Origin of the sequence: Actinoplanes sp. NPDC048967 (genome assembly GCF_040649415.1) — a bacterium.
Classification (GTDB): domain Bacteria; phylum Actinomycetota; class Actinomycetes; order Mycobacteriales; family Micromonosporaceae; genus Actinoplanes.
The window spans coordinates 172,168-228,216 of sequence record NZ_JBEZFL010000010.1 but is presented as its reverse complement, the minus strand read 5'-3'; the positions used below and the strand labels follow the sequence as shown (position 1 = coordinate 228,216).

Sequence of the window (56,049 nt, the reverse complement as noted above, 5' to 3'; positions counted from 1 at the left end):
TTTCGGCGGCGTGCCGCCAGGGTCCAGGTCCGGCAGCTCGACGGTACGGCCGATCGGCTCGAGCACTTTGTGGAGGGTGGCGCCGGCCCCCGCGCGTTCGGCCGCGTCGACCTCGGCGGCCGTCGGCCCGAAGGTCAGCCTGCGCAGGAGATGGGACACCGCGACACGTTCGGTCATGCCGACGACGGTAGGGCCGGTGGGTAAGCGTTCGGTAAGGGTCGCGTTCGGGCCGGGTTCGCGTTCGGCAGATGAAGACGATGTTAACTTTCTCGATCTCGCGCACCGCATAACCGCAGCTCAGAACCGTCGTGCAGGATGCATTTCGGATCCGGCCACTCTGGACATTGCGTGTCGCCCGGGGCGCTGGCAAGCTACGCGGTGTTGCTTGGACGCCGCTGACCGTAACCGGTCGTGGCGCCGCCGTCATACCTCGGTCAGCCTGCCCTCACCGCCCGTCATCACGGTCCGCGGTCGCTCGGCCGTGTCCGCGTACGAGGGAAAGGAGACCGTCGAGTGGCGACCACCCAGCTGCCGCTCGCCGACGACCTGTACCTGGCCGCCCATGACGCCGCCCGCGGCCGGTGCCTGCTCACCCCGGCCACCCTCGGCCTCGGCCTGGCCGCCGGCCTGCTCGGCGAGCTGGTCTTCTGGCGCCGCCTGGAGCTGTACGACAACCAGGTCACCGTGCTCGACGACCGGCCCACCCCGGAACCGGCCACCGCCGCCGTCCTGGAGCAGCTGCTGCGCGAGAGCCACCACCGCCAGATCCGGGACTGGATCGCCTTCCTGGCCACCGGCGTCGCGACCGAGCTCGTCGAGCGGCGCCTGGCCCGCGCCGGGCTGGTGCGCCGGGTGGAGAAACGCGGCCTGCTCGGCACCAAGGTCCGCTTCGAGCCGACCGACCCCGCCACCGCCGCCTGGCCCGGCACCCGGATCCGGATCGCCGCCACCCGGGGCGAGCTGCTGGACGGCCCCGATCTCGTGCTGGCCGGGCTGGTGCTGGCCACCGGCCTCGACCAGCACGTGCTCGTCACGCTCGAAGCCCGTGAGCGTGACCACCTGTTCGACCAGCTGCGCCGGCGGATGCCGGCCACGCTGCAGCATCTCGTCGGCCACGCAGAGGCCGCCGTCGGCGACGCCGTGATGGCCCGCCGCGCCTGACACCCCCTCCGTCCCGTTGGGAGATCCCCAAGTGCCCAGCACCTCCACCCCGGCCAGACCCAGCCAGCTCTCGACCGCCCTGGCCCGCGACCGCCTCGGCGTCGCCGCCGTCGTCTTCTTCGTGATGTCGGCCGCCGCGCCGCTGACCGTCGTGGCGGGCGTCGTGCCCACCGGCCTCGCCGTCACCGGGCTCACCGCCATCTCCATCGCCTTCCTCGCCGTCGCGCTCGTGCTCGCCGTCTTCGCGGTCGGCTACGTCGCGATGGCCCGGCACATCGCCAACGCCGGCGCCTTCTACGCCTACATCGCCCGGGGCATCGGCCGCCCCTTCGGGGTCGGCGCGGCGTGGGTCGCGCTGCTGGCCTACAACAGCTTCCAGGTCGCCTCGTACGGCGGCTTCGGCGCGATCGCCGCCCCGCTGTTCGCCGACTGGTTCGGCGTCGACCTGCCGTGGTGGGGCATCTCCCTGGTGGCCTGGGCGCTGGTCGCCGTGCTGGGTGTCCGCGACGTCGCGGTCAACGGCAAGGTGCTGGCCACCCTGCTGGTCGCCGAGATCGTGCTCGTGGTGATCTTCAGCTTCGCCGACATGCTCACCCCCGACTTCGCGGCCTCGTCCGCCCCGCTCAACCCGGGCAGCCTGGTCGGCACGGGCGCGGGGGCGCTGCTGGTCATGGCCGTCACCGGCTTCGTCGGCTTCGAGCAGTCCGTGGTGTTCAGCGAGGAGTCCCGCGATCCGCGCCGTACGGTGCCGCGGGCCACGTACATCGCGGTCGCGCTGATCGCGGTCCTGTACGCCTTCTCCGCCTGGGCGATGATCTCCGCCGCCGGGGCCGACCCGATCGGCCGGGCCGGCGCCGAGGGCCCGGAGCTGTTCTTCAACCTCGCCTCCGACCGGCTCGGCGGCACCGCCCTGCACCTGGGTCACGCCCTGTTCCTGACCTCGCTGATCGCCGCGATGATCTCGTTCCACAACATCATCGCCCGCTACACCTTCTCGCTGGGCCGCGAGGGCGTGCTGCCCCGCGCCTTCGGCCGTACGGTGCCGGCCACCGGCGCGCCGAAGAACGGCTCCCTGGCCCAGTCGGCCGTGGGTCTGGCCGCGATCCTGGTGTACGCGCTGGCCGGCTGGGACCCGCTGGTGCAGCTGTTCTTCTGGGGCGGCACCACCGGCGGCATCGGCGTGCTGCTGCTGATCACGGTCACCTCGGCCGCGGTGATCGGCTACTTCGCCCGCAACCCCGAGGGTGAGGACGTCTGGCACCGCATCGGCGCACCGGTGCTCGGCACGGTGCTGCTGCTCGTGGTGACGTACCTGGCGCTGACCAACATCGCCGTGCTGTTCGGCGTCGAGCCCGGTTCCACCCCGACCTGGGCGGTCCCGCTCGCGTACGCGGTGCTGACCCTGGCCGGCGTGGGCTGGGCGCTGATCCTGCGCCGCGGCCGCCCGCAGGTCTACCGCGGCATCGGCATGGGCGCACGCAGCGCCGGCACCGGCTACTCCTTCCGCGACGCCACTTCGGAGGCCCACCAGTGACTCCCGTGATCCGCCCCGCCACCGAGGCCGAACTGCCGGCGGTCGGCGCCCTCATCGCCCTGTCCTTCGACGACCTGGAGCAGAACCGGTCGCTGGTCCCGGACCCGCGGTCCCGGCTGCGGGTGATGGGGGACTTCTTCACCCTGCTCACCGAGCACGCGCCGCTGTGCGGCAAGGTCGACGTGATCGACGACCCGGCGGGCGGCCTGGCGGCGGCCGCGGTGTGGTTCGACCGTACGCACGAGATGCCGGAGATCCCGCACTACGACGAGCGTCTGGCCGCGCTGGCGGGGGAGTGGCTGCCGCACTTCCACGAACTGGACGAGCTGTTCGACAAGCACCACCCGGTGGACCCGCACTGGCACCTGGCCTTCCTGGCGGTCCACCCGGACCACCAGGGCCACGGCCTCGGCGGTGCGCTGATGGACAGCACCCACCAGGACCTGGGCGGCGCGGCGGCGTACCTGGAGGCGACCAACGAGGACAACATCCGCCTCTACCGCCGGTACGGCTACACCGACATGATGCCGTTCGACATCCGGATGCCGGACGACACACCGTTCTACCGGATGTGGCGGGCCTGAGTCCCCCGGTCGTGGCGGCGCTGCCCATCGGCGTACCGGGCAGCGCCGCCGCGGCACCTATGCTGCTGCGGTGCTCTCCGACGCCGATGTGGCCGCGCTCTACGACCTGCTGAACCCGTGGGACCCGGAGCACCACCCGGCCGACGCGTTCCACCACCGGCTGGTCATGGCGGCCGGCGCGGTGCTCGACGTGGGCTGCGGCACCGGGGCGATGTTGCACCGGGCCCGCGACGCCGGGCATCGTGGCGTGCTGGCCGGAATCGACCCGAACCCGGCGTACCTGGCCCGGGCCCGGCGCCGCGACGACATCGAGTGGGTGCCCGGGACGGCGGCCGCGACGCCGTGGGAGCAGGACTTCGATCTGGCCGTGATGACCGGGCACGCCTTCCAGTGCCTGGTCGACGACGGTGAGATCCGGGCCGGGCTCGCCGGGGTGCGCGCGGCGCTGCGCGAGGGCGGCCGGTTCGCGTTCGAGACCCGGCACCCGCAGGCACAGGCCTGGGCGGACTGGACGCCCGCGCACGCGCGTGAGGTCGTGGACGCCGCCGGCCGGCTCCTGCGGGTGGGCCACGAGGTCGAGTCGGTCGTGGACGATGTCGTCACCTTCACCGAGACCGTCACCGACGCCTCCGGTGCCGTGGTCCACTACGAACGTCAGGTGCTGCGCTTCCTGGGCCCGGAGGTGCTCAACCGGCTGCTGCGCGAGGCCGGCTTCCGGCTCGACGAGCAGTACGGCGACTGGCACGGCGGCCCGCTCACCCCGGACAGCCGGGAGATCGTGACCGTCGCCCGTCGTTAGGATCTGGTCCATGCCTGGCGACCCTGTGACTGCGGCCGATGTCCGAGAAGCTGTGTATCTGGCGGCCGACACCCTCGCCACGGTGGTGGAGCGGGACTGGCGGGTGCCGGCCGGTGATCTCGACTGGGACTGCTGGGAGACCGTCGAGCACATCGCCGACGACCTTTTCGCGTACGCGTCGCAGCTCGGCCCGCGCCGCCCGTCGGTGACGGAACCGATCCCCATCGGCTGGGAGTACCGCCGCCCGGGCGGACCGGCGCTCACCATCTATGCCATCGCCGAGGAGGGCGGCCAGACCGGCCTGCTGCAGGTGCTCGAATCCTGCGGCGCGTTGCTGGCCGCGATGGTCGAGGTCACCCCGCCGACCGTCCGCGCGCAGCACACCTACGGCGCCTCGGACCCGGAAGGCTTCGCGGCGATGGGCGTGGTCGAGACCCTGGTGCACATGCGGGACGTCGCCGCGGGGCTGGAGCTCTCGTGGCAGCCGCCGCAGGATCTGTGCGCCCGCTCCCTGCATCGGCTGTTCCCGGATGTGCCGGCCGAGGGGGACAGCTGGCAGACGCTGTTGTGGGCCACCGGGCGGATCGCCCTGCCCGGCCGCGACCGCCGGGCCTCCTGGCGCTGGGACGGGACGCCCCGTCAGCAACAGTGATGTCGTGCCGCGACATCGGTGGTACCGTTGTGTCACGGCGCGACATCACCGTCGCGTACGCCGGCGAAACCACCAGGGAGACCTGTCCATGACCCCGGTCACGATCGTCCGCCCCGGCGAGGGTGAGCTCATCACCACCAACGGGCCGTCGCAGATCCGCATCCTCGAGGACGGCAGCCACACCGGCCACCGCCTGGGGATCGGCGAGATCACCCTCCAGCCGCACACGCCCGGTCCCATCCAGCACCGCCATGCCCAGCACGACGAAGGCTTCTACGTCCTGTCGGGCACCGTACGGTTCACCGTGGGCCAGGACGACCACGACGCCGGTCCCGGCACCTGGGTCATCGTCCCGCCGGGCGCACCCCACACCTTCGCCAACGTGGGCGACGACCCGGCGGTCATGCTGTCCACCTTCACGCCGGATCTGTACGTGCAGTACTTCCGCGATCTCAAGAAGATGGTCGAGTCCGGGCAGCCGATGACGGCCGAGACCATGACTCCGCTCTGGCAGAAGTACGCCACCGAGATCTCCTCCGAATACCGGCCATGACCCGGTAGTGCACCGCGACCCTTCCTCGTACCCCTGGCGGCGGACCGACCGAGTCGGCAACGCCGGGCCGCCACCACCACCCCACCGGTACCTCAACACCCGGCCGATGCGCGACTGATCGGCCGGGTGAACGCATTCCCGTCCCGGAGCAGCCGCGCTCCTTCGACCTCGCGTCGACCACCGTCAGCCTGATGGTGGGTGACCTGCGCCGCGAGGACGACGCGAGCCGGCCGGCGACCTCGACGAAGCCGCCGTCTCCGGCGCGTCGGACGCCGGGGAGCTCAGCCCGCCGACAGGTTGAGCTCGAAGCTGTAGCGGCTGGCCCGGTAGACGTGCGAGCCGTACTCCAGCGCGCGGCCGCCGGCGTCCCAGGCCGTACGGGTCATGGTCAGCAGTGAGGCCCCGCGCTTCTCCTGCAGGGTCCGCGCCTCGGCCGCGCTGGCCGAGCGGGCGCCGATCACCTGCGTCGCGATGCGCGGCACGAATCCCGCCCGGCGCAGCAGCTCGTACAGCCCGTACGCGGCCAGGTCGGCCGCCTCCAGCCGGATCAGGTCGACCGGGATCGCGTTGTGCATCAGCGCGAGGGGCTCGCCGCCTGCGTAGCGAAGCCGTTCGATCCACGTCACCTCGGCGCCGAGGGGCACCTCCAGGGCCTCGGCCACCTCGGCCGGTGCCGCGATGACCCGCAGGTCGAGCACCTCGGTGCGGGGCTTGCGGTCCGCGCTGACCAGGTCGTCGTAGAGGCTGGAGAGCTCGACCGGGCGGCGCACCTTGGGGTGCACGACCTGGGTGCCGACGCCGCGTTTGCGCACGAGCATGCCGCGTTCGACCAGATACTGGATCGCGCGGCGGGTGGTCGGCCGGGACACGCCGAGGCGTTCGGCCAGGTCGACCTCGTTCTCGATGCGGGCGCCGACGCCGATCTCGCCCTGTTCGATCAGCTCCTGCAGGCGGCTGGCGACCTGGAAGTAGAGGGGCACGGGGCTGGTCCGGTCGACCTCGACCGGGCGCACCGCAGCGCGGGCTGGGGCGGGATCGGATGCCATGGAACCCCCATCGTTTTTCAGTTTGTCATGACAAAGTATTGACGTGGAAGCCCCCACGTTATTACATCGAAACGAGCCGACACACCAGGCTGGCAGACTTTTCATCGCGCCGTAATCCGCACGGCACACCAGGCAGCACAGCGTGCCTGAGATCTCCCCGCACGGCCCATCCGTCTTTCCCAGGGGGACGCATGCCCGCAGACGAGGTACTGACCATGGGGCGGATCGGCGTCGACCTGTATCCACAGCAGATCGGCGTCTCGCTGCGTGAGGTCCGCACCTTCGCCAAGTTCCTCGGTGGCAGCCCCACCAACGTCGCCGTCGCCGCCGCCCGTTACGGCCGGCGCAGCGCGGTGATCAGCCGGACCGGCGCCGACCCGTTCGGCGCGTTCATCCACGACGCGTTGCGCGGCTTCGGGGTCGACGACCGGTTCGTCGCGCCGGTCGCGGCGCTGCCCACCCCGGTCACCTTCTGCGAGATCTTCCCGCCCGACGACTTCCCGCTCTACTTCTACCGCTTCCCGAAGGCGCCGGACCTGGAGATAGCCGAGTCCGAGCTGGACCTGACCGCGATCCGGTCGGCCGGCATCTTCTGGGTCACCGGCACCGGCCTGTGCCAGTCGCCGTCGCGGGAGGCCACCCTGGCCGCCCTGCGCGCCCGCGACAAGTCCGGCATCACGGTCCTCGACCTCGACTACCGGCCGATGTTCTGGGAGTCGCGCGCGCAGGCCCGGGAGTGGATCAGCCAGGCCCTGCCGTACGCGACGGTCGCCGTCGGCAACCTCGACGAGTGTGAGACCGCGGTCGGGGTCCGGGAGCCGCACGCCGCCGCGCGGGCCCTGCACGACGCGGGCGTCGAGCTCGCTGTCGTCAAGCAGGGGCCGCTCGGTGTGCTGGCCTCCAACGGCAAGGAACAGGTGCAGGTGCCGCCGGTGCCCATCGAGGTGGTCAACGGGCTCGGCGCCGGTGACGCCTTCGGCGGCGCGCTGTGTCACGGGCTGCTCTCCGGCTGGGACCTGGAGACCACGATGCGTTTCTGCAACGCCGCCGGTGCCATCGTCACCACCCGTCTGGCCTGCGCCGACGCCATGCCGACGGAGTCCGAGGTCCGGGAGCTGATCGAGGAGGCCGGCCGTGCTTGACGTCCACGAGCTCGCCGCGGCCCGGGCCGATCGCCCGGACGCGATCGCCGTCGCCGCGGCCGCCCGCCGCCGGCCCGCCGGCTGGCGCGGGGAGCACGGCCGCATGATGATCATCGCGGCCGACCATCCGGCCCGCGGTGCGCTTCGGGCCGGGTCGGACCCGCTGGCCATGGGCAACCGGACCGACCTGCTGCGGCGAATCTGCACCGCGCTGGAGCGCCCGGGTGTCAACGGCGTGCTGGGCACCCCGGACATCCTCGAGGACCTGCTGCTGCTCGGCGCGCTCGACGACAAGGTCGTCATCGGGTCGATGAACCGCGGCGGGCTGGCCGGCACCAGCTTCGAGATCGACGACCGCTTCACCGCGTACGACGGGGACAGTCTCGCCGCGGCCGGGTTCGAAGGCGGCAAGATGCTGCTGCGCATCGATCCGGACGACGCCGGCACCGTGACCACCCTGGAGAGTTGCGGGCGGGCCGTCGGAGACCTCGCCGCGCACAAGCTCATGGCGATGGTCGAGCCGTTCATCTCGCACCGGGTCGACGGCCGGGTGCGCAACGAGCTCAGCGCCGAGGCGATGATCCGGGCGATGTCGGTCGCCGCCGGGCTCGGGCCCACCTCGGCGTACACGTGGTTGAAGGTCCCGGTCGTGGCCGACATGGAACGGGTCATGGCGGCGACCACGCTGCCCGCCCTCATCCTCGGCGGCGAGGTCTCCGCGGATGCCGAGGCCGCCTACGCGCGGTGGAGCAAGGCCCTGGCCCAGCCGACCGTGCAGGGACTGGTGATCGGGCGCAGCCTGCTCTACCCGCCCGGCGGGGACGTCGCGGGTGCGGTCGACCGGGCGGTGGGCCTGCTATGACACTGCTGCGCCGCGGCGACGCCCAGAGCAAGCCGTTCGAGACTGTCGTGACCCCGCAGAGCGCCGGCTGGGGCTTCAGCGGCCTGCGGATCGTCGAGCTGGCCGTCGGGGCCCGGGTCAGCTTCGCCACCGGCGACGAGGAGATGATCGTGCTGCCGCTGTCCGGCGGCTGTGACGTCACCTGCGACGACGAGCGGGTCACCCTGACCGGGCGGCGCTCGGTGTTCTCCCGGGTCACCGACTTCGCCTACCTGCCCCGCGACGCGTCGGTCACCGTCCGGGCGGCCAACGGCGGCCGGTTCGCCCTGCCGGCGGCCCGCGCGGACCGGCGGCTGCCGTTCCGCTACGGACCGGCCGAGGACGTGCCGGTCGAGCTGCGCGGGGCCGGGCAGGCCAGCCGCCAGGTCAACAACTTCTGTACGCCGGACTCGTTCGCCGCCGACCGGCTGATCGCGGTGGAGGTGCTCACCCCGGGCGGCAACTGGTCGTCGTACCCGCCGCACAAGCACGACGCGCCGACCGACAGCGAGACCGCGCTGGAGGAGATCTACTACTTCGAGGTCGCCGGTTCGCCGTCGGGTGCGGCCGGGGCCGGCTATCAGCGCGTGTACGGCCACCCCGACCGCCCGATCGACATCTGCGCCGAGGTGCGCAGCGGGGATGTCGTGCTGATCCCGTACGGGTGGCACGGCCCGTCCATGGCGGCCCCCGGTTACGACCTCTACTACCTCAACGTCATGGCCGGCCCGGGGGAGCGCAAGTGGCTCTTCTCCGACGACCCGGCCCACGCCTGGGTCCGTGGCACCTGGAACGAGCAGGCGATGGACCCCCGGCTGCCCCTGACGTCCGCAACCGAGAGGAGGCGCTCGTGAGACTCACCGTCGCCCAGGCCGTCGTCACGTTCCTGGCCAACCAGTGGACCGAGCGGGACGGTACCGAGCAGCGCGCGATCGCCGGCTGTTTCGGCATCTTCGGCCACGGCAACGTCGCCGGGGTGGGTCAGGCCCTGCTGCAGGCCCAGCGCACGGGTTCGGCCGACCTGCCGTACCACCTGGCCCGCAACGAGCAGGCCATGGTGCACGCGGCGGTCGGTTACGCCCGGATGAAGAACCGGCTGTCCACGATGGCGTGCACCGCCTCGATCGGGCCCGGCTCGACGAACATGCTCACCGGCGCGGCCCTCGCCACGGTCAACCGGATCCCGGTGCTGTTGCTGCCCAGTGACGTCTTCGCCACCCGGGTCGCGGCGCCGGTGCTGCAGGAGCTGGAGGACCCGCGCTCCTACGACGTGTCCGTCAACGACGCGTTCCGGCCGCTGTCGCGCTTCTTCGACCGCGTGTGGCGTCCCGAGCAACTGGCGTCGGCGCTGCTGGGTGCGATGCGGGTGCTCACCGACCCGGTCGAGACCGGCGCGGTGACGATCTGCCTGCCCCAGGACGTGCAGGCCGAGGCGTACGACTTCCCGGACGCTTTGTTCGCCAAGCGCGTGTGGCACGTGGCCCGCCCGGTCCCGGAGCCCGCCGCGATCGACCGGGCCGCCGAGGTGATCCGGTCCGCCCGCCGCCCCCTGATCGTCGCCGGCGGCGGCGTCATCTACTCGGAGGCCTCCGCCGAGCTGGACGCCTTCGCCCGCGCCACCGGCATCCCGGTCGCCGACACCCAGGCCGGCAAGGGCGCGCTGAGCTGGGACCACCCGAACTCGGTCGGCGGCGTGGGCTCGACCGGCACGCCTGTGGCCAACAGGCTGGCCCGCGAGGCCGACGTGATCATCGGCATCGGTACGCGGTACAGCGACTTCACGACCGCCTCGCGCACCGCCTTCGCGGCGCCCGATGTCCGTTTCGTCAACCTCAACGTGGCAAGTTTCGACGCGGCGAAACAGTCGGCGGTGGCGGTCGTGGCCGACGCGCGCGCCGGGCTCGCGGCGCTCAACGCCGCCCTCACAGGCCCGTCCACCGCGACCTCGCCGGCGACTCCCGACCGACCGTGGCGCACACCCGACATGTCGTATGGGCGCGAGGTGGAAGCCTGGCAGCGGCGCGTGGACGAGGCCTACCACCTCAACCACGGCCCGCTGCCGGCCCAGAGTGAGGTCATCGGCGCGGTCAACGACGCCTGCGGCGAGCGCGACGTGGTCGTGCAGGCCGCCGGCAGCATGCCCGGTGACCTGCAACTGCTGTGGCGCGCCCGGGACCCGAAGCAGTACCACGTCGAGTACGGCTACTCCTGCATGGGCTTCGAGATCGCCGGGGCGCTCGGCATCAAGATGGCCGACCCCTCGCGCGAGGTGTACGCGCTGGTCGGCGACGGCTCGTACCTGATGATGGCGCAGGAGATCGTCACCGCCGTCGCCGACGGCATCAAGCTGATCGTCGTCCTGGTGCAGAACCACGGGTTCGCCTCGATCGGCGCGCTGTCGGAGTCGCTGGGCTCGCAGCGGTTCGGCACGAGCTACCGCTACCGCGGCGCGGCCGACGACTACGACGGCGACCGGCTGCCGGTCGACCTGGCGGCCAACGCCGAGAGTCTGGGCGCGCACGTCATCCGGTGCCGCGGCATCGCCGAGCTCACCAAGGGCCTCAAGCTGGCCCGCGAGAGCGACCGGCTCACCGTCGTCCACATCGAGACCGACCCGCTGTCGCCGGTGCCGTCCAGTGAGAGCTGGTGGGACGTGCCGGTCTCGGAGGTCTCGGCGCTGGACAGCACCCGGGCGGCCCGGACCGCCTACGAAACGGCCAAGCGCGGCCAGCGGCAGTATCTCTAGAGAGGGCAGTGCCTTGACCACCATCGAACATTGGATCGGCGGCAGCTTCACCAGTGGCGCCGCCACCCGCCGCGCCCCGGTCCACAACCCGGCAACCGGCGCTCAGCAGCACGAGGTGGTGCTGGCCGAGAGCGCCGACGTGGACGCGGCCGTGGCGGCGGCGCGTACGGCCTTCGAGTCCTGGAGCCAGGCGTCGCTGAGCGCCCGTACGAAGATCATGTTCAACTTCCGCGAGCTGGTCAACGCCAACGTCAAGCCGCTGGCCGAGCTGGTGTCCGACGAGCACGGCAAGGTCCTCAGCGACGCGGCCGGCGAGGTCCAGCGCGGCCTGGAGGTCATCGAGTTCGCCTGCGGCATCCCGCAGCTGCTCAAGGGCGAGTACTCCGACCAGGCCTCGACCGGCGTGGACGTGTTCAGCTTCCGCGAGCCGCTCGGCGTCTGCGCCGGCATCACCCCGTTCAACTTCCCGGTGATGGTCCCGATGTGGATGTACCCGGTCGCCATCGCCTGCGGCAACACCTTCGTGCTCAAACCCAGCGAGCGGGACCCGTCGGCGTCGAACTACATCGCCGACCTGTGGCGCCAGGCCGGTCTGCCCGACGGCGTCTTCAACGTCGTGCACGGCGACAAGACCGCCGTCGACGCACTGCTGCGGCATCCCGACGTCGCCGCGGTCTCCTTCGTCGGCTCCACGCCGATCGCCCGCTACATCCACCAGCAGGCCTCCGCGACCGGCAAGCGGGTGCAGGCCCTGGGCGGGGCCAAGAACCACGCGATCATCCTGCCCGACGCCGACCTCGAGTTCGCCGCCAACCACCTGGCCGCGGCGGCGTTCGGCTCGGCCGGCGAGCGGTGCATGGCGATCTCCGCGGCGGTCGCCGTCGGGGCCGCCGGCGACCCGCTGGCCGACATCCTGACCCGCAAGGCCCACGAGGTCGTGGTCGGTTCCGGCCGCGACCCGAAGAGCGAGATGGGCCCGGTGGTCACGGCCGCGGCCCGCGACCGGATCGAGAGCCTGATCGGTACGGGCGAGCAGCAGGGCGCCAAACTGCTCGCCGACGGCCGCGGTCTCCAGGTGCCCGGCTTCGAGAACGGCTTCTTCGTCGGCCCCACGGTCATCGACCAGGTGCGGACCTCGATGGACGTCTACACCGAGGAGATCTTCGGGCCGGTGCTGTCGGTGGTGCGCTCGGACACCGTCGAGGCGGCGATCGACCTGATCAACGCGAACCCGTACGGCAACGGCACCGCCATCTTCACCAGCAGTGGTGAGGCGGCGCGGCGTTTCCAGCGCGGGGTGCGGGTCGGGATGATCGGCATCAACGTGCCCATCCCGGTGCCGATGGCCTACTACTCCTTCGGCGGCTGGAAGGACTCTCTCTTCGGCGACAAGCACATCCACGGCCCCGAGGGCGTCTCGTTCTACACCCGCGGCAAGGTCGTGACTTCCCGGTGGCCGCACGTCGAGGCCGCGCACGGCGCCAGCATGCACTTCCCGACGGCGAGCTGAGGCAGCGATGAGACGACTCCGGCTGGGCAGCTGTCCCGACTCCTGGGGCGTGTGGTTCGCCGACGACCCGCGGCAGACACCCTGGCAACGCTTCCTCGACGAGCTGGCCGGGGCCGGCTACCGCTGGCTGGAGCTGGGCCCGTACGGGTATCTGCCGACCGACCCGGCGCAGCTGCGCGACGAGCTCGACCGCCGGGAGCTGACCTGTGCCGGCGGCACGGTCGCCGGCGTCGGCGGCCCGCACAAGGACTTCGCGGCCGTGCTCGCCGAGACCCGCAAGGTCGCCGAGCTGACCGCCGCGCTCGGCGCGAAGAACCTGATCTTCGTCCCGGTGCCCGGCTACCGCGACGACGTCACCGGGGCCTACCACGAGCCGGCCGAGCTCAGCCCGGAGCGCTGGCGGGCGCTGATCGACAACAGCAACACCCTCGGCCGGGTTCTCGCCGAGGAGTACGGCCTCACCATGCAGTTCCATCCGCATGCCGACTACCACGTGGAGACCCAGGCGCAGACCGAGCGTTTCCTGGCGGAGACCGACCCGCGGTACGTCTCGCTGTGCCTGGACACCGGTCACCTGGCCTACCGGCGGGCGGACATCCCGGCCGTCATCCGCAAGTACCCCGAGCGGATCGGCTACGTGCACATCAAGCAGATGGACCCGGCGATCGCCGAGCGGGCCGAGCGCGAGGACATGGCCTTCGGTCAGGCCGTCGCGCTGGGCGCGAGCGTCGAACCGCCGGCGGGCCGGCCGGACGTGCCGTCCGTGCTGGCGGCCCTCAACGAGTTGGACGCCGATCTGTTCGTCGTCGTCGAGCAGGACATGTACCCGGTCGACTTCGACCTGCCCTTGCCGATCGCCACCCGTACCCGTGCCTATCTGAACTCCGTCGGCCTGTGACGGCCGCCGTCCCCCTGGAAGGAAGGAACCTCATGATGCTTCGCATGCGAGGTGCACGCCTGGTCGCCGTGGCGGCGGTGGTGGCCCTCGGCCTCGCCGCCTGCAGTGAAGGTGGCAAGCAGGAGACCACCGGCACCTCCGGTGGCGGGGCCAATGCCGCCGGCAGCTCCGGCTACACGATCGCGATGATCACCCATGAGACGCCCGGTGACACGTTCTGGGACAAGATCAAGGCCGGGGCCCAGCAGGCCGCCAAGGACGAGGGGGTCACCCTCAAGTACTCCAACGACCCGGACGCGTCCAAGCAGGCCGGGCTGATCCAGAGCGCGGTCGATTCCAAGGTCAGCGGCATCGCCACCACCCTGGTGACCCCGGACGCGCTGGCCGGGTCGGTGAAGGCGGCCACCGACGCGAAGATCCCGGTCGTCGGCTTCAACTCCGGCATCGACCAGTACCAGAAGCTCGGGGCCCTGATGTACTTCGGCTCCGACGAGAACGTGGCCGGCACCGCCGCCGGCAAGCGGATCGGCGAGGCCGGGGCCAAGCACCCGCTCTGCGTCATCCAGGCCGCCGGCTCCGTCGCACTCGAGGCCCGCTGCGCCGGCGTCAAGAGCGCGGTCCCGGGCACGGAGAACATCCAGGTCAACGGGGCGGACGACGGTGCCGTCGTGTCGACCCTGCAGGCCAAGCTGTCGCAGGACAAGTCGATCGACTACATCGTCACCCTCGGCGCCCCGATCGCCATCGACGCCCTCAAGGCGATGGACGCCGCCGCCAGCAAGGCCAAGCTGGTCACCTTCGACCTCAACGCCGAGGCGGCCCAGGACATCCAGGACGGCAAGATCGAGTTCTCCATCGACCAGCAGCCGTACGTCCAGGGCTACCTGGCGGTCTCCTCGCTCTACCTCTACCTCAAGAACGGCAACGACATCGGCGGTGGCCGGGCGGTGCTCACCGGACCGTCGTTCGTGGACAAGACCAACATCGACAAGATCGTGCCGTTCACCAAGAACAACACCCGGTAGTCGCTCGCGGGGGACGGCCGCGCGCCACGACGCGGCTGCCCCCGCTCAGGCAGTGATCGGAGCATCGTCATGACCCAAGTCCGGACCACTCCACCTCCCGCCAAGACCCCCGCCGAAGCGTCCAACCGGGTCTCGCTCAGCCTCTACAGCCGCATCCTGGCCAGACCCGAGGTGGGCGCGCTCGTGGCGGCGGTCATCATCTTCATCTTCTTCCTCAGCGTCGCGCCCGCCTTCCGGTCCGCCGAGTCGTTCTTCACGGTCCTCTACCAGTCCTCCACCATCGGCATCGTCGCCGTCGGGGTCGGCCTGCTCATGATCGGCGGCGAGTTCGACCTGTCCGCCGGCGTCATCACCATCACCGCCGGCCTGGTCAACTCGATGCTGTGCTGGAACTACGGCATGAACCTGTGGGTCGGCGCGCTCGTCTCGCTGGTGTTCTGCCTGTTCATCGGCTTCCTCAACGGCTATCTGGTGATGAAGACGGGGATCCCCAGCTTCCTGATCACGCTGGGCACGTTCTTCGTGCTGCAGGGAGCCAACCTCGGCGTCACCAAACTCGTCACCGGCTCGGTCTCCAGCCCGGACATCAGCCGGATCGACGGCTTCAGCTCGCTGCAGGCCATCTTCGCGTCGAGCTTCAAGATCGGCCCGGTGACGGTGTGGATCACGGTGATCTGGTGGCTGCTGTTCGTCGCGCTCGCCGCGTGGATCCTGCAGCGCACCCGTACCGGAAACTGGATCTTCGCCGTCGGCGGCAACCCGGACAGCGCCCGCGCGGTCGGCGTGCCGCTGGTCCGCACCAAGATCGGGCTGTTCATGACGGTCTCGTTCTTCGGCTGGTTCGTCGGCATGCACCTGCTCTACCGGTTCAACACACTGCAGGCCGGCAACGGCGTCGGCAACGAGTTCCTCTACATCATCGCCGCGGTGGTCGGCGGCACGCTGCTGACCGGCGGCTACGGCAACGCGATCGGCGTCGCGATCGGCGCGTTCATCTTCGGCATGACCAGCCTGGGCATCGTCTACGCCGGCTGGGACCCGAACTGGTTCAAGGCCTTCCTCGGCGTGATGCTGCTGCTCGCCGTGCTGGTCAACCTGTACGTCAAGCGGATGTCGACCGCACGGAAGGTGGGATGACACCATGACCGACACCCTGGCCGATCACGCCGACGCGGGACTGCGTAAGGGCGAGCCGCTCATCGAGATGACCGGCATCGGCAAGAGCTACGGCGCGATCCGGGCCCTGCGGGGCATCAACCTGCGGGTCAACGCGGGTGAGGTCACCTGCGTGCTCGGCGACAACGGCGCCGGCAAGTCCACCCTGATCAAGATCATGTCCGGGCTGCACCCGCACAACGAGGGCAGCCTCAAGGTCGACGGCCAGGAACTGACCTTCGCGTCCCCGCGGGAGGCCCTGGACCACGGGATCGCCACCGTGTACCAGGACCTCGCCGTGGTCTCGCTCATGGAGGTCTGGCGCAACTTCTTCCTCGGCTCCGAGCTGACCGCGGGCCGGTTCCCGCTGGCCGGCATGAAGATCAAGGACATGAAGCGGATCGCCGACGAGGAACTCCGCAAGATGGGCATCGTCGTCAAGGACATCAACCAGCCGATCGGCACCCTCTCCGGCGGCCAGCGCCAGTGCGTGGCGATCGCCCGGGCGGTGTACTTCGGCGCCCGCGTGCTGATCCTCGACGAGCCGACCGCGGCGCTGGGCGTCAAGCAGTCCGGCGTGGTCCTCAAGTACACGGCGGCGGCCCGGGACGCGGGGCTCGGCGTCGTGTTCATCACCCACAACCCGCACCACGCGTACCTGGTGGGTGACCACTTCATCATCCTCAAGCTCGGCGGCACGGCCCTGGACAAGAACCGTTCCGAGGTGGGCCTGGACGAGCTGACCACCCAGATGGCCGGCGGCGACGAACTGACCGAACTCTCCCACGAGCTCGGCCGATGAGCGTGCTGCGGGTCGGGGTCATCGGCACCGGGATGATCGGCCGCGACCACATCCGGCGGATGACCACGGTGCTGGCCGGGGTGACGGTCACCGCCGTCACCGACGTCGACGTGGACACCGCCAAGAAGGTCGCCGAGGGCCTGCCCGCCGCCACCGTGCACGCCACCGGCGAGGAACTGATCGCCGACCCGGCGGTCGACGCGGTCGTCGTCTGCTCGTGGGGACCCACCCACGAGCAGTACGTGCTCGCGGCGATCGCCGCCGGCAAGCCGGTCTTCTGCGAGAAGCCCCTGGCCACCACCCAGGGCGCCTGCCTGCGGATCGTGCAGGCCGAGGTCGCGGCCGGCCGCCGGCTGGTGCAGGTCGGCTACATGCGCCGGTACGACGCGGCGTACCGGGCCCTCAAGCAGGTGGTCGACAGCGGTGAGATCGGCGCGCCACTGATGATGCACTGCGCGCACCGCAACGCCGACGTGCCCTCCTTCTACGAGAAGGAGAGCGCCATCACCGACACCGCGGTGCACGAGATCGACATGGTCCGCTGGATGTTCGGCGAGGAGATCACCGCGGCCCGGGTGCTGATCCCGCGCCGGAGCCGCAACGGCGGCCCCCTGCAGGACCCGCTGTTCCTGATCCTGGAGATGGCGGGCGGCGCGCTGGTCGACGTGGAGATCTCGGTGAACATCCGGTACGGCTACGACATCCGCGGCGAGGTCGTGGGTGAGGACGGTACGGCGGCCCTGGGCGAGCTCAGCCCGGTGTCGGTCCGGACGTCCCGGCAGGTGTCGACGCCGGTGCCGGCCGACTGGCGGGAGCGGTTCCTGCGCGCGTACGACGTGGAGATCCAGGAGTGGGTCGACTCGCTGGCCGGCGGGGGCACCCCGGTGGGCCCGAACGCGTGGGACGGCTACGCGGCGGCGGTGGTGTCGGATGCGGGCGTCGAGGCGTTGCGCACCGGGGAACGCGTACCGGTGGTGCTGGCTCCTCGTCCGGCGCTCTACGCGACCGAGGCGGTGCTGTCGTGAAGATCGCGCTGGATCCGTACATGTTGCGCGGGGTGCCCCTGCTGGAGCTGCCGCGGGTGGTCGCCGACCTGGGCTACCGCCACATCGAACTGTCGCCCCGCGACGACTTCATGCCGTTCTTCCTGCACCCGCGGGCGTCGTCGGCGGACGTGGCCGCGTTCAAACGGGAACTGGCCGCGGCCGAGGTGTCGGTGGCGTCGGTGCTGCCGCTGTACAAGTGGTCGGGCCCGGACGAGGACGAACGCCAGGCGGCGGTGCGGTACTGGAAACGGGCCATCGAGATCACCGTCGACCTGGGCGTGGACGTGATGAACTCGGAGTTCAACGGCCGCCCGGAGGCGGCGGCGGCGAGCGAGGCCCAGTTCTGGCGTTCCCTGGAGGAACTCCTGCCGATCTTCGAACGCGAGGGTGTCCGGCTGGTGCTGGAGCCGCACCCGGACGACTTCGTCGAGGACGGCATCGCCGGGGTGAACCTGGTCAAGGGCATCAACTCGCCACTGGTGACGTTCCTGTACTGCGCCCCGCACACGTTCCACCAGGGCGGCGACCTGGCCGCGGTGCTGCGCCACGCGGGGCCGCTGCTGACCCAGGTGCACATCGCGGACTCGTTCGACCATCGGGGCTCGTCGGGCCTGCGCTACATCGTGAACCCGCCGGGCTCGGCCGTCCGGGTGCACCAGCACCTGGACATCGGCCAGGGCGAGGTCGACTGGGACCTGTTCTTCCGCACGCTGGCGGAAGTGGGCTTCGACGGCATCGCGACGGTGTGTGTCTTCGCCTGGGAGGAACGCGCGGCGGACAGCGGCCGGTTCAACCTGGAACAGGTCAACCAGTACGTGGCCAAATACGCCCGCTGACCCGGTCCCGGCGGGTCAGGCTACCGGGATGCCGGTGATCCGCAGCCGGTCGGGCACGTCGAGGGTGACGGTGCCCGTGCCGGCGGGCGGGGCCGGGAACCACAGGGTGAGCATCTGCTCGCTGCCCGGCGGAATGGCCTTGTTGAGGATCCGGTCGCAGAGGCAGCGGTGGGAGCCGGGCGAGGACTCGTAGTCGAGCCCGTAGGCGGCGGTGTCCCCGGCGAGCAGGCGGACACCGGCGGTGCCGTACCGGGCGTACGGGTCGAACTCGTCGCGGACGGTGAACACGCCCTGGCCGAGGAAGTCCAGGATGGTGGCCTTGTTGTCGCCGACGTTGCGGGCCGTGAGGCTCACCAGCAGGAACGGTCCCCGTACGGTGGCCGGGCCGGGCACGAAGCGCAGCGTGCCCCGGTTGAGGGGCATCGCGACCTCGACACCGTCGGGGGCCTGCCCCTGCTTCCCGGTGGTCTTGGGCAGCACGGCCCTGGCCGGGGTGGGGGCGGCCGGCCCGCGGGCCCGGTAGGTGATGGCGACCCGCCGGTTGAGCGCCCGATGAGCAGCGGAGTCGTTGGGCACGGCCGGCTCGCTCTCACCCTCGGCGGCGACGGTCCTGGGCCATTGCCGGTCGGGCAGCGCCGCGCGCAGGGCATTGGCCACGGCCTGCGCCCGCCGCTGGGAGAGGTCCTGGTTGTGCGCGGTGGTGCCGGTGCTGTCGGTGTGGCCGGTGACGGTGAGCGGGCCGGGCCCGGCCGCCTTCAGATCGGTGACGGCGGCGGCGATGGACCTGCCGGCGCCCGGGGTGAGCTCGGCACTGTCCAGCCGGAACAGCACGTCGGTGTCCAGGCTGATGTCGACCCGGTCGGCGGACCGCCGCGTCCGCAACGCGACGTCGAGCCGTTCGGTGTACGACTCCAGGGCGGCGGTGAACGCGGGAGCTGCCGTCGCGGGGTCGAGGGACTCCCGCGCCTGGCCGGCTCCGGTCTGCCCGGCGGGCGGCGAGGGCACGACGCCGTCGTTCACGGGCACGTCGGTGAACACGCCGGCGTAGGGGAGCATGACCGACAGCCGCTGGACGCCGACCGGAACGCCCCGGAAGACGGCCCGCAGGGGGCGGGTCTCACCGACCTCGAAGCGGACGAGTCCGGTGCAGACGCAGCCGCTGCCGTCGAGTCCTTCGGAGACGAGAAAGACCCGGCGTCCGGCCTCGTCGACCAGGCGGGCGGCGTCGAAGGAGTTGGTCAGGAGCCTGGAGAAGTGCCGGCTGACCAGGCTGGCGCTGCCGCTCGCGGACCGGTCGAGCCGGATCTGGACGGTGAGCACGACGGAGTCACCGGACCGGATCAGCGGCCCGACGCTCATCTGCAGGATGTCACCGGCGGCGTCGACGGTCCTGACCTGGGCATCGGGCTGGGCGGCGATGCTCGTCGAGGCGGACGGGCCCGCGGTCACGCCCTTCGGCGAGGCGTTGTCGGCACTGCAGGCCCCGGTGACGACGATGACCACGCCGGCGGTGACCCAGGCAAGTAAGCGCCGCACCCGACCAGCCTAGTGGTCGTGCGCGTCCTCAGCCCTCCGCCGTTCCCGCTGCTGTGGATCCGGCCAGGAACTGGACGAAGTCCGTGGTGCCCTTCCGCCGTCGCCGGGCCCGCCGCTGCCGGTCGGCGCCGGTGCCCTGCTGCCGGAGCCGTTTGAATCCCCGGTAGACGTCGTCCACGTCGCCGTTGGCGGACAACGCCGGACCGATCTTCCGCATGAGACGCACCACCGCCTCGTGCGCGGCCGGCATGGTCGGGGTCAGCCGGTCCTGGCGCAGGCGCACCTCGCCGTGGGCGGCGGTGTTCAGGTGGGCGTCGACCACACTGGTCGGCACCGGCGTCGTGGTGAGGTTCCGCCGGGCGTCCGTGATCAGACTCCGGACCAGCGCCCGCACGATCCCGGCGAAGACGACCGAGTCCTCGACAGTCAGACAGGCGTCGGCCACCCGCACTTCCACGACCGGCTGGCCGGCGGGCACCCGGGCCAGGAAGAACACCGTCGACTCGTCCGGGGCTGCGCCCGAGTGGATCAGGGAGCGCACCACGCTGTCGTAGCGGTCAGCTCCGTCCCAGGCGCCCGGCGGCCGGAAGGTCGGCCAGTGCTGCTGCAGGTGGTAGCGGTAGCTGGCCCACCCGGTGTCCAGGCCGTCGGCGAACGGCGAGTTGACCGTCAACGCGAGCAGGGCGGGCAGCCACGGGCGGATCCGGGCCAGCACGTCGACGGCCTGGTCGCGGTCCGTCACCTCGATCCGTACCTGGCAGGTGCAGCCGCGGCCGGCCACGACGGCGTCCGGGAACCAGCCGGCGAGCTCCCGGTACCGCGTCTCGTCGGTGACCGCGCCGAGCGGACCGGCCGCGAACGGCGGGGCGCCGACCGACACGAGGCTCACGCCCGCCCGGCGCGCGGCGTCCGCGGCCTGCAACCGAAGCCGGGACAGCTCGCCGCGCAACTCGTGGAGGCTCCCGCAACCGGCCGTGTCGGTCACCAACTGGTACGCGAGGAAGCCGGGCCTGATCCGGTCCTCGTCGCGAGCCTGCCGGGCGACGAACGGCGCCGACGGCACCACGGCGCCGTCAGGCCCCAGCAGCAGAAACTCTTCGGCGACCCCGACTGTCAGCATCCGGCCTCCTCGCTGGAGTTCATGACCAGGAGGCTGCCGGAATCCGGCGGCGCCCGCCTCATCCGCCGGGAGTGACCGAATCTTGCTCCGGGCCGGGCCGGGCGCGGGTCGGCTTTCGGCTGCGCGGTCACGGACGGCCGCTTGTCGCCCGGCGGGTCGGGCCCGGTGGGTGGGAGCCGGTGGTTGGGGCCCGGCGGGTGAGGGCCCGGGGGTGGGCCCGGGGGTGGGCGCTGGGCCGGCTTCGTGAGCTGCTCGGTGAGGACCCCGTGGGTGGGAGCCCGGTGGTTGGGGCCCGGCTGGTGGGGGCCCGGCGGCTCGGCCCGGCCGACGGGAGCCCGGTGGTTGGGCCTGGTGGTTGGGGCCCTGTGGTTGAGGCCCGGCGGCTCGGCCCGGCCGGCGGGAGCCCGGTGGTTGGGGCCCGGCTGGTGGGGGCCCGGCGGCTCGGCCCGGCCGGCGGGAGCCCGGTGGTTGGGGCCCGGTGGTTGGGGCCTGGTGGTTGGGGCCCGGTGGTTGAGGCCCGGTGGGTGGGACCGGTGGGTGGGGTTGGGCGGTGGGGGGTGGGGGTTCGGCGGGTGGGGGCCCGGCGCATCGCGGGATGAAGCTGCCCCGGAGCGCGCGGCCTCGTCCGCGCCGCTTGAAGGGGTCGGCGGCTCCTCGACCTGTGCCCCGCCGGCAGGCCCGTCCGGGGGCGGGTCACCTGCCGGGGATGAGGCGTTCGCCGGGCCGCCCGGACACCGTTGTTGTCCGGATGCGCTTATCGGAGGGGGGATGGCGATGGCTACCGACACGTTCCTGGTTCACGTCGGTGTGTATCCCGGCGTCGCGCTCGCCAATGACGACTACGAGCTGGTGAGAGACCTGTTCGCCGAGGCGGACCTCGTCGACGCCTACGACGCCGCTGTGGTGGAGCGTCAGCCCGACGGCACGGTGGCGATCGTGCAGCGCTACGAAACGCCGACCCGGGCCGGTGGTGTGCTGGGTGGGGGGCTCGGGCTGGCGACCGGCCTGGTGGTCGCACTGTTCCCGTTCGCGGCGATCGGCGGCGGCCTGCTGGTGACAACCACGGCCGGCGGTGCCCTGCTCGGCGCGCTGGCCGGTCACGCGGCAGCCGGCCTGAGTCGCCGTGATCTGATGGAGCTCGGCGAGCATCTCGACGCCGGCCAGGCCGGACTGGTTGTCGTGGCCGGATCCGGCATGGGCGCCACGGTGGAGCAGGCCATGAGACGCGCGGCGAAGCTGGAGGTCCGGCCACTCCGGGCGGATCCCGCTCAGCTCAAGCAGGACGTCGCCGCCACCGGCGTCGGGCTGGAATGAGGCCGGCATGGAGCCATCGGTGGAATCCCTCGACCACGACGGCGCCCCGTACGTGTCCACCGGCGAGCTTCCCTCCCCGGAGCAGGTAAGGCGCTCCCTCGAGGACGCGTACCAGCGGTTCCGCACCGTCGCCGCCGGTGAGCGCTCGCGGGTCTATCCCGCGCTGGCCCGCGTGCCGGCGCAGCTTTTCGGCATCTGCGCGGCGGGGCTCGCGGCGGGCTCTTCGGCGTCGGCGACGCGGACGCCGGTTTCACCGTCATGAGCGTGGCCAAGCCGTTCGTCTTCGCCGTGGTCTGCGCAACCATCGGTCCGGAAGAGCTCAGGCGGCGGCTGGGGGTCAACCCGACCGGGCTGCCCTTCAACTCCCTCGCCGCGGTGGAACGTGGCCCGGACGGCCGCACCAACCCGATGGTGAACCCGGGGGCGATCGCCACCGCCAGTCTCGCCCCGGGCGACAGCGCCGAGGCCAAGTGGGCGTTCCTGCGGGACGGCTTGTCCCGCTTCGCCGGCCGGGCGCTACAGCTCGACGACGAAGTCTTCGCTTCCGCGTCGGCGACGAACCATCGCAACCGGGCCCTGGCCGACCTGCTGCAGACCTACGGCCTCCTGGGCTGCGATCCGGTGACGGCGGTCGACCTCTACACCCGGCAGAGTTGCCTGCGGGTCACCGCCACGGACCTGGCGGTGATGGGCGCCACCCTGGCCAACGGCGGCGTCAACCCGCGCACCGGCGCCCAGGCGGTGCACGCCACCGTCTGCCACTACACGCTCGCGGTCATGGCCACCGCCGGCCTGTACGAAACCTCGGGCGACTGGCTCTACGACGTGGGCGTACCCGGCAAGAGCGGCATCGGCGGCGGCATTGTGGTCGTCTCGCCCGGGAAGGGCGCCCTGGCCACCTTCGCCCCTCCACTCGACGCGTTCGGCAACAGCGTCAAGGGTCAGCTGGCGGCCCGCTTCCTGTCCCACCGGCTCGGTCTGACACTGTTCTCATCGGAGCCCACCTGATCATCGCCTGCTCAGACGCCGGCTCGCGCCGCCGCCGCGAGCAGGTTCTCGGCCGCCAGGCGCAACCCGTCGACCTGGTCGAACGCCTGGTCCTCGTGCTCGATGTTGACGGCCATGTCCGGGTCCACCGCACTCAACGCCCGCAGGAACGGCACCCAGAACTCCTCCACGCCATGCCCCCGCCCGACCGCGACGAACTCCCACGACGGGTTCTTCGGCCACTGGTTCAGCGTGTTGGCGCCACCCAGGTTCACGGGTTCGGCCTCGGCCGGGGTACGGGTGAAGCGGTCGTCCAGGACGCCGTACACCTTGGCGTTGTCGGGGTTGATCCTGGTGTCCTTGGCCGCGGCGTGGAAGACCAGGTCGCCGAGATACTCGACGCAGGCCACCGGGTCCATGCCCTGCCAGAAGAGGTGGCTCGGGTCCAGCTCGGCGCCGACGTGGGTGGCGTTGGTCCGCTCGACCAGACGTTGCAGCGTCGGCGGGTTGAAGACGAGGTTGTGCGGGTGCATCTCGATGCAGATCTTGACGTCGGCGGCGGCCGCGCGGGCGTTGATGTCCTTCCAGAACGGGACCGCCACCTGGTGCCACTGGTGGTCGAGGGTGTCGAGATATTGGCTGTCCCACGGGTTCACCACCCAGTTGGCCGTGGTGCCGCCGGGCTCGCCGGCCGGCAGCCCGGACATGGTGACCACCCGCCTGACTCCCAGGGCGGCCGCCACGTCGATCGCGCGGTGGAGATCGGCGGCGTGTCTCGGCCCCACCGCCGGGTCGGGGTTGAGAGGGTTGCCGTTGACGTTGAGGCCGGTCAGCTCGATGCCGGCCCGGGCGAAGCGGCCGAGGTAGTCCTCACGGGCGCCGGTGCTCGCGAGGAGGTCGTCGACGGGCAGGTGCGGGGCCGGGATGAAACCGCCCGCGTTGATCTCCGCGCTGGTCAGACCCAGCTCGCCGAGGATCTTGAGGGTTTCGTCCAGGGAACGGTCGTGCAGGCACGCGGTGTAGGCGCCGAGCTTCATGGCATTGCCTTCCGGACGGGTGTGGGTCAGAGCAGGACGGGCTTGTCGGTGGCGGAGACGACCGCGTCGAGCACGCGCAGGTTGTGCAGGCCGTGCGCCAGATCCGGGCACGGTGGGAGCTCGTCGATGCCGGCGATCTGGTCGAGGAACGCGCGCGCCTGGAACACGAAGAAGTCGTTCTGGCCGTGGCCGACCGTGGGGAAGTCCATGGGCAGTCCGCGGGCGACGTACGGATGCCACGGCCCGATGAACACCTGCCGGGCGCCGTTCACACTCTGCCCGGGTGTGCCGTCGATGATGCTGAACTCGCCCGGTCGGGTCAGGTCGAACGACGCCGTGCCGTTCTCGCAGAACAGCTCCAGGCGCAGGGTGTTGGCGTGGCCGAACGCCACCCGGGAAAGGGCGAAGGTGCCGAGCGTGCCGCCCGCGTACGTGGTGGTGAAGGTGCAGATGTCCTCGTTCTCCACCGGGACGTGCTCGTCACTGAGCTCGACACCGCCGGCATGCCCGACGGTGACGCCGAGCGGCTTGGGGCGGGACGAGACGAGCGTGCTCATCGAGGTGCCCTGCACGCCGGTGGTCGGACCGCAGAAGAACTCGGCCAGGTCGACGAGGTGGCTGCCGATGTCGGCCAGCACCCCGGAACCCGGACCGCCGAGGTATCGCCAGCTCATCGGGCGCTGCGGGTCGAAGCCGTAGTCGGTGAAGTAGGTGCCGACGAGGTGCCGCACCCGGCCCAGGCCGCCGTTGCGGACCTGCTCGCGGATGGCGTTGATCGCGGGGGAGCGGCGGAAGGTGAAACCGACGGCGGCCACCCGGTCGGAGGCCGCGGCGGCGTCGACCATGGCCTGCGCGTCGTCGAGGCTCGGGGCGAGCGGCTTCTCGCAGAGGACGTGCTTGCCGGCGGCCAGCGCCGCCTCGACGATCTCGCGGTGCAGATTGTTGGCGACCGCGACGGTGACCGCGTCGACGTCGGGCGCGTCGATCACGGCCCGCCAGTCGGTCTCGGTGCGGGCGAAGCCGTAGCGGGCGGCGGCGTCGGCGGCGAACGGCTCGTGGGTGTCCGCGATGGCGACCAGGCGTGGCGCGGGCCGGCCGGGGGCGAAGACGGTAGCGGCGTTGCGGTAGGCGTTCGCGTGGGCGCGGCCGACCATGCCGGCGCCGATGACAGCGACGCCGGGGGACGAGAGGGTCATGGGACCTCCGGAGTCCGAGGTTTAAAGCGCTTTAACTGCGAGTACTATCCAAGTCGATCTCGTTGTGTGTCAAGGGTGCTTCCGGAGGTTTCAGGAGTGGATCAACGACCCCGGCTCGACGACGTGGCCGCGCGGGTCGGCGTCTCCACGGCGTCGGTCTCGCTGGTGCTGCGTGGAGCCCCCGGCCCCAGTGCCGAGACCCGTCGGCGGGTTCTCGAAGCGGCCGCTGAGCTGGGCTATCGCGCGGATCGCACGGCGAGCATGCTGGCCCGCCGGCGGCGCCATCTGCTCGGTGTGATGCTCGACATCCGCAGCCCGTTCCACGCCGAGCTGGTCGAGGAGATCCAGGCCGAGGCGGACCGGATCGGCTACGAGGTGGTGCTGTCCACGCTGACCCGGCACCGTGATGAGGACCGGGCGATCGAGGCGCTGCTCGACTTCCGTTGTGAGGCCGTACTCCTGCTCGGCCCGGACGCCGCGGATCAGCGGCTCGCCTCCCTGGCCGCCCAGGTCCCGGTGGTCGCGATCGGCCGGCGCGTCGCCACCGGCGACGTCGACGTGGTGCGCCCGGCCGACCACGTCGGGGTCGCCGAGGCCCTCGCTCACCTGACCGGTCTCGGTCATCACCGCATCGCCTTCGTCGACGGCGGTCGCGGTGTCGTCGCCGCCGCGCGCCGGCGCGGCTACCGCGACGGCATGCGCCGGGCCGGCCTCGCCGACCAGATCCGCATCATCGCGGGCGACCACACCGAGGAGGGCGGCATCCGCGCCGGGCGGCTGCTGGCCGCGAGCCCCGACCGGCCGACGGCCGTCATGGCCTCCAACGACCGCTGCGCCGTCGGGGTCATGGACGCGTTCGTCCGCGCCGGCATCGAGGTGCCCGGGCAGGTCTCCGTCGTGGGGTACGACGACAGCACGCTCGCCCATCTCGTCCACATCGACCTGACCACCGTCAACCAGGACGCCGCCGCCCAGGCCCGGCACGCGGTGCTCGCCGCGGTCCAGCGCCTTGACGAGGGGCGCAAGCAGCGGCTCGAGGTCGTCCTGAACCCCCGTCTGGTGGTCCGGGGCAGCACCGGGCCACCGCCCCGGCCGGAGGATCAGTCCCTGGGCCGCTGATCGACGATGCGGCGCATCTTGCCCACCGAGCGCTCCACGCCGTCCGGCTCGATCACCGCCACCGCCACGCTCACGCCGATCGTGTTCTTGACCAGGGTGGCCAGCTGCCGGCCCGCGAGCTCGGCCGCCGCCGGCTCGATGCCGTGCCGGCGCTCCACCTTCACCGTCATCGTGTCGAGGCGCCCGTCCCGGCTGAGCAGGCACTGGAAGTGCGGTGCCAGCTCGGGCGTGCGCAGGATCAGCTCCTCGATCTGGGTCGGGAAGAGGTTCACCCCGCGCAGGATGATCATGTCGTCCGTACGGCCGGTGATCTTCTCGATGCGGCGCATCGGCCGGGCCGTGCCCGGCAGCAGCCGGGTGAGGTCCCGGGTGCGGTAGCGCACGACCGGCATCGCCTCCTTGCTCAGCGAGGTGAAGACCAGCTCGCCCTGCTCGCCGTCCGGCAGCACCTCGCCGGTCTGCGGATCGATGATCTCGGGGTAGAAGTGGTCCTCCCAGACGTGCAGGCCGTCCTTGGTCTCGACGCATTCGGTCGCCACGCCGGGGCCCATCACCTCGGACAGGCCGTAGATGTCCAGCGCGTGGATGTCGAGCTGCTCCTCGATCTCGCGCCGCAGGTCCTGCGTCCACGGCTCGGCGCCGAAGATGCCGACGGCCAGCGACGTGCTCCGCGGGTCGATGCCCTGCCGGCGCATCTCGTCCACGATGGCCAGCATGTAGCTCGGTGTGACCATGATGACGTCCGGCTTGAAATCGTTGATCAGCATCACCTGGCGCTCGGTCATGCCGCCGGACATCGGGATGACCGTGCAGCCCAGCTCCTCGGCGCCGTAGTGGGCGCCCAGTCCGCCGGTGAACAGGCCGTACCCGTAGGCGACATGGACCCGGTCGCCGCGCCGGCCGCCGGAGGCCCGGATCGACCGAGCCATCAGCTCGGCCCAGGTGCGGATGTCCTGCCGGGTGTAGCCGACGACGGTGGGCCGCCCGGTCGTGCCCGACGAGGCGTGCAGCCGGGAGATCTGCTCGCGCGGCACGGCGAACATGTCGAACGGGTAGTTCGCGCGCAGCACGGCCTTGTCGGTGAACGGGAACTTCGCCAGGTCGGCCGGCTCGCGCAGGTCGTCGGGGTGGACCTGGATCTCGTCGAACATCTTGCGGTACTGCGGCACGTTGTCGTACGCGTGGCGCAGCGACCACTGCAGGCGCCGGAGCTGCAGCGCCCGCAGCTCGTCGACGGACGCTCGCTCGATCGGGTCGAGATCCTCAGGGCGGGGGGTGCGGTCCTGCATGTCGTCTCCTCTGTGAACCTCACTGCCTCGTGCGCAGGCCGTCGAAGGCGATGGTGGTGACGGTTTCGGCCAGCTCCGCCGCGCCGCCGCGGCGCGGGCTGTACCACTCGATCAATGAGTTGACCATGCCGAAGAGCAGGCGGGCGGCGGTGGCGGCGTCCACGTCCGGGCGGATGGCCCCCTCGGCCTGGGCCTGCTTGACCAGCTCGGTGACCTTGGCGTCGAAGATCCGGCGGCGCAGCAGGGCCTGCTGCTCCACCGCCGTGTTCCCGCGTACGCGCAGCAGCAACGTCACGTATTCCAGGCGCTCCGCGAGGACGAGCACGCTGCGCCGGATGAGGGACTCGAGCCGGTCGAGGGCGGGCGCGTCGAGCCCTTCCACCTCGTCCATCGCCTCGTGCAGTCCGTCCAGGGCCTGGTCGACGGCGATCCGCAACAGCTCCTGCTTGCCGGTGACGTGGTGGTAGAGGCTGGACTTGGTGATGCCCAGCCGTTTGGCCACGTCGTCCATGCTGGTGGCTTCGTAGCCGCGCTCGTTGAACAGCCGGACGGCCGCCGCCAGCACCGCGCCGAGGTCGTGACCGGGCCGCCCGCGCTTGGGGCGGTTGCGTTCCTCGAGGTAGTCGACGACGCGTTCGGCGTGGGCCGGATCGCCGGGCCGGTCCGTCATGCGGGCCGGCCCGGGCTGATCACGCGGCTGCGGCCGCGGAACTCGGCGATCACGTCGCCGCCGCGCGTGACCGTGACGTCGTAGACACCGCTGCGGCCGCTGGACGCGCGCTCGACGGCGCGGGCCTCAAGGTCGTCGCCCTCCGCCGTGGGCCGCAGAAACGTGATGTCGGCGCCGGCCGCGACGGTCACCGGCCCGGCCGCGTTGCAGGCCAGGGCGAAGGCCGTGTCAGCGAGCAGGAACAGGTAGCCCCCGTGGGTCATGCCGTGACCGTTGACCATCTCGCTGGTCACCGTCATCCGCGCGACCGCGCTGCCCCCGCCGGCGGAGATCAGCTCGATGCCGAGGGCCTGGGAGGCCTTGTCCCGGTCGAACATGTCGTGTGCTGGCGTGCGCGCCTCGTCGCCACGTGCCATGTTGCCTCCGTTTCCGGCCCGGTCTTGATTACCGACCGAACGGACGGTAAATATGGATACAGCCAACCGCACAGGAGCGCCGATGACAACCCCCGCCGAGTTCTACGAGAAGCACCGCCAGCTGCTCGACAAGGCGATCGAGGCGGCCGCCACGCGCGACTACTGGTCTGCGTATCCCGAGTCGCCCAGCAAGTCCGTCTACGGCGAGGACGCCGCGCCGGCCGGTGAACGCGCGTTCCAGGCCCTGCTCGGTGCGGACTTCCCGATCGAGGTGCCCGGGGCGAGCGGCACCGTGGCGACCGAGCGCTCGCCGTACGGGATCGCCCTGGACATCCGCTACCCGAAGGGTGACCCGGCTGCCCTGATCTCGGCCGCGCGCGCCGCGATCCCCGGGTGGCGCGCCGCCGGGCCGCAGGGCCGGGCCGGTGTGGCCGCCGAGATCCTGCACCGGATCAACACCCGTGTCTTCGAGATCGCCCACGCCGTGCAGCACACCACCGGCCAGGCGTTCGTCATGGCGTTCCAGGCCGGCGGGGCGCATGCCCAGGATCGCGGTCTCGAGGCCGTTGCCGTCGCGCTGGCCGAGTCGACGCGCATCCCCGCGACCACGTCCTGGGCCAAGCCGCAGCGTGGTGGCGACCCGCTGCGCATGGCCAAGACCAGCACGGTGGTGGGCCGCGGCGTCTCGCTGCTGATCGGCTGCAACACGTTCCCCACCTGGAACGGCTACCCCGGCCTGTTCGCCAGTCTGGTCACCGGCAACCCGGTCATCGTGAAGCCGCACCCCGGCGCTGTGCTCCCGCTGGCCATCACCGTGCAGATCGCCCGTGAGGTGCTGGCCGAGGCCGGTCAGGACCCCAACCTGGTGACCCTGGCGGTCGAGGAGCGCGGCGACGGGATCGCCGCCACCCTGGCCACCCACCCCGACGTGCGGATCGTCGATTTCACCGGCTCCAGCGAGTTCGGCAACTGGCTCGAGGCGAACGCCCGCCAGGCGGTCGTCTACACCGAGAAGGCCGGTCTCAACACGGTCATCGTGGACTCCACCGACGACTACAAGGGCCTGCTGCGCAACCTGTCGTTCTCGCTGTCGCTCTACAGCGGGCAGATGTGCACCACCCCGCAGAACCTGCTGGTCCCGTCGACCGGCATCCGGACCGATGCCGGCCACCGCAGCGTGGAGGAGTTCGGCGCTGACCTGTCCGCCGCCCTCGACAAGCTGCTCGGTGACCCCAAGCGCGCCGCGGGCACGCTGGGCGCGATCGTCAACGACGGCGTGCTGGCCCGGCTCACCGAGGCCGGCAACGCCCCGAGCGTCATCCACCCGTCCGCCGCCGTGGCCGACGAGCAGTATCCGGACGCGACCATCCGCACGCCGGTGGTGCTGCGCCTCGACGCAGCCGACGAGAAGGCCTACACCCGCGAGTGGTTCGGGCCGGTGTCGTTCGTCATCGCCACCGAGTCGACCGCGCACAGCCTCGCGCTGTTCACCCAGACGGTGCAGCACCATGGCGCGCTCACCGCCTCGGTCTATTCGACCTCGCCCGAGGTGCTGGCCGCGGCGCGCGAGGCCGCGCTGGACGCCGGCGTGCACCTCTCGGAAAACCTCACCGGTGGGGTCTTCGTCAACCAGACCGCCGCGTTCAGCGACCTGCACGGCACGGCGGCCAACCCGGCCGCGACCGCCTCGCTGACCGACGCCCACTTCGTCACCGGCCGGTTCTTCACGCTGCAGTCGCGTCACCACGTCACCGAGGAGAGCAATGCCTGAGGCCTTCCTGGTCGGCGGAGTCCGCACCCCGCAGGGCAAGTACGGCGGTGCCCTCTCCGGCGTGCGCCCCGACGACCTCGCCGCCCTGGTCGTCCGGGAGGCGGTCAGCCGCGGCGGGGTGCCGGCGGAAGCGATCGACGAGGTCGTCCTCGGCGCGGCCAACCAGGCCGGTGAGGACAACCGCAACGTCGCCCGCATGGCCGCCCTGCTCGCCGGGCTGCCCGACACGGTCCCCGGCTACACGGTCAACAGGCTCTGCGCGAGCGGCCTCACCGCGATCATCTCCGCCGCCCAGGCGGTCCGCAGCGGCGAGGCCGACCTGATCGTGGCCGGCGGTGTGGAGTCGATGACCCGGGCGCCCTGGGTGATGGCCAAGCCGGGCACGCCGTGGGCCCGCCCGGGCGAGATCGTCGACTCCTCCCTGGGCTGGCGCTTCACCAACCCCCGCTTCACCGCGCACGACAAGGACGCCGGCACCGGCCCCGAGGACCGCCGGGTCACGCTGGCGATGGGGGAGACGGCGGAGGAGGTCGCGGCCCTCGACGGCATCGGCCGCGCCGACAGCGACGCCTTCGCGCTGCGCAGCCACGAGCGCGCCATAGCCGCGATCGACGCCGGCCGCTTCGCCGCCGAGATCACGCCGGTGCCGCTCAAGGACGGCGAGCTGACCGTCGACGAGATCCCGCGCCGCGGCAGCAGCCTGGAACGCCTCGGTGCCCTGCGACCCGTGTTCCGCGCGGGTGGCGTGGTGACCGCAGGGTCGTCGTCACCGCTCTCGGACGGCGCCGCCGCCGTGGTCGTGGCCAGCGCCGAGGCCGTGCAGCGGTACGGCCTGACCCCGCGCGCCCGCATCGTCACCTCGGCCAGCGCCGGTGTCCCGCCGCAGATCATGGGCCTCGGCCCGGTGCCTGCCACGGAAAAGGCCCTGGCCCGGGCCGGCTGGGGCATCGGCGACGTCGACGCGGTGGAGCTCAACGAGGCGTTCGCCGTGCAGTCGCTGGCGGTGCTGCGCCGGCTCAAACTCGACGAGGACCGGGTCAACGCCGATGGTGGCGCGATCGCCCTCGGCCACCCGCTGGGCTGCTCCGGCGCCCGGCTCACCGTCACCCTGCTCGGCCGCATGGAACGCGAGGACGCCCGCCGCGGCCTGGCCACCCTGTGTGTCGGCGTCGGCCAGGGCGTCGCCATGCTGGTGGAGCGCGTCTGATGACCGAAGCCACCACGGCCGTCCCGGCTCTCACCACCATCAAGGTCGAGGAGTCGGACGACCGCGTGGTCGTGACGCTGCACCGGCCGCAGGCCCGCAACGCGATCAACGCGGCCATGGTCCGTGAGCTGCACGCGGTGTGCGCGGGCCTGGAGGAACGGCCGAGGCTGCTGCTCCTCACCGGTGACGGCGGCACGTTCGCCGCCGGCGCCGACATCGCGGAGCTGCGCGACCGCGGGCGCGAGCAGGCCCTGCAGGGCATCAACAGCCGCTTGTTCGACCGGATCGCCCGGCTGCCGCTGCCCACGGTGGCGGCGGTCGACGGGTGGGCGCTCGGCGGCGGCGCCGAGCTGGCCTACGCCTGCGACGTCCGCCTGGCCACCCCGACGGCGACCTTCGGCAACCCCGAGCCGGGCCTGGGCATCCTCGCCGCGGCCGGCGCCTGCTGGCGTCTGCGCGAGCTGGTCGGCGCCTCGGTGGCCAAGCAGGTGTTGCTGGCCGGCCGGCGGCTCGACGCCGAGGACGCCTACCGGCTGGGCCTGGTGGCCGAGATCGTGCCGGCCGGCGAGTTGCTGAAGCGTGGCCACGCGCTGCTCGACCGGATGGCCAGGTCGGGTTCGCTCGCGTTGCGCCTCACCAAGCTGGTCACCGACTCCCCGGGTGGCCATCCGGTCGCCGACGACCTGGCCCAGGCGATCCTCTTCGAGTCGGAGGACAAGCGCAGCCGGATGGACGCTTTCCTGTCGGGAGAACGCCGATGAACGCGGCGACCGTGTTCTCCATCGTCATGGCCTCTGACCCTCACTGCTACGGGGAGAAACGATGACTGCCGCTACGCCGCAGCCGGTGGGCTCGGGCGTGCCAAAGGCCGTCGGAGTGATCGGTGGCGGGCGGATGGGCGCCGGCATCGCGCAGGTCTTCGCCGCCGCCGGTGCCTCAGTGACCGTCGTCGAGGCCGACCGTGCCGCCGGCGTGACCACCCGGGAGCGTCTGGGTGCCGCGCTGCGCCGGGCCGCTGAGCGGGGCAAGCTCGCGGAGGACCCCGCAGTCGTCCTCGACCGGATCACGGTCACCGACGATCTCGCCGCGCTGCCGGCGGCGGCCGAGCTCGTCGTCGAGGCCGTGCCCGAGGACGCCCGCATGAAGACCGGCGTGCTCGCCGCCGCCGAGAAGGCCGTCGCGGAGCACACCGTGCTCGCGAGCAACACGAGCTCCCTCTCCATCGCCGGGATCGCCGAGGGCCTGCACCGGCCCGAGCGCTTCGTCGGCATGCACTTCTTCAACCCGGTGCCGGCCAGCGACCTCGTCGAGATCGTCGTCGGCCCGCAGACGGCCGGCACCGTCCGCGACGCCGCCCGGTTCTGGGCGGCCGGACTGGGCAAGACCCCGATCGTGGTCCGCGACTCGCCGGGCTTCGCCACCAGCCGCCTCGGCGTGCTGCTCGGCCTGGAAGCGATCCGGATGCTGGAGGAAGGCGTCGCGGACGCCGCGTCGATCGACCGCGCCATGGAGCTGGGCTACCGGCATCCGATGGGACCGCTGCGCTCCACCGATCTCGTCGGCCTCGACGTCCGGCTCGCCATCGCGGAGCACCTGCACCGCGAGCTCGGCGAAAGGTTCGCACCGCCGCCGCTGCTGCGCGACAAGGTGGCCCGCGGCGAGCTCGGTCGCAAGACCGGACAGGGCTTCCACACCTGGGAGGAGACCCGATGACCGACACGGTCACGGACACCAACGAGAAGACCTTCACCGAGACCATCGCCAAGGACCAGCGCATCGAGCCGCGCGACTGGATGCCGGACGGCTACCGCAAGACGATGATCCGGCAGATCGCCCAGCACGCGCACTCCGAGATCATCGGGATGCAGCCGGAGGGTGAGTGGATCACCCGCGCGCCCTCGCTGCGCCGCAAGGCGATCCTGCTGGCCAAGGTGCAGGACGAGGCCGGGCACGGGCTGTACCTCTACTCGGCGGCCGAGACCCTGGGCGCCGACCGCGGGGACCTGACCCGGCGGCTCATCGAGGGCCGGCAGAAGTACTCGTCGATCTTCAACTATCCGACGCTGTCGTTCGCGGACGTCGGCGTCATCGGCTGGCTCGTCGACGGCGCCGCGATCTGCAACCAGGTGCCGCTGTGCCGCAGCTCGTTCGGCCCGTACGGGCGCGCGATGATCCGCATCTGCAAGGAGGAGTCCTTCCACCAGCGGCAGGGCTACGAGCTGCTGATGACGATGATGCGCGGCACCCCGGCGCAGCGGGAGATGGTGCAGGACGCCGTCAACCGCTGGTGGTGGCCGTCGCTGATGATGTTCGGCCCGCCCGACGACCAGTCGCCGAACTCGGCCCAGTCCATGGCCTGGAAGATCAAGCGGCACAGCAACGACGAGCTGCGGCAGCGCTACGTCGACATGAGCGTGCCGCAGGCCGAGGCCCTCGGCGTCACCCTGCCCGACCCCGACCTGCGCTGGAACGAGGAGCGCGGGCACTGGGACTTCGGACCGATCGACTGGTCCGAGCTCAAGCGGGTCATCTCCGGCGATGGGCCCTGCAACGCCCTGCGCATCGAGAACAGGCGTCGCGCCGACGAGGAAGGCGCCTGGGTCCGTGAGGCGGCCGCCGCGCACGCCCGGCGTCGTCAGGAGGTAACGGCATGACCGAGGAGATCAAGCACGAGTGGCCGCTGTTCGAGGTGTTCGTGCGGGCCAAGCGCGGGCTCAACCACGTACACGTCGGCTCGCTGCGGGCCGCCGACCACCAGATGGCGCTGCACCACGCCCGTGACCTGTACACGCGGCGGAACGAAGGTGTGAGCATCTGGGTGGTGCGTTCGGACGATGTGGCCGCTTCCAGCCCGGACGAGAAGGACGCGTTCTTCTCACCGAGCGGCGACAAGGTGTACAGGCACCCGACGTACTACTCGATTCCCGACTCCGTACCGCACATCTGAGGCGATGCCATGTCCTTCGACGCCGCCTATGAGGCGCTCACCGACCACGACGACGATGCGCGGTGGGCGTATGGCACCGGTTTCGCCGACCCTCTCGCCGGTGTGGACACCGCCGTTCCGCAGGACGTCGACCGGGGCGATCTGAGCGCGTACTGCCTGGCGCTCGGTGACGACGCGCTGATCATGTCGCACCGGCTGCAGCAGTGGGTGACCCGTGCGCCGGAGCTGGAGGACGAGCTGGCGCTGGCCAACATCGCCCTGGACCTGCTCGGTCAGGCCCGGCTGCTGCTGAGCCGGGCCGCCGAGGTGGAGGACGCCGGGCGCGACGAGGATGCGCTGGCCTATCTGCGGGACGCCGCCGACTTCCGCAACGTACGGCTCGTGGAGCGGGCGGATGCCGACTTCGCGCACCTCGTGGCCCGGCTGCTGGTGTTCTCGACGTGGCGGCTCGCGCTGCTGGACCGGCTGACCGCCTCGGCCGACCCGGTGCTCGCGGCGATCGGCGCGAAGGGCGTCAAGGAAGTGACCTACCACCGCGACTACGCGGCGCAATGGGTGGTCCGCCTCGGTGACGGCACGGAGATCTCCCACGAGCGGATGCAGGCCGCGATCGACGCGGTGACGCCGCTGGTCGGCGAGTTGTTCGTGCCGGACCAGGTCGAGCTGCGCCTGGCCCCCGCGTCGGTGGCGGTGGACCCGTCCACGACGCGGCCGGAATTCGACGCGGTGTGGGCCCAGGTGCTGCCGGCCGCGAAGCTCCGGCCCGCCGATGCTGTCCTTGATGAGGGCGGCACTGGACGGGACGGGGAGCACACTCCCGCGTTGACCGAGATCCTGGCCGAGTTGCAGAGTGTGGCGCGATCCCTGCCCGGGGGTGTGTGGTGACCGCGGTTGCCGTGGCGTCCCGGGTGGCCGATCCGGAGCTGCCCATGCTGACCCTGGCCGACCTGGGAATCCTGCGCGCCGTCGACGAGTCCGGCGACGGAGTCGTCGTCACGATCACCCCGACGTACTCGGGCTGCCCGGCGATGCGGACCATCCAGGACGACCTCACCGAAGCCCTGCACGAGGCCGGCTACGCCCGGGTCGAGGTACGAACGGTGCTCACGCCCGCCTGGACCACCGACTGGATCACCGCGGCCGGGCGCGACAAGCTAGCGGCCGCCGGGATATCGCCACCCGGTGCGGCACCCCGCCGCGCGGCGGGACCGATTCCGCTCACACTCGCGCCGAGCCGCCGGGCCATCGCCTGCCCCCAGTGCGGGAACCCCGACACGGAGGAGATCGCCGCGTTCAGTGCCACCGCGTGCCGTTCCCTGCACCGCTGCCCGGTGTGCCGGGAGCCGTTCGAGCACGTGAAGGAGATCTGACGTGGTGGTCCGCGAGTTCCACCCGCTGCGGGTCGCCGCCGTCGAACGGCTCTGCGACGACGCGGTCGCCGTCACCTTCGACGTGCCCGACGAACTGGCCGACCGGTACGCGTTCCGGCCCGGTCAGTCGCTGACGGTGCGGCACGTCGGCGACGGGGGCGACGAGCGCCGAACCTATTCGATCTGCGCGCCCGCCGGGGCGCGACCACGGATCGGCGTGCGTGAGGTCCCCGGCGGTCTGGTGTCGTCCTGGCTGGTGCACGGCCTGCGCGCCGGCGACCAGGTCGAGGTCGCACCGCCGACCGGTTCCTTTACCCCAGACCTCACGACCGGCGGCCGGCACGTGCTGATCGCGGCCGGCTCCGGCATCACCCCGGTGCTGTCGATCGCAGCGTCGCTGCTGCGACACCCGGACGCCCACGTCAGCATCCTGTACGGCAACCGGCGCGCCGACACGGTCATGTTCGCCGAGGAGCTGGCGGACCTGAAGGACGCCCACCCGGCCCGCCTCGAACTGGTGCACCTGCTGTCACGTGAGCCCCGCGAGGTGGACCTGCTCACCGGCCGGCTCGACGCGGAGAAGCTGCGCACGCTGCTACCGCTGCTGATCGATGTCGGAGCTGTGGACCACTGGTGGCTGTGCGGACCGTTCGGCATGGTCACCGCGGCGACCGAGGTGCTCGGCGAGCACGGCGTGGAGCCGGCGCGGGTGCACCGGGAGTTGTTCTGGGTGGACGAGGCCCCGCCCGAGCCGGTACGGGCGGAGCGCCGGCTCGAAGGGCCGAGCAGCGAGGTCACTGTGGTGCTCGACGGGCGGTCGACCACGGTCACCGTGCCGGAGGGCGAGACGGTGCTGGAGGGTGCGCAGCGGTCCCGGCCGGACCTGCCGTTCGCCTGCAAGGGTGGGGTGTGCGGCACCTGCCGGGCGCGGGTGGTCGAGGGGGATGTGGTGATGCGGCGTAACTTCGCGCTGGAGCCGGGCGAGGTGGCGGCGGGGTTCGTCCTGACCTGTCAGTCGACGCCCACGTCGGAGAAGGTCATCGTCGACTTCGACGACTGAGGGCCTCCGGTGCTCGGCCGGGTGGGAAGAGTTCGTCCGGTGGGGTGAGGTCGGCCGGGGGGAGCGGCCCTGGGTTGGGGAGAGTTCGTCCGGTGGGGTGAGGTCGGCCGGGGGGAGCGGCCCTGGGTTGGGGAGAGTTCGTCCGGTGGCGTGAGGTCGGCCGGGGGGAGCGGCCCTGGGTTGAGGAGAGTTCGTCCGGTGGCGTGAGGTCGGCCGGGGGAGCAGCCCGGGGTTGGGAGAGTTCGCCCGGTGGGGTGAGGTCGGCCGGGGGAGCAGCCCCGGGTTGGGAGAGCTCGCCCGGTGGGGTGAGGCCGGCGGGCGGGAGCGGCCCGGGTTGGGAAGAGCGCACCCCGTGACGTGAGCTCGCCGCGGGAGCGGCCCGGCCTTTGCCCGGCCGAGCCGGGTTGGGGAGAACTTGCCGAGTGGCGTGAGCTCGGCCGCGGGAGCGGCCAGCCCTCGGCCCAGCCGGGCCGGCCAGAGAATCACCCAGTGGCGAGCCCGACTGACAGGAACGGCCCAGCGAGTGGAACGAACTCCAGCTCGCGCCGGGCTCGGCCGTCGCGTGTTCGACATTGCTCCGTGGGACGTCTACCGGCGTGACTGTCCATTGTGCCCATTCCTGGTACCGCATTCCCGTGTCTGGTGCGAATGGTGAATTCGCCGCAAACGGTGCGTCGGTGGCCGGCGCTACCGGTCTGCCCACCCGCCGATGAATGGACACACATTCACCTTTGAGTGGGTGGCGCGGCGCGGCCGGGACCTGCCCGGTGAGGGCGCTGAAGCTGCTACGGATGGCGGCGACCTGCGGATCATTTCTGCACTGGATGTGACTTAATCCTCAGCGTTGGGCGTGCTCCAAGGTTTCTGCGTATGGAATGCATATAGTCCTCGGCCCTTCGGAAAGGGATGACGAAATGCGTTTACGCACAGTTCTCACCATCGCGGCGACGGGTGTTGTCGGAGCGGCCGGCCTGCTTGTCGCTCCATTGACGTTCGCGGCCCAGGCGCCCCGGAATGCCTGTCCCGACGTGGAGGTCATCGGCGCTCGGGGGACCACCGAACGGCCCGGCCTCGGCGTGCTGCTGACGCCGCTCGCCCAGCAACTCACCCGTGAGCTGCCGCAGACCGTGCGGTCGACCGCTGTCGACTATCCGGCCTCGTTCAACTACACGGCCAGCGTCCGGCAGGGCGTCACGAGCATCGCGGCGGACGTGCAGCAGACGGCGGCGGCGTGCGCGGACACCAAGTTCGTCCTCATGGGTTATTCGCAGGGCGCGAATGTGGTCGGTGACGCCCTCGCGGGCCGGTCGGTCCGTGGTCGTGCCGCCGGCCAACCCGCGATCCCGGCCGCGCTGTCCGATCGGGTCGCGGCGGTTCTGCTCTTCGGCGACCCGACATTCACCGCGGGCGAGGACTTCAACGTGGGCAACGGCACCCGCAACGGCGTCTTCCCGCGAGGCGCGGGTGGGCTGGACGCCTTCGCGGACCGGACGCAGTCCTTCTGCAACCGCAACGACCGCTTCTGCCAGGGCGGAACGAGCCTGGCCGCACACCTGGACTACAACAAGTTCCTGGACGACGCGACGGAGTTCGTCGCGGCACGACTGGGCTGAAACGCGGCCCCACCTCGCCGGCCGCGGATTCCCGGTCACCCGGCCGTGGATCCCCGGTCGCGGGTGGCTGTGCCATCCGGCTGTCGCCCTTCGCCGGTCATCGGTCGTGCTTCGCCGTGTCCATCTGGCTGTCGCCCTTCGCCGGTCATCGGTCATGCTCAGCCGTGCCATCGGCTGCCCGCCGGTCGTCGGACTTCTTGCTGGACTTGGGGTTCGAGGCAACGGCCCCCAGACCAGACCCACATCGAGCGTCGCGGGTGCGCGGCGCGCAGATGCCGGACGCCGCAGGCAAATGCGGAAACGTAGGCCGGCCGCCAGGCTCCACCGCCCGCTTGGACCGCGGATGTGTGGATAGGGGAAGTGGGGACGTGGGGACGTGGGGACGTGCGGACGTGCGGACGTGCGGAGGTGCGGAGGTGCGGAGGTGCGGACAGAGGAAGGTGCGGACGTGCGGAGGTCCGGACAGAGGACGATGCGGACGTGCGGACGTGCGGACGGGTGGAGGTGCGGCGGTGCGGAGGTGTGGACGGGCCGGGGTGTGGACGGGCCGGGGTGTGGGCGGGCGGCGGTGTGGGCGGGCGGGCGGCGGTGCGGGCGGGCGGCGGTGCGGGCGGGCGGCGGTGCGGACGGGCGGCTGCGCGACGGGCGGCGGTGCGGACGGGCGGCTGCGCGACGAGCGGCGGTGCGGACGAGCGGCGGTGCGGACGGACGGCGGTGCGGACGGACGGCGGTGCGGACGGGCGGCGGTGCGGACGGGCGGCGGCGCGACGGGCGGCGGCGCGACGGGCGGCGGCGCGACGGGCGGCGGTGCGGACGGACGGCGGTGCGGACGGACGGCGGTGCGGACGGACGACGATGCGGACAGGCGGCGATGCGGACAGAGGAAGGTGCGGACACGCGGAAAAAGGCAACACCACACCCACAAACCTGCCGATCAACCGATCCACCATGGACGATCGACGGACAGACGTCAGGCGCGCGGACCCGCAGAGTGGCGATGGAACGCCACATTCTGGAGGGGGAGAAGATGCGTCCGAGCAGATTCCTGACCACAGCCGTCATCGCCACACTCGCCGTAGCAGCCGGGCCCACAACAGCCGCCCACGCCACTACCGCCCCGACAACCCCACAAGACGTAGGCACTCTCGGCGGCGCCTGGAGCAATCCCACCGCCCTGAGCGACTCCGGCTACCTGGTCGGCTCCAGCGAGACCACCTCCGGCGCCACCCACGCCTTCCGGTGGCGGAACGGCCATCTCACCGATCTCGGCACCCTTCCCGGCGGCGGCCCGAGCTACGCCGCCGACGTCAACGAACGCGGCGACGTCGCCGGCACGGCCTTCACCGCGGCCGGCACCGCCCGCCCGTTCCTCTGGCGTCGCGGTGTCCTGCGGGACCTCACCGCCGTCACCGGGGACGGGATCTCCGTGACCGGGCTCAACGACCACGGCCGCGTCATCGGCACCCGCTACACCGCCACCAGCGGACAGTACGGCCAGGCGTTCGTCTGGCGGGACGGCGTCGCCACCGATCTGCCCGGGCTCGGTGGGGACACTCTGGCCGATGACATCAACAGTCGTGGTGACATCGCCGGTTCCACCATCAGCGCCGACGGGGCGGAGACCGAGGCTGCGCTGTGGCGGGACGGCCGGCTCATCCGGCTCACGCCGCCGGTCGGGATCGCCAGCATCGGCGTCGACGTCAACGAGCGGGGCCAGGTTGTCGGCACCGTCCGGGTGCCGGACTCCGGCTGGCACGCGTTCCTCTGGGAGAACGGGGTCTTCACCGATCTCGGCGCGCTCGGCGGGACCGAGAGTTACCCGGTCGGGATCAACGACCGGGGCCAGGTCGGCGGCAATGCCGGCGATAACTCAAACCTGCGGGCGGTGCGCTGGCACCGGGGTACGGCGACCGACCTCGCCGCGCTCAGCGGAGTCAGCGGCCTGGCCACCGCGATGAACGCGGCCGGGAACGTGGCCGGCGTGGCCGACCTGGGCGGCCGCCACGGCGTCGTCTGGCGGGGCGCCGGCGTGGTCGACCTCGGCCCGCTGGACCGTGGGGCCACCGGAGGCTCGGTCCAGTTCATCAACGATCGTGGTCTGGTGGCGGGCACCCTCGCTGTCACCGGGGAGGGCGCCCACGCCGTCGTGTGGGACATCGGGAGGCGTTGAGTTTCAGATCTCGCCCGCGATCGCGCTGATGGCGGCGGCGAAGTCGTCGCGGTCCTCCTCGTGCAGCATCGCGAGGTCCATCTCGTCCAGCGCTTCCCTGATCGCGTACCGGCGGACGCGTGACCGGGTGCCGCCGCGGACCTCCTCGAGGATGGCGCGGGAGAACGTCTCCGCCGCCTCGGGGAGGCCCTGCGCGACGCAGTGCGCCAGGCCCAGGTGCAGCCACAGTGACTCCTCCTCCGGCACCTCGGGGAAGTTGCTGACCGGGCCGGCGGGTCGCACCTTGCCCGCCGGCCCGCTCGCGGCGCGCTCGATGCGGTAGTTGAGCGCCTTGGTCACCGGGGCGCTCAGAGCCACGAACATGTCGTTGCCGGACCCCTTGAGCAGCACCACGTGGAAGTCCTCGTCCGTGGCGCGGTACCGCTCGCGGTGCCGGCCGCCGGCCTCGCCCGGGTCGCGGAACTCGTCCCGGGCCAGGCCCAGCCGTTTGAGCCGGCGGCTGAGACTGATCAGATCCCGGCACACGTCCGCCGACGGGTGCTGGGCGGCGAGGCGGGCCGCCTCCGGCTCCACTGCCTCGCGCAGCTGGGTGAGCAGGTCCATCTGGACGCGCGGAGCCACCTGGTGCCGCCACTCGATGACGTCCGGGTCGAACGGGTTCCACTGCTCGACCGGCTGAACCTTGGCGCCGACCCGGGGCTGCAGCGTCACCAGGCCCTTGATCTGCAGGACCTGGAGCACCTCACGGGCCAGGGCGCGGCTGCCGCCGCTCTGCTCCATCACGTAGTCGAGGCTGACCACGTCGCCGGGGCGGAGCTGGTCACCGGCCGCGATCAGGTCGCCCAGGATGCGCACGGCGGCGCGTCCGGAGCCCCGGGTCTTCTCCTCGGCGTCCACATCGGTTTCTGCCATGAACAAAATCTAAACATGAGGACCGGTGTTTCCGGAATAGCCAGGACGGTGCGGTCGCTTGAGCCCAAAGATCCCTTGATCCGGTACGGAGATCAGCAATGGAGATCCATTCTGGCCGTACCAGAAGACGTTATGTTTCATTCTTTTAAAGGGATAGCGTCGGTGCTAGCGTAGATGTCACGTCCCGGAAAACAAACCGGGGGCAGGCGATCTCACCCGCCTGTCCCCGGTTCTCCGGCCGGCGATTCCGACCCTGTGCAGGGGTCGGTTGCGTCGCGCGGAACCATGCCCCTCGACGCTACCGCGGCTCCCTGCCCAGGTGCCAATGCCACCCGCGTGCCGCGGGTCGCACCCACCTCAGGAGGGATGCACCATGGTCAGTGTTCAACCCCGGTGGCCCCGATGAACCCCGGCGCCGTCCTCACCTTCACCGTTGTGCTGGCGTCCTTTGTGCTCGCGGTGGTGGCGGCCGCGATAGCGGCGGCGCTGCACCGCGCCAACGGTGCCACCTGGCCCCGGACCTGTCTGTCCGCCATCCCCTGGTTCGGCGTGACCCTCGCCGGCGCTATCGCCACTCTCTCCAGCCTGTTGAACTGAGACTCCGGAGGGCGGCCAAAGCGCCACTGTCTCCGGTGCGTTGAACCGAGACACCTGGTGCGGCCGATCGAGGAGAAAGGGGGCTGATCAGATCCGACCGGCGAGCGGCGGCCGAGGTGGCGGGTAAAGGCGCTCGCTCCAGCGAATGCGCGATCGCATTCGGCAAGGCCGGGGCACAGGACCGGCGAGGGCGGGGGTCCGCGGAAATGGCGGCCCGGTGATCGCCGGAAAGGATGATCGGCCGGCCGAAGCAGAAGTGCCCAAAGATCCAGGAGCTGGGCGGCGGATCAGCCCGCACCGCCGCCCAGCTGCTCACCCAACCCGGTCCGCAGATATTCCAGCTTCCGCCCGACCCGGGAACCGGCGATCAGTCCCGCATCCCGCAACGTCGTCAAATGATGAGAGGCCGTCGCCGCGGCCAACCCCAGTGCCGTCGCCACTTCACCGGTGCTGTGCGGCACCGCCAGCAGCGTCAGCACGGCCGCCCGGGTCGGCCCGAGCAACGCTGCCAGCGCCGCCGTCGGTTCGCTGCGCGCGGTGCCGTCCCACAACGTTCCGTACCCTCGCGGCGGATACCACAACGCCCGGCCCTGCGCCGTCTCGGTCACCGCGAACACCTTCGGCCCGGCGAAGCCCGACGGCAGCAGCGCAAGTCCGTGACCGTCCAGGCCGAAATCGGCCTTCCCGCCGCCGTGACCGATCCGCAGCGCCGTCTCGTCCCAGCTCAGGCTCGGGTGCAGGTCGCGGATCAGGGCCCGCGGTCCGTGCTCGGTCGCCGCCCGGGCGCGGTGGGCGATCTCCGCCTCCGCCGCCGCCCGCAGCCTCGGCCAGTACGGCGCCAGCGCCAGCTCGAAGTACTGCCGGATCTCGCGGAGCAGCACCGCCAGCCCACCGGCCGGGTCGCGTTCGAAGCGGGCGATCACCTCCGGCACGTCCGAGACCCCGCGCCACGCGTACGCCACCTCCCACGCCACCTGGTCGAGCGGCGTCTCCGCGATCACCGCCAGCTCGTCGCGCAGCAGCGGCCGGGCGGTCGCGGGCACCGGGCTCAGGAAGTCCGGCACCCAGCCCTGCCGGCGGGCCACCACGGCGAGGAACGTCTCGAGCCGGGCCGCCGCCAGCACCGGGCGCACCTGGGCGCGCCAGGAGGCGTACATCCAGAACTGGTCCGGTTTGGTCAGCGCCACGCTGCTGGCGATCACCTCGGCCATCGGCGAGTGGGCGAACCGGACGCCCGCGAGATCGGCGGGAGCGAATGCGAGCCGGATCATCCGACCATTCGAGCACGGTCGAACGGCTCGGGCCATCGCGAATCCGACCCTACGGTCGTGTCATGCGTTACGTGTACCTCGGCCGTACCGGTCTGCGGGTCAGCCGTCTCTGCCTCGGCACCATGAATTTCGCCTGGCAGATCGGCGAACCCGAGTCCCATGCCGTCCTCGACCGCGCGCTCGGCGCGGGCATCAACTTCGTCGACACCGCCAACATGTACGGCCGGGAGACCGGCGACGGGCTCAGCGAGCGGTTCATCGGGAGCTGGCTGGCCACGTCCGGCGCCCGCGACAAGATCGTGCTCGCCACCAAGGTCTACGCGCCGATGAGCGACTGGCCCAACGACGGTGGCCTCTCCGCGCGGCACATCATCGCCTCCTGCGAGGCGTCGTTGCGCCGGCTGCGCACCGACTGGATCGACCTGCTGCAACTGCACCACATCCAGCGCGACACCCCGTGGGAGGAGATCTGGCAGGCGATGGAGACGCTCACCGGACAGGGCAAGATCCGGTACGCGGGTTCGTCGAACTTCGCCGGCTGGCATCTGGCCCGCGCCCAGGCCGCCGCCGACCGGCGCCACTATCTGGGGCTGGTCAGCGAGCAGCCCAAGTACAACCTGTTGACCCGGCACGCCGAACTGGAGGTGCTGCCCGCCGCCCGGGAGCTGGGCATCGGCATCCTGCCGTACTCCCCGTTGCACTTCGGTGCGCTGTCCGGCGCGCTGCGCAAGCAGCGCGAGGGCAGCACCGGTCGCAGCGTCCTGCACGCGCCGGAGCGGGTCGAGCCGCACCGCGCCGCGCTGGAGCGGTTCGAGAAGCTGTGCGCCGGCCTGGGCCAGGAGCCGACCACGGTCGCGCTGGCCTGGCTGCTGTCCCGGCCCGGGGTGACCGCGCCGGTGCTCGGCCCGCGCACGCCGCAGCAGCTGGACCTGCCGTTGCTGGCGCTGGACACCGAGCTTGCCGCGGAGACCGTGGATGAGCTGGACCGGATCTTCCCGCCCGTCGGCAACGGCGGTCCGGGCCCTGAGGCGTGGGCATGGTGACGGGGGTACGCCTCAGGGCCCGGTTTCCCTCACGAAAGCTGCCGGGGTGCCGATCACAGGGCTCGTGCAACCGGCGGAGTTCGACGACAGCACCGCGGAGTACTGGGCGCGGCAGATCCGGATCGGTGCCTCGGTCGCCACCGGGGTGACCTTGCTCGGCTGCGTACGGGTGGCCGTGGACTGGGTGCCGGACCGGCGCTGGCTGCTCGGTCCGGTGCTCGCCGCGGCCCTCGTGCAGCTCGTGGCCGCCCTCCTGCCGTGGGCCCGCCTCGTCCGCAGCGCCCGGGTCCGCAGCTGGCTGGTCCTCTGGTGGGCCGCCGAGCTGCCGCTGCTGTTCCTGTTCTCCCGGCTCGACCAGGACGGGCTGATGCTCTACCTGCCCGGGGTCGCCCTGATCCTGGTCGCCGCCGCGTCCCTGTACGGGCCCACCCCGGTGGTCGGGCTCGGGGCGGTGGCCGTGGCCGGCTACCTGGCCCTGCTGCCCGACCTCACCGGCGCCAACGCCGTCTCCACCGTCTCCCTGGTCGCCATCATGTCCTGCCTGGTCGCGCTGAGCTCGATCAACGCGCGCAGCCGGCGGCGGCTGGACCGGCGCCGGCAGGCCGCCGAGCACCGCACCGAGATGCTGCTCGAGGCCGCCTCCGACGCGGTGTTCGCGATCGACGTCACGGGCGCGGTCCGCTACGCCAGCCCGTCGGCCCAGCGGATCTTCGGTCTCACCGGCGCGGAGGTCACCGGCAAGGCGATGGTCGAGCTGGCCCATCCCGACGAGCTCGCCGGGCTGCGGGCGTGGATGGGCGCGCTCTTCGCCGTGCCCGGCGGCACCGCCCGTACGGAGGCGCGGCTGCGCCGGCCCGACGGCACCTGGCTGCACCTGGACGTGATCGGCACCAACCGGACCGACGACGCCGACCTGCGCGCCGCCGTCATCAGCCTGCGCGACATCGGCCGGCGCAAGGAGCTCGAGGAGCAGCTCAGCCGGCAGGCGTTCACCGACTCATTGACCGGGCTGCCGAACCGGGCCTTGTTCCGCGACCGGCTCGAACAGGCCGTCCAGCGTCGCGCCGGTGGTGGCGTCACCGTCCTGCTCATCGACCTGGACGATTTCAAGCTGGTCAACGACAACCTCGGGCACAGCGCCGGCGATGAGCTGCTGGCCACCCTGGCCGGGCGGTTGCGGGCCGAGATGCGCCCCGGCGACACCCTGGCCCGGCTCGGCGGTGACGAGTTCGCGATCCTGGTCGAGAACCTGGCCGCGGACGACGCCGTCGCGCTGGCCGAGCGGCTGCTGCTGGCCGGCCGTGAGCAGATCCGGCTGGACAGCCGCGACGTCACCTGCTCGCTGAGCATCGGCATCGCCAGCGGCGACCTGCCCGCCGGCCAACTGCTGCGCGACGCCGACCTGGCCATGTACGCCGCCAAGCGGGCCGGCCGGAACGCGTACGCGGTGTTCTCGCCGTCGATGTCCCGCTCGGTGCTGGAGGAGGCGCAGCAGCGCGTCGACATGGAGCTGGGGCTGGAACAGGAGCAGTTCGTCCTGCTCTACCAGCCGGTGGTGGACATGACCACGCAGCAGCTGACCGGGGTCGAGGCGCTGGTGCGGTGGCGCCACCCCGAGGACGGGCTGCTCAGTCCGTACCAGTTCATCGCCACGGCCGAGGCCAACGGCCTGATCGTGCCGCTCGGCCGGTGGGTCCTGCGCGAAGCCTGCGCGCAGCTGGCGCGCTGGCGCCGCGAGACACCGGCCGCGGCCGGTCTCAAGGTCAACGTCAACCTGTCGGCGCGGCAGTTCCAGTACGCGGGCCTGGTCGCGGACGTGGCGGCGGCGATCGACGACGCCGGCATCCCGGCCGGCTCGCTGACCCTGGAGATCACCGAGTCGATGCTGATGGAGGACATCACCGGCGCGATCGAGACGCTGCGCACGTTGCGGGCCCTGGGCGTACGGCTGGCGATCGACGACTTCGGCACCGGCTACTCGTCGCTGAACTATCTCAAGCAGCTCCCGGTCGACATCATCAAGATCGACCGGACGTTCGTGGAGCAGGTCGACACGGACGCGGACGACGTGGCGCTGGTCGACGCGGTGGTCGGGCTGGGGCAGGCGCTGCGGCTGCAGACGGTCGCCGAGGGCATCGAGACCGACGGGCAGTGGATGATGCTGCGGCAGATCGGGTGCGACCAGGGCCAGGGGTACCTGTTCGGGCGGCCCGGTGACGCGGCCTCGGTGACCGGTCTGCTGGCCCGCGAACCGGCCCCCGCCGAGCTCTGACGTCCCGCTTGAGGGGAGATCAGCGGCGGAGGACGGAGAGTTCGAGGATGGCCGGCATCGGGGCCACACCCGGGCCACCCGCGCGGACCCAGGCCGCGATGTCCTCCTCGATCGAGTCGTCGCCGACCAGGCCGAACCACACCGCCCGGGCACCGCGGCGGCGCGCGCCGGGCTCCGGGTGGACCACGATGACGTTCGCCTCCGCGCAGGCGTCCAGGCATTCGCTCACCCGTACCTGATGCGGGGCCGGCAGCGACTCGCGCAGCCGGACCAGCTGGCCGTCGTGGTCGACCTTCGGGTGCTTGCGGGCGTTGCCGCAGCAACAGTCCCGGCACACCGTCACCGTGCAGCCGGCCGGCGTCGTTCTCTTGAGTCCAGGCACGCGCTGGACATTAACCGCCGGCCGGAACGGCAGTTCGCGCGGTCACCGGATCGGTGACCGCGCGAACATCTTGCCGCTGTCGTCAGTCCCGGGCCGCTGCCCGGCGGCGCCGGGTCGCACCGAGGACCACCGCGCCGCAGAGGATCAGCAGCGCGCCGCCCAGGATGAACGTCATCGAGTTGGCCCCGGTCAGGGCCAGCTTCGAGTCGTCACCGGTCTGCACGTTCTGCTCCGCCTGCAGGTCGGGCGCGCCGTCGTCGCTGTCGTCGTTCGTCACGACCTGGGCCGCCGGTTCCCGGGTGGCGCGGGGCTTGGTGGTCTTGCCGGCCACCGCCTGGGCCGGGCTCTCCGCGTCGTCGCCGGCGGCGTCGTCGCCGGCCGACTCGTTGTTGTCGGCCTTCGCCGGCTCCTTGGTGGGCGCCGGCTTGGTGGTCTTGACCGGCTTCGGCGCGTCGGCCTCGTTCTTCGGCGGGATCGTCACGGTGCCGGTCTTCGGCGGCGTCGTGCCGGTCTCGGTCTTCGGGGTCGCGGTGGCACCGGGGTTCGCGGCACCGCCGTTGTCACCCTGGTCGCCGTCACCCTGGTCGCCACCGTTGTTCTGGTCCCCGTCGCCCTGGTCGCCGCCGCCGTTGTTCTGGCCGCCGTCACCCTGACCGTCGCCGCCGTTGTTACCGCCGCCGCCGTTCTGGCCGCCGCCGTTGTCGCCGCCACCGTTCTGGCCGCCGCCGTTGTTACCGCCGCCGTTGTTGCCGCCACCGTTCTGGCCGCCGCCGTTGTTACCGCCGCCGTTGTTACCGCCGCCGTTGTCGGCGGGCGGGTCCTCGTCGCCGCCCTCGACCTTGACGCGCACCGCGTCCAGGGCCGGGGTCTGGTTGGCGCGCTGCATCATCGGGATCCGGTGCGAGCCGTCGCCGGCCCAGGAGGCGCACTGCGCGATGCCTTCCTGCGGCAGGCCGGGGACCTGGATGGTGACGGTGTCGGGCTGCGCGCCGCCCTTCTTGTCCTCGGTGGCCACGAAGAACGCGGGCACCGGGGCCGGGTCGGGAGCCTCATCGGTGGCGGCGAGCATCCGGCAGGCGGTGTGGAAGTGACCGCGGACCAGGCCTTCCGCGGTGAGCACCGAGCTCTCCACGTAGTAGCCGCCCTGGCCGGCGGCGAGGAAGCGGTCGCGGACCAGGTTGCGGGTGCTGACCTTCAGGGTGAAGGGGGTGTTCGCCTTCACCGACTTGGGGAAGTCCGTGATCAGCAGCGTCGGGTTCTTGGCCTGCTCGCCGACCTCACCGAACTCGGTCGAGACGCAGCGGTCGCCCTTCTGGAAGCCGTCGTGCGCGTCGAGGTTGCTGTCCTCGCAGCTGTTGGCGAGGATCTGCAGCCCGTTGACCTGCTTGGCGGTCGTCTTGCCGGTGGTGCAGTTCTCGACCGGCTGCGGCTGGGGGGCCTTCTCACCCTTGGCCAGCTGCCCGTCGCCCTTGTGCTGGACGTCGCCGTCCTTGTCCGTGTAGGTGCCGACCTTGGGGTCGGTCGCGGCGCTCTTGCCGGCCGGCGCGGCCGGGTCGGCGGCGGGGGCCTCGCAGGCCACCGTCTTGCTCTCGTCCGCGTTGGAGATCTGGGTGACACCGATCACCCCGCCGAAGGCGATCAGTACGGCGACCGCGGCGATGATGCGACGGTCCGGGCCCCGGCGCTGGGCGGCCCGACGGTAAGTCGGCCTTCGCATGGGTGGCACCTCTTCTGTAACCATTTCATTGGCGGATGAGCCGGTCCGCGAGCCTTGGTGGTGGCCCGGCCGAACACCGGCATGCCGACGTTAAGAGCCGGCGCCCGTCCACACCAATTTCCCAGCGAAAATTGAGGCTTTCTTAGGCTCAAATTAATGCAAAAATATGGGTCGCATTCCGAACCCCCGGCATCCCCCGTTCGGCCGATGTCCTGCCTCCACCGAACGGTGGATACGGCGGACACGGGCCGTTGCCGTGAGCGTACCCGCTGATCTGCCCGCCCGGCGTCGGCCGAGCGGGCAGACCGTAGTCAGGACACGGGTTCCGCGGTCACGACGATGTTGTCGCGGTAGTGCCGGGTCTTGCTGTCGAACGGCCCGCCGCAGGTGATCAGCGTCAGTCGCGGCGCACCGTCGCGGGCGAAATACTTGTCCAGCGGAATGCGGGTCTTGCTGTACCTTTCCCGGGCCACGACCTGAAATGCACGATCGGTGCCGTCGGGGCCGGCCAGCGTCATTCTGTCGCCCGGTTCCAGGCTGCTGAGCCGGAAGAACGCGCCCTTGCCCTGATCGGCGCTGTCCACGTGGCCGGCCACGACGATCGACCCGGCCGTCGCGGTCATTCCCGGGCCGAAGCGGTACCAGCCGACCCGGTCGACGCTCGGCGGGACGTCGAACTCACCGGTCTCGGCGTCGACGCCGACCGCGGCCACGGTGGCGTCGAGCTTGAGCGCGGGGATCTCGAGCCGCGCCGGGGCCACCTCCTCGGCCGGGGCCGTCGCCTCGGGCCCGGCAGCCGCGGCCGGGGGAGCGGACGACGCGGTGGGCGTCGCCGACTCCAGGGCGGCGACCGCCGAGGAACCGACGGACGGCTCGGGCCGCGACAGGTACGCGACCACCCCCACCACGATCAGCAGCACCAGCCCGGCCACGACGAGGAGCCGGGCGCGGCCCTTGCGGGTCGCGCCCGGGGATCCGACGGTCATCGGCGACCCGGCACCAGCCGGCGCGCGCCGAGGGCGAGCATCAGCAGACCGGCCGCCGCCAGCGCGTACCAGGCGAGACCGAGGCCACGGTCGGCCTGGCCGCCGCTGCCGCTGGGCACGCCACCCGGTGCGGAGTGCAGGCCGGTGATGGTCTGGGTGACCAGGTCGAGGGTCTTGTCCTCGGCCGAGCCGACCGCGTAGACGATCGTGGCGGTGCCCTCCTTGAGGTTCAGGTCCGCCGGGCCGATCGCCACGGTGTCCGTGCCGGCCAGCACCACGTCGGCCTCGACCGAGCCCGCGGGCAGGTCGGCCTTGGCCTCCTTCGGGTTGGTCAGGTTCTCGAAGACCGGCTTGCCGCCCGCGCGCACGTCCACGGCCGGGGCCGCGGCGGTGTGCCGCACGATGATCCGGGCCTGGCCCGCGGCGACCTTCTTGACGTCGTTGGCGAACGGGGTCAGCGCCGGCTTGCCGTCCTCGCTCAGGTGCGCCACCAGGCTGATGTCGGCGCCGCCGGGGATCTCGGCGTCGTCCACCTTGAGCAGGGCCTTGCTGATATCGTCACCGGGCTTGGTCAGCGCGATGTCGTAGCTGCCCTCCTCCAGCGACAGCGGGCCCGCGACCTTGCCGGGAGCGAAGTCCGGCAGGGTCTTCTTGCCGTTGACGTAGACGTCCACGTTCTGCCCGGGGATGCCGTGCACGACGGAGACCTGGGAGGTGGCGGCGAAGGCGGGGGTGGCGGTCAGCGCGCCCAGACCGCCGAAGGCGATCAGGGTGGCCGCGCCGACGGCGGTCACGCGGCGCAGGGGCACAAGACGCATCGGATTCTCCTAGCGAGTGGGTATCCGGGTTCGGACAACCCGTGGTTTCGCTGGGTCCGGCGCGGCTGGATGCACCACGGAAAAAATAGATCTCACTGCATCCACGGCCCGGCCGGGGAGCGAATGAGCAGGTGGAAAGGGGGCCGATGAATCCCGACGACGAACTCGCCGAACGCTTCCGGGCGGGCGACGAGCATGCGCTGCGCCTGGCGTACGACCGCTACGGCGGCGCGGTGCTCTATCTCGGCGTACGCCTGCTGGGCAACCGAGCCGATGCGGAGGACGTCACCCAGACGACCTTCGTGGCGGCCTGGCAGGGTCGCGGTACGTTTGATCCGGAACGTGGCGGGATGCTCGGCTGGCTGCTCGGCATCGCCCGGCGCAAGGCGGTCGACCGGCTGCGGTCGGCGGCCCGCGAGGAGCGGGTGGCCTCGACGGTACGGGCGCAGCCCGTCGCCGACGAGGAGAGCCCCGAACGCGTGCTGGACCGCCTGGTCGTGGCCGACGAGCTGGCCCAGCTCCCCGCCGAGCAACGGCGCAGTCTGGAGCTGGCGTTCTACGACGACCTCACTCATCCGCAGATAGCGGCCCTGACCGGACTGCCACTGGGCACGGTCAAGAGTCACATCCGGCGGGGCATGGCGAATCTACGACGACGGTGGGAGGTGGACGGTGCAGCATCTGGATCCCGATCGGCTGGTCCTACTCGCGCTCTCTGAGGAAACGGCGGACACCGACGAGTCCGTCCACCTGGCCGAGTGCCCGGGGTGCCGGGCGGAGATCGACGACCTGCGGCACGTCGCCGAGCTGGGTGCGGAGACGCAGGGCCTGCGGGCGCTGCCGCCGCCACCCGAACGCGTCTGGGCCGGCATCGAGGCCGCGGTGACCGCACCCGTGCGGCGCCTGCCCCAGCGGCGGGAACGGCGCTGGGTGCTGCCCGTGCTCGCGGCGGCGGCCGCAGCGGTGCTCGCCATCGCCGGCACGGTCACGGTGCAACGCTTCACCGATCGTCCGGCACCGCCGAGGGTGACGGCGAAGGCGAGCCTGGCCCGGCTCGGCGGTGCGCCGGTGGCGGCCGGGGGAGCGGCGGAGGTCATCGGGGGCAGCAAGCTGCGCCTGGACGTGCGCAACCTGCCGCTGACGACCGGCTACTACGAGGTGTGGCTCATCGACCCGGACGACACCACGAGGATGATGGCGATGGGCAACCTGTCCAGTGCCGCGCTCTCCGGTGCCGCCGACGTGGTGTTGCCGCTGCCGCCGGGTGCGGACCTCAACCGCTACCGGCTGGTCGACGTGTCCGCGGAGGCGTACGACGGTGACGCCGCGCATTCCGGCAAGAGTCTGCTGCGGGGCACGCTCACGAACTGAGCACAGGGTGGTGCCGGGGCATCAGCGCGAGCTGACTGTCCCGGCACCACTTCGTCGTTTCCGCCAGCTCCGGCCGGGCGGCGTCAGCTCGGTCGAGCAGCTGGGTGATCGTCGTCAGGGTCGGTGGCACGCCCGTGGCAGCAGTTCGCCGGCCTGCTGACGGTGAGCCTCGTCCAGGCGGGGACGCAGCAGGCGGCGCAGCTCCGGGCGAACGGCCAGGGCGTGCACGGCGGGCAGCGTGACGAGCCCGGCGGCGAAGGGCGGGCCCGGATCGAGGACGTCGTCGAGCAGGTGCAACGCGGTCCCGTACGCGACGCCGTACTCCTGGAGACCGTCCTCGGGTGAGGCGGTGACGATCGCACCGAGCCGGCCGGCCGTGGCCAGCAGGGTGCCGGTCTTCAGCTCGGCGATGCGCAGTGCCGTCGGCGCGTCCACCTCGGAACGGAAGCGGTTGTCGGCCTCGAGGGCCAGCCCGGTGCAGCGTACGGTCAGGGCGTCACCGAGCAGCGTGCCGGCCCCGGCGGTGGCACCGAGCCGGTGGGCCAGCCCGATCAGCAGGTCTCCCGCGAGCAGGGCGACGGTGGTGCCTTCCTTGGCGTTGATGGTGGGCACGCCGCGGCGTACCGGGGCCTCGTGCAGCAGGTCCTCGTGCACGAGCGTGGCCAGGTGCAGCAGCTCGACGGCCGCCGCGGCGGTGGCCGTGCGCCGCGACGTGCCGGGCCAGGCCCGGCCGGCGACCGCCAGCAGGAGCCCGGCGCGCAGCCGTTCGCCTCCGGCCTGCGCGATCCGCCGGCACGGCTCGCGCAGGGACACCGGGACACCGTCGAGCGCTTCGGTCAGCACCGCCTCGGTGGCGGCGAGGCCGTCGGCGGTCATGCCACCGCCGCCGGCTGCTCCACCGGTCCCGCCTGGTCCGCGCGGTGCGGGGCCGCCGGGTCGGCCGGCCACCAGAACCGGTCACCCAGCAGGGTGGCCAGGGCCGGGACCAGGACGGTACGCACCAGCAGGGTGTCCAGCAGCACGCCGAGGCCGACGATCACCCCGATCTGGGTGAGCGTGATGATCGGCAGCACGCCCAGCACCGCGAACACCGCCGCCAGCAGGATGCCGGCGCTGGTGATCACCGCGCCGGTGGCGGCCAGGGCGTGGATCATCCCGGCCCGGGTGCCGCGGGTCACGGCCTCCTCCCGGGCCCGGGTGACCAGGAAAATGTTGTAGTCGACGCCGAGCGCCACCAGGAACAGGAACGCGTACAGCGGCACCTGGTTATCCAGGCCGGGGTAGCCGAGCAGCTCGCGGAACAGCCACGAGCCGGCGCCCAGGGCCGCGACGAAGCTGGCGATCACCGTGCCGATCAGCAGCACGGCGGCGACGACGGCGCGCAGCAGCAGGCCGAGGACCAGCAGTACCACGAGCAGGATGACCGGCACGATCACCCGCAGGTCCACCCGTGACGCGTCCCGGGTGTCCATCGCGGTTGCCACGCTGCCGCCGACGAGGGCATCGTCGCCCACCGCGTCGCGGAGCGCCCGGATGGTCGCGTAGCTCTGCGGGGTGTCCGGCGCGGCGGTCAGCACCGCGCTGATGCTGACGATCTGCCCGGCCCGCTCGGCCTCGCGGGCCTGCGCCACGCCCGGCGTGCCGCTCACGGCGGCCAGGACCTTGTCCGCGTTGCCGGGCGAGGTCGTCACCACGGTCGGATCGGCGGCACCGGCCGGGAAGTAGCGGCTCAGCGTGGTCAGGCCGTCGACGGACTCGGCCTCGACCCGGAACTGCTCGGTCTGCGAGAGCCCGAGCCGGGTGCCGATCAGGCCGGTCGACAGCACGCCGAGCACGACCAGCGAGACCACCGTGACCAGGCCGGGGCGGCGGGCGACGCCGCGGCCGACCCGGGCCCAGACGCCGCGTTCCTGCTCGGTGCCGCCGGCACCGACGCGCGGGATGAACGGCCAGAACAGGCCCCGGCCGCAGACCACGAGCGCGGCGGGCAGGGCGACGAGGGCGAAGAGGGCGGCCACGGCGATGCCCAGCGCCGCGGTGACGCCCAGCGCCACGGTGTCACCGAGGCTGGCCAGCAGCAGGGTGAGCAGGCTCAGCACGACCGTGACGGCACTGGCCGCGATGGCCGGCCCGGCCCCGCGCAGGGCCCGGCGCATCGCCTCGCGCCGGTCGGCGTGGCGATGCAGCTCCTCGCGGTAGCGGGAGATGAGCAGCAGCGCGTAGTCGGTGCCCGCGCCGAACACCAGGACCGTGACGATGCCCACGGTGGAGTCGCCGATGGTGAGGTCGGTGTGCCGCGAGAGTACGGCGACCAGCCCGCTCGCCACCCGGTCGGCGAGGCCGACGACCGCGAGCGGCACCAGCCAGAGCAGCGGGCTGCGGTACGTGACCAGCAGCAGCAGGGCCACGACGACCACGGTCACGATGAGCAGGTTGGTGTTGGCGCCGGTGAAGCTGTCGGCGATGTCGGCGGCGAACCCGGCGCCGCCGGTGACCTGGGCGGTCAGCCCGTCGGGCAGCCCGGCCCGGGCGGTGTCGCGCAGACCGGCGACCGCGGCGATCGTCTGGTCCGCCGGGGCGGCGGCCGGCAGGGGTACGGCGACCAGCGCCGCGTCCCGCTTGTCGGAGAACACCGGCGGGCTCGCAGCCCGGAACGCCTTGGCGTCGGCCTCGATCTTCGCCACGTCGTCGGTGGTGAGCGGTTGCCCGTCGCGGCTGTAGACGACCAGGGCGGGGTTCTCCTGGCCGGACGGCAGCTGCCGTTGCAGCGCGGCGACCTTGGTCGACTCGGCGTCCGAGGGCAGTGACGCGGTCGGGTCGTTGGCCGTGCGGACCTCGCCCGCGCTCGCGATGACCGAGCCGCCGAGCAGCAGGGCGACCACGAGCACCAGCCACGCGGTGAGCCGTCCGGTGAGTGTCCGAAGCACCATCATTCCTCCACGGCAAAGAATCTCGACCATCGAGAGTCTCCACGACTGGGGCGGCATCTGCAACACTGAGCGGGTGTACCGGGCGCGCAAGACGGAGCGGGACAGGCTCCGCGAGGAGATCGTCAACCTGCTGCGCACGTACAGCGTCGAGGCGCAGCAGGTGGGGCACACCTTCGCTCAGCGGCACGGGCTGCACCCCACCGACCTGCAGGCGCTGATCGCGGTGATGCACGCCGAGGGCCGGGGCGCCCCGCTGACCCCGGGCCGGCTCGGCGAGGCGATCGGGCTCTCCTCGGGCGCCACCACGGCCGCGATCGACCGGCTGGAACGCGCGGGCCACCTGCGCCGCACCCGGGAGAGCACCGACCGCCGGGTCGTGCACCTGCGCTACGGCGAGCCCGGCATGGTCCTGGCCATGGAGTTCTTCGGCCCGCTGGGCCGGCGCACCGACGACGTGATGGCCGGATTCAGCGACGACGACCTGGCCCTGGTGCGCCGCTTCCTGCAGGGCATGAACGACGCGCTGGGCGAGCACCACACCGACGTCCGCGCGGCTCGT

The 56,049-nt window shown here is 71.8% G+C and carries 55 protein-coding genes (2 of these 55 cut by a window edge); 38 read left to right on the top strand and 17 right to left on the bottom strand.

Annotated elements, in window-relative coordinates:
• On the bottom strand, positions 1-177 hold the 5' end (the start) of the coding sequence (locus AB0C12_RS35645) for a DUF1800 domain-containing protein (RefSeq protein WP_360554629.1). 1,113 nt of this gene lie to the left of the window's left edge; only the first 177 of its 1,290 coding nucleotides appear in the window; it begins with the start codon at positions 175-177; the stop codon falls past the left edge of the window.
• A 336-nt stretch (positions 178-513) separates the two neighbouring features.
• Between AB0C12_RS35645 and AB0C12_RS35640 the strand changes: the two genes are divergently transcribed.
• The 6 genes from AB0C12_RS35640 to AB0C12_RS35615 all read left to right on the top strand — a co-directional run bounded on the left by AB0C12_RS35640 (position 514) and on the right by AB0C12_RS35615 (position 5,283).
• A complete protein-coding gene (locus AB0C12_RS35640; RefSeq protein ID WP_360554627.1) occupies positions 514-1,161 on the top strand; it encodes a GPP34 family phosphoprotein in 648 nt (215 codons plus the stop codon).
• Positions 1,162-1,192: 31 nt separating this feature from the next.
• A complete protein-coding gene (locus AB0C12_RS35635; RefSeq protein ID WP_360554625.1) occupies positions 1,193-2,695 on the top strand; it encodes an APC family permease in 1,503 nt (500 codons plus the stop codon).
• The gene (locus tag AB0C12_RS35630) at positions 2,692-3,279 is read left to right on the top strand and encodes a GNAT family N-acetyltransferase (RefSeq protein ID WP_360554623.1); all 588 of its coding nucleotides are present in this window, start codon (positions 2,692-2,694) and stop codon (positions 3,277-3,279) included. Before AB0C12_RS35635 ends, AB0C12_RS35630 begins: the two co-directional genes overlap by 4 nt.
• A 70-nt stretch (positions 3,280-3,349) precedes the next feature.
• Entirely contained in the window at positions 3,350-4,078 is a 729-nt protein-coding gene (locus tag AB0C12_RS35625; RefSeq protein ID WP_360554622.1) for a class I SAM-dependent methyltransferase, read from the top strand.
• Between the two features lie 10 nt (positions 4,079-4,088).
• A complete protein-coding gene (locus AB0C12_RS35620) occupies positions 4,089-4,730 on the top strand; it encodes a hypothetical protein (protein WP_360554620.1) in 642 nt (213 codons plus the stop codon).
• Positions 4,731-4,818: 88 nt separating this feature from the next.
• A complete protein-coding gene (locus AB0C12_RS35615) occupies positions 4,819-5,283 on the top strand; it encodes a cupin domain-containing protein (RefSeq protein ID WP_360554618.1) in 465 nt (154 codons plus the stop codon).
• Between the two features lie 281 nt (positions 5,284-5,564).
• Here AB0C12_RS35615 and AB0C12_RS35610 read toward each other — a convergent pair whose 3' ends face one another.
• Complete coding sequence (locus AB0C12_RS35610) at positions 5,565-6,329, bottom strand: GntR family transcriptional regulator (protein WP_360554616.1); 765 nt, start codon at positions 6,327-6,329, stop codon at positions 5,565-5,567.
• A gap of 191 nt (positions 6,330-6,520) precedes the next feature.
• On the opposite strand from AB0C12_RS35610, the gene iolC reads away from it, so the two are divergent.
• The 11 genes from iolC (at position 6,521) to AB0C12_RS35555 (ending at position 18,369) form a co-directional block, all read left to right on the top strand.
• Positions 6,521-7,471: a 5-dehydro-2-deoxygluconokinase gene (gene iolC, locus AB0C12_RS35605; protein ID WP_360554614.1), complete on the top strand. Its 951-nt coding sequence runs from the start codon at positions 6,521-6,523 to the stop codon at positions 7,469-7,471.
• Positions 7,464-8,333: an aldolase gene (locus tag AB0C12_RS35600; RefSeq protein WP_360554613.1), complete on the top strand. Its 870-nt coding sequence runs from the start codon at positions 7,464-7,466 to the stop codon at positions 8,331-8,333. The genes iolC and AB0C12_RS35600 overlap by 8 nt, the downstream gene beginning before the upstream one ends.
• Positions 8,330-9,205 (top strand): 5-deoxy-glucuronate isomerase, encoded by an 876-nt coding sequence (iolB, locus tag AB0C12_RS35595; RefSeq protein ID WP_360554611.1) that lies wholly within the window; start codon positions 8,330-8,332, stop codon positions 9,203-9,205. Before AB0C12_RS35600 ends, iolB begins: the two co-directional genes overlap by 4 nt.
• Positions 9,202-11,097, top strand: a complete 1,896-nt coding sequence (iolD, locus tag AB0C12_RS35590) for a 3D-(3,5/4)-trihydroxycyclohexane-1,2-dione acylhydrolase (decyclizing) (RefSeq protein ID WP_360554610.1) — start codon at positions 9,202-9,204, stop codon at positions 11,095-11,097. Before iolB ends, iolD begins: the two co-directional genes overlap by 4 nt.
• Positions 11,098-11,110: 13 nt before the next feature.
• On the top strand, positions 11,111-12,607 hold the full coding sequence (locus tag AB0C12_RS35585; RefSeq protein ID WP_360554608.1) for a CoA-acylating methylmalonate-semialdehyde dehydrogenase: 1,497 nt from the start codon (positions 11,111-11,113) through the stop codon (positions 12,605-12,607).
• Positions 12,608-12,614: 7 nt separating this feature from the next.
• Positions 12,615-13,505 carry a TIM barrel protein gene (locus AB0C12_RS35580; RefSeq protein ID WP_360554606.1) on the top strand — a complete coding sequence of 297 codons (891 nt, stop codon included), beginning with the start codon at positions 12,615-12,617 and terminating at the stop codon, positions 13,503-13,505.
• A gap of 44 nt (positions 13,506-13,549) precedes the next feature.
• Positions 13,550-14,530: a substrate-binding domain-containing protein gene (locus AB0C12_RS35575; RefSeq protein ID WP_360554605.1), complete on the top strand. Its 981-nt coding sequence runs from the start codon at positions 13,550-13,552 to the stop codon at positions 14,528-14,530.
• 69 nt (positions 14,531-14,599) lie between these two features.
• Positions 14,600-15,667: an ABC transporter permease gene (locus AB0C12_RS35570; protein WP_360554604.1), complete on the top strand. Its 1,068-nt coding sequence runs from the start codon at positions 14,600-14,602 to the stop codon at positions 15,665-15,667.
• A 4-nt stretch (positions 15,668-15,671) separates the two neighbouring features.
• Positions 15,672-16,487 carry an ATP-binding cassette domain-containing protein gene (locus AB0C12_RS35565; protein ID WP_360554602.1) on the top strand — a complete coding sequence of 272 codons (816 nt, stop codon included), beginning with the start codon at positions 15,672-15,674 and terminating at the stop codon, positions 16,485-16,487.
• On the top strand, positions 16,484-17,512 hold the full coding sequence (locus tag AB0C12_RS35560) for a Gfo/Idh/MocA family oxidoreductase (protein WP_360554600.1): 1,029 nt from the start codon (positions 16,484-16,486) through the stop codon (positions 17,510-17,512). Before AB0C12_RS35565 ends, AB0C12_RS35560 begins: the two co-directional genes overlap by 4 nt.
• Entirely contained in the window at positions 17,509-18,369 is an 861-nt protein-coding gene (locus tag AB0C12_RS35555; RefSeq protein ID WP_360554598.1) for a sugar phosphate isomerase/epimerase, read from the top strand. Before AB0C12_RS35560 ends, AB0C12_RS35555 begins: the two co-directional genes overlap by 4 nt.
• Before the next feature lie 15 nt (positions 18,370-18,384).
• Here AB0C12_RS35555 and AB0C12_RS35550 read toward each other — a convergent pair whose 3' ends face one another.
• A complete protein-coding gene (locus AB0C12_RS35550) occupies positions 18,385-19,905 on the bottom strand; it encodes an OmpA family protein (protein WP_360554597.1) in 1,521 nt (506 codons plus the stop codon).
• A 28-nt stretch (positions 19,906-19,933) separates the two neighbouring features.
• Positions 19,934-21,025 carry a glutamate-cysteine ligase family protein gene (locus AB0C12_RS35545; protein ID WP_360554595.1) on the bottom strand — a complete coding sequence of 364 codons (1,092 nt, stop codon included), beginning with the start codon at positions 21,023-21,025 and terminating at the stop codon, positions 19,934-19,936.
• A 774-nt stretch (positions 21,026-21,799) separates the two neighbouring features.
• Between AB0C12_RS35545 and AB0C12_RS35540 the strand changes: the two genes are divergently transcribed.
• From AB0C12_RS35540 to AB0C12_RS35530, 3 genes are read left to right on the top strand one after another with little or no spacing between them, the layout of a single operon-like run.
• Positions 21,800-22,339 carry a hypothetical protein gene (locus AB0C12_RS35540; RefSeq protein ID WP_360554594.1) on the top strand — a complete coding sequence of 180 codons (540 nt, stop codon included), beginning with the start codon at positions 21,800-21,802 and terminating at the stop codon, positions 22,337-22,339.
• A 19-nt stretch (positions 22,340-22,358) separates the two neighbouring features.
• The gene (locus AB0C12_RS35535) at positions 22,359-22,601 is read left to right on the top strand and encodes a hypothetical protein (RefSeq protein WP_360554593.1); all 243 of its coding nucleotides are present in this window, start codon (positions 22,359-22,361) and stop codon (positions 22,599-22,601) included.
• Positions 22,602-22,603: 2 nt separating this feature from the next.
• Positions 22,604-23,347, top strand: coding sequence for a glutaminase (locus AB0C12_RS35530; RefSeq protein ID WP_360554592.1), 744 nt, complete (start codon positions 22,604-22,606; stop codon positions 23,345-23,347).
• Between the two features lie 11 nt (positions 23,348-23,358).
• On the opposite strand, the gene AB0C12_RS35525 is transcribed toward AB0C12_RS35530, so the two are convergent.
• Positions 23,359-24,363 carry a sugar phosphate isomerase/epimerase gene (locus AB0C12_RS35525; RefSeq protein ID WP_360554591.1) on the bottom strand — a complete coding sequence of 335 codons (1,005 nt, stop codon included), beginning with the start codon at positions 24,361-24,363 and terminating at the stop codon, positions 23,359-23,361.
• A gap of 26 nt (positions 24,364-24,389) precedes the next feature.
• A complete protein-coding gene (locus AB0C12_RS35520) occupies positions 24,390-25,559 on the bottom strand; it encodes a Gfo/Idh/MocA family oxidoreductase (protein WP_360554590.1) in 1,170 nt (389 codons plus the stop codon).
• 96 nt (positions 25,560-25,655) lie between these two features.
• Between AB0C12_RS35520 and AB0C12_RS35515 the strand changes: the two genes are divergently transcribed.
• Positions 25,656-26,678 carry a LacI family DNA-binding transcriptional regulator gene (locus AB0C12_RS35515; RefSeq protein WP_360554589.1) on the top strand — a complete coding sequence of 341 codons (1,023 nt, stop codon included), beginning with the start codon at positions 25,656-25,658 and terminating at the stop codon, positions 26,676-26,678.
• On the opposite strand, the gene paaK is transcribed toward AB0C12_RS35515, so the two are convergent.
• From paaK to paaI, 3 genes are read right to left on the bottom strand one after another with little or no spacing between them, the layout of a single operon-like run.
• Positions 26,660-27,967 carry a phenylacetate--CoA ligase PaaK gene (paaK, locus tag AB0C12_RS35510; protein WP_360554587.1) on the bottom strand — a complete coding sequence of 436 codons (1,308 nt, stop codon included), beginning with the start codon at positions 27,965-27,967 and terminating at the stop codon, positions 26,660-26,662. The genes AB0C12_RS35515 and paaK overlap by 19 nt on opposite strands.
• Before the next feature lie 19 nt (positions 27,968-27,986).
• On the bottom strand, positions 27,987-28,637 hold the full coding sequence (locus AB0C12_RS35505; RefSeq protein WP_360554586.1) for a TetR/AcrR family transcriptional regulator: 651 nt from the start codon (positions 28,635-28,637) through the stop codon (positions 27,987-27,989).
• Positions 28,634-29,053 carry a hydroxyphenylacetyl-CoA thioesterase PaaI gene (gene paaI / locus AB0C12_RS35500; RefSeq protein ID WP_360554584.1) on the bottom strand — a complete coding sequence of 140 codons (420 nt, stop codon included), beginning with the start codon at positions 29,051-29,053 and terminating at the stop codon, positions 28,634-28,636. The genes AB0C12_RS35505 and paaI overlap by 4 nt, the downstream gene beginning before the upstream one ends.
• 82 nt (positions 29,054-29,135) lie before the next feature.
• Here paaI and paaN point away from each other — a divergent pair, with 82 nt between their 5' ends.
• The 11 genes from paaN (at position 29,136) to AB0C12_RS35445 (ending at position 41,191) form a co-directional block, all read left to right on the top strand.
• Positions 29,136-30,824: a phenylacetic acid degradation protein PaaN gene (paaN, locus tag AB0C12_RS35495; protein WP_360554582.1), complete on the top strand. Its 1,689-nt coding sequence runs from the start codon at positions 29,136-29,138 to the stop codon at positions 30,822-30,824.
• Entirely contained in the window at positions 30,817-32,031 is a 1,215-nt protein-coding gene (locus AB0C12_RS35490) for an acetyl-CoA C-acyltransferase (RefSeq protein ID WP_360554580.1), read from the top strand. The genes paaN and AB0C12_RS35490 overlap by 8 nt, the downstream gene beginning before the upstream one ends.
• Positions 32,031-32,792, top strand: a complete 762-nt coding sequence (locus AB0C12_RS35485) for an enoyl-CoA hydratase/isomerase family protein (RefSeq protein ID WP_360554579.1) — start codon at positions 32,031-32,033, stop codon at positions 32,790-32,792. Before AB0C12_RS35490 ends, AB0C12_RS35485 begins: the two co-directional genes overlap by 1 nt.
• Positions 32,793-32,853: 61 nt before the next feature.
• The gene (locus tag AB0C12_RS35480; protein ID WP_360554577.1) at positions 32,854-33,744 is read left to right on the top strand and encodes a 3-hydroxyacyl-CoA dehydrogenase family protein; all 891 of its coding nucleotides are present in this window, start codon (positions 32,854-32,856) and stop codon (positions 33,742-33,744) included.
• A complete protein-coding gene (gene paaA / locus AB0C12_RS35475; protein WP_360554575.1) occupies positions 33,741-34,685 on the top strand; it encodes a 1,2-phenylacetyl-CoA epoxidase subunit PaaA in 945 nt (314 codons plus the stop codon). The genes AB0C12_RS35480 and paaA overlap by 4 nt, the downstream gene beginning before the upstream one ends.
• Positions 34,682-34,978, top strand: a complete 297-nt coding sequence (gene paaB / locus AB0C12_RS35470; protein ID WP_360554573.1) for a 1,2-phenylacetyl-CoA epoxidase subunit PaaB — start codon at positions 34,682-34,684, stop codon at positions 34,976-34,978. Before paaA ends, paaB begins: the two co-directional genes overlap by 4 nt.
• A gap of 9 nt (positions 34,979-34,987) precedes the next feature.
• A complete protein-coding gene (paaC, locus tag AB0C12_RS35465) occupies positions 34,988-35,863 on the top strand; it encodes a 1,2-phenylacetyl-CoA epoxidase subunit PaaC (RefSeq protein ID WP_360554572.1) in 876 nt (291 codons plus the stop codon).
• Positions 35,857-36,348 (top strand): 1,2-phenylacetyl-CoA epoxidase subunit PaaD, encoded by a 492-nt coding sequence (paaD, locus tag AB0C12_RS35460; RefSeq protein WP_360554570.1) that lies wholly within the window; start codon positions 35,857-35,859, stop codon positions 36,346-36,348. Before paaC ends, paaD begins: the two co-directional genes overlap by 7 nt.
• Before the next feature lies 1 nt (position 36,349).
• Positions 36,350-37,408 carry a 1,2-phenylacetyl-CoA epoxidase subunit PaaE gene (gene paaE / locus AB0C12_RS35455; RefSeq protein ID WP_360554568.1) on the top strand — a complete coding sequence of 353 codons (1,059 nt, stop codon included), beginning with the start codon at positions 36,350-36,352 and terminating at the stop codon, positions 37,406-37,408.
• Between the two features lie 914 nt (positions 37,409-38,322).
• Positions 38,323-39,021: a cutinase family protein gene (locus AB0C12_RS35450; protein WP_360554566.1), complete on the top strand. Its 699-nt coding sequence runs from the start codon at positions 38,323-38,325 to the stop codon at positions 39,019-39,021.
• 997 nt (positions 39,022-40,018) lie between these two features.
• Complete coding sequence (locus AB0C12_RS35445) at positions 40,019-41,191, top strand: hypothetical protein (protein ID WP_360554564.1); 1,173 nt, start codon at positions 40,019-40,021, stop codon at positions 41,189-41,191.
• A gap of 3 nt (positions 41,192-41,194) precedes the next feature.
• On the opposite strand, the gene AB0C12_RS35440 is transcribed toward AB0C12_RS35445, so the two are convergent.
• On the bottom strand, positions 41,195-42,103 hold the full coding sequence (locus tag AB0C12_RS35440) for an FCD domain-containing protein (RefSeq protein WP_360554563.1): 909 nt from the start codon (positions 42,101-42,103) through the stop codon (positions 41,195-41,197).
• A 402-nt stretch (positions 42,104-42,505) separates the two neighbouring features.
• Between AB0C12_RS35440 and AB0C12_RS35435 the strand changes: the two genes are divergently transcribed.
• Positions 42,506-42,700, top strand: a complete 195-nt coding sequence (locus AB0C12_RS35435; RefSeq protein ID WP_360554561.1) for a hypothetical protein — start codon at positions 42,506-42,508, stop codon at positions 42,698-42,700.
• Between the two features lie 287 nt (positions 42,701-42,987).
• On the opposite strand, the gene AB0C12_RS35430 is transcribed toward AB0C12_RS35435, so the two are convergent.
• Complete coding sequence (locus tag AB0C12_RS35430; RefSeq protein ID WP_360554560.1) at positions 42,988-43,971, bottom strand: helix-turn-helix domain-containing protein; 984 nt, start codon at positions 43,969-43,971, stop codon at positions 42,988-42,990.
• A 62-nt stretch (positions 43,972-44,033) separates the two neighbouring features.
• On the opposite strand from AB0C12_RS35430, the gene AB0C12_RS35425 reads away from it, so the two are divergent.
• Both AB0C12_RS35425 and AB0C12_RS35420 read left to right on the top strand, forming a co-directional pair.
• The gene (locus AB0C12_RS35425) at positions 44,034-45,014 is read left to right on the top strand and encodes an aldo/keto reductase (protein ID WP_360554558.1); all 981 of its coding nucleotides are present in this window, start codon (positions 44,034-44,036) and stop codon (positions 45,012-45,014) included.
• Positions 45,015-45,060: 46 nt separating this feature from the next.
• Complete coding sequence (locus tag AB0C12_RS35420; protein ID WP_360554556.1) at positions 45,061-47,286, top strand: EAL domain-containing protein; 2,226 nt, start codon at positions 45,061-45,063, stop codon at positions 47,284-47,286.
• A 19-nt stretch (positions 47,287-47,305) separates the two neighbouring features.
• Here AB0C12_RS35420 and AB0C12_RS35415 read toward each other — a convergent pair whose 3' ends face one another.
• The 4 genes from AB0C12_RS35415 to AB0C12_RS35400 all read right to left on the bottom strand — a co-directional run bounded on the left by AB0C12_RS35415 (position 47,306) and on the right by AB0C12_RS35400 (position 51,189).
• Positions 47,306-47,629, bottom strand: coding sequence for a hypothetical protein (locus AB0C12_RS35415; protein ID WP_360554834.1), 324 nt, complete (start codon positions 47,627-47,629; stop codon positions 47,306-47,308).
• A 121-nt stretch (positions 47,630-47,750) separates the two neighbouring features.
• Positions 47,751-49,385 carry a hypothetical protein gene (locus tag AB0C12_RS35410; RefSeq protein WP_360554554.1) on the bottom strand — a complete coding sequence of 545 codons (1,635 nt, stop codon included), beginning with the start codon at positions 49,383-49,385 and terminating at the stop codon, positions 47,751-47,753.
• Positions 49,386-49,696: 311 nt separating this feature from the next.
• Positions 49,697-50,371, bottom strand: a complete 675-nt coding sequence (locus AB0C12_RS35405; RefSeq protein ID WP_360554553.1) for a class F sortase — start codon at positions 50,369-50,371, stop codon at positions 49,697-49,699.
• Positions 50,368-51,189, bottom strand: a complete 822-nt coding sequence (locus AB0C12_RS35400) for a DUF4397 domain-containing protein (protein WP_360554552.1) — start codon at positions 51,187-51,189, stop codon at positions 50,368-50,370. The genes AB0C12_RS35405 and AB0C12_RS35400 overlap by 4 nt, the downstream gene beginning before the upstream one ends.
• Positions 51,190-51,335: 146 nt before the next feature.
• On the opposite strand from AB0C12_RS35400, the gene AB0C12_RS35395 reads away from it, so the two are divergent.
• The gene (locus AB0C12_RS35395) at positions 51,336-51,908 is read left to right on the top strand and encodes a sigma-70 family RNA polymerase sigma factor (RefSeq protein WP_360554550.1); all 573 of its coding nucleotides are present in this window, start codon (positions 51,336-51,338) and stop codon (positions 51,906-51,908) included.
• The gene (locus tag AB0C12_RS35390; protein WP_360554549.1) at positions 51,862-52,560 is read left to right on the top strand and encodes an anti-sigma factor; all 699 of its coding nucleotides are present in this window, start codon (positions 51,862-51,864) and stop codon (positions 52,558-52,560) included. Before AB0C12_RS35395 ends, AB0C12_RS35390 begins: the two co-directional genes overlap by 47 nt.
• Positions 52,561-52,674: 114 nt before the next feature.
• Here the strand turns inward: AB0C12_RS35390 and AB0C12_RS35385 are convergent, their stop codons facing one another.
• Positions 52,675-53,436, bottom strand: coding sequence for a polyprenyl synthetase family protein (locus tag AB0C12_RS35385; RefSeq protein WP_360554547.1), 762 nt, complete (start codon positions 53,434-53,436; stop codon positions 52,675-52,677).
• The gene (locus tag AB0C12_RS35380; protein ID WP_360554545.1) at positions 53,433-55,490 is read right to left on the bottom strand and encodes an MMPL family transporter; all 2,058 of its coding nucleotides are present in this window, start codon (positions 55,488-55,490) and stop codon (positions 53,433-53,435) included. Before AB0C12_RS35380 ends, AB0C12_RS35385 begins: the two co-directional genes overlap by 4 nt.
• 73 nt (positions 55,491-55,563) lie before the next feature.
• Here AB0C12_RS35380 and AB0C12_RS35375 point away from each other — a divergent pair, with 73 nt between their 5' ends.
• A protein-coding gene (locus tag AB0C12_RS35375; RefSeq protein WP_360554544.1) for a MarR family transcriptional regulator crosses the window boundary here: on the top strand, positions 55,564-56,049 show its 5' portion. It continues 15 nt past the right edge of the window; 486 of the gene's 501 nt are visible here — the first part of the coding sequence; its start codon is at positions 55,564-55,566; the stop codon falls past the right edge of the window.

Excerpts from the sequence above, each read along its gene's own strand:
- AB0C12_RS35620 (WP_360554620.1), top strand. The coding sequence starts at position 4,089 with ATGCCTGGCGACCCTGTGACTGCGGCCGATGTCCGAGAAGCTGTGTAT.
- AB0C12_RS35615 (WP_360554618.1), top strand. The coding sequence starts at position 4,819 with ATGACCCCGGTCACGATCGTCCGCCCCGGCGAGGGTGAGCTCATCACC.
- AB0C12_RS35610 (WP_360554616.1), bottom strand. The coding sequence starts at position 6,329 with ATGGCATCCGATCCCGCCCCAGCCCGCGCTGCGGTGCGCCCGGTCGAG.
- iolC (WP_360554614.1), top strand. The coding sequence starts at position 6,521 with ATGCCCGCAGACGAGGTACTGACCATGGGGCGGATCGGCGTCGACCTG.
- iolB (WP_360554611.1), top strand. The coding sequence starts at position 8,330 with ATGACACTGCTGCGCCGCGGCGACGCCCAGAGCAAGCCGTTCGAGACT.
- AB0C12_RS35580 (WP_360554606.1), top strand. The coding sequence starts at position 12,615 with ATGAGACGACTCCGGCTGGGCAGCTGTCCCGACTCCTGGGGCGTGTGG.
- AB0C12_RS35575 (WP_360554605.1), top strand. The coding sequence starts at position 13,550 with ATGCGAGGTGCACGCCTGGTCGCCGTGGCGGCGGTGGTGGCCCTCGGC.
- AB0C12_RS35570 (WP_360554604.1), top strand. The coding sequence starts at position 14,600 with ATGACCCAAGTCCGGACCACTCCACCTCCCGCCAAGACCCCCGCCGAA.
- AB0C12_RS35565 (WP_360554602.1), top strand. The coding sequence starts at position 15,672 with ATGACCGACACCCTGGCCGATCACGCCGACGCGGGACTGCGTAAGGGC.
- AB0C12_RS35560 (WP_360554600.1), top strand. The coding sequence starts at position 16,484 with ATGAGCGTGCTGCGGGTCGGGGTCATCGGCACCGGGATGATCGGCCGC.
- AB0C12_RS35545 (WP_360554595.1), bottom strand. The coding sequence starts at position 21,025 with ATGCTGACAGTCGGGGTCGCCGAAGAGTTTCTGCTGCTGGGGCCTGAC.
- AB0C12_RS35540 (WP_360554594.1), top strand. The coding sequence starts at position 21,800 with ATGGCTACCGACACGTTCCTGGTTCACGTCGGTGTGTATCCCGGCGTC.
- AB0C12_RS35525 (WP_360554591.1), bottom strand. The coding sequence starts at position 24,363 with ATGAAGCTCGGCGCCTACACCGCGTGCCTGCACGACCGTTCCCTGGAC.
- AB0C12_RS35520 (WP_360554590.1), bottom strand. The coding sequence starts at position 25,559 with ATGACCCTCTCGTCCCCCGGCGTCGCTGTCATCGGCGCCGGCATGGTC.
- paaK (WP_360554587.1), bottom strand. The coding sequence starts at position 27,967 with ATGCAGGACCGCACCCCCCGCCCTGAGGATCTCGACCCGATCGAGCGA.
- AB0C12_RS35505 (WP_360554586.1), bottom strand. The coding sequence starts at position 28,637 with ATGACGGACCGGCCCGGCGATCCGGCCCACGCCGAACGCGTCGTCGAC.
- paaI (WP_360554584.1), bottom strand. The coding sequence starts at position 29,053 with ATGGCACGTGGCGACGAGGCGCGCACGCCAGCACACGACATGTTCGAC.
- paaN (WP_360554582.1), top strand. The coding sequence starts at position 29,136 with ATGACAACCCCCGCCGAGTTCTACGAGAAGCACCGCCAGCTGCTCGAC.
- AB0C12_RS35490 (WP_360554580.1), top strand. The coding sequence starts at position 30,817 with ATGCCTGAGGCCTTCCTGGTCGGCGGAGTCCGCACCCCGCAGGGCAAG.
- AB0C12_RS35485 (WP_360554579.1), top strand. The coding sequence starts at position 32,031 with ATGACCGAAGCCACCACGGCCGTCCCGGCTCTCACCACCATCAAGGTC.
- AB0C12_RS35480 (WP_360554577.1), top strand. The coding sequence starts at position 32,854 with ATGACTGCCGCTACGCCGCAGCCGGTGGGCTCGGGCGTGCCAAAGGCC.
- paaA (WP_360554575.1), top strand. The coding sequence starts at position 33,741 with ATGACCGACACGGTCACGGACACCAACGAGAAGACCTTCACCGAGACC.
- paaB (WP_360554573.1), top strand. The coding sequence starts at position 34,682 with ATGACCGAGGAGATCAAGCACGAGTGGCCGCTGTTCGAGGTGTTCGTG.
- paaC (WP_360554572.1), top strand. The coding sequence starts at position 34,988 with ATGTCCTTCGACGCCGCCTATGAGGCGCTCACCGACCACGACGACGAT.
- AB0C12_RS35450 (WP_360554566.1), top strand. The coding sequence starts at position 38,323 with ATGCGTTTACGCACAGTTCTCACCATCGCGGCGACGGGTGTTGTCGGA.
- AB0C12_RS35445 (WP_360554564.1), top strand. The coding sequence starts at position 40,019 with ATGGAACGCCACATTCTGGAGGGGGAGAAGATGCGTCCGAGCAGATTC.
- AB0C12_RS35440 (WP_360554563.1), bottom strand. The coding sequence starts at position 42,103 with ATGGCAGAAACCGATGTGGACGCCGAGGAGAAGACCCGGGGCTCCGGA.
- AB0C12_RS35435 (WP_360554561.1), top strand. The coding sequence starts at position 42,506 with ATGAACCCCGGCGCCGTCCTCACCTTCACCGTTGTGCTGGCGTCCTTT.
- AB0C12_RS35430 (WP_360554560.1), bottom strand. The coding sequence starts at position 43,971 with ATGATCCGGCTCGCATTCGCTCCCGCCGATCTCGCGGGCGTCCGGTTC.
- AB0C12_RS35425 (WP_360554558.1), top strand. The coding sequence starts at position 44,034 with ATGCGTTACGTGTACCTCGGCCGTACCGGTCTGCGGGTCAGCCGTCTC.
- AB0C12_RS35410 (WP_360554554.1), bottom strand. The coding sequence starts at position 49,385 with ATGCGAAGGCCGACTTACCGTCGGGCCGCCCAGCGCCGGGGCCCGGAC.
- AB0C12_RS35405 (WP_360554553.1), bottom strand. The coding sequence starts at position 50,371 with ATGACCGTCGGATCCCCGGGCGCGACCCGCAAGGGCCGCGCCCGGCTC.
- AB0C12_RS35400 (WP_360554552.1), bottom strand. The coding sequence starts at position 51,189 with ATGCGTCTTGTGCCCCTGCGCCGCGTGACCGCCGTCGGCGCGGCCACC.
- AB0C12_RS35395 (WP_360554550.1), top strand. The coding sequence starts at position 51,336 with ATGAATCCCGACGACGAACTCGCCGAACGCTTCCGGGCGGGCGACGAG.
- AB0C12_RS35385 (WP_360554547.1), bottom strand. The coding sequence starts at position 53,436 with ATGACCGCCGACGGCCTCGCCGCCACCGAGGCGGTGCTGACCGAAGCG.
- AB0C12_RS35380 (WP_360554545.1), bottom strand. The coding sequence starts at position 55,490 with ATGGTGCTTCGGACACTCACCGGACGGCTCACCGCGTGGCTGGTGCTC.